The organism is Comamonas kerstersii (assembly GCF_008801935.1).
Lineage (GTDB): Bacteria > Pseudomonadota > Gammaproteobacteria > Burkholderiales > Burkholderiaceae_C > Comamonas > Comamonas kerstersii.
On the sequence record NZ_VZOT01000004.1, the window covers coordinates 1 to 57,671 of the forward strand.

The 57,671-nt window shown below is 60.1% G+C and carries 50 protein-coding genes and 2 tRNA genes (1 of these 52 running past the window's edge); 37 read left to right on the forward strand and 15 right to left on the reverse strand.

The genetic code is table 11. The annotated features are described in order from the left end of the window. The 10 genes from F7P80_RS07310 to F7P80_RS07355 all read left to right on the forward strand — a co-directional run. A partial coding sequence (locus F7P80_RS07310; protein ID WP_211372002.1) for an electron transfer flavoprotein subunit alpha/FixB family protein occupies positions 1–485 on the forward strand: 485 nt, incomplete at its 5' end. 341 nt (positions 486–826) lie between these two features. After that, positions 827–1,099 carry an FmdB family zinc ribbon protein gene (locus F7P80_RS07315; RefSeq protein ID WP_054066720.1) on the forward strand — a complete coding sequence of 91 codons (273 nt, stop codon included), beginning with the start codon at positions 827–829 and terminating at the stop codon, positions 1,097–1,099. 8 nt (positions 1,100–1,107) lie between these two features. Further along, on the forward strand, positions 1,108–1,731 hold the full coding sequence (locus F7P80_RS07320; protein ID WP_151043703.1) for a DUF502 domain-containing protein: 624 nt from the start codon (positions 1,108–1,110) through the stop codon (positions 1,729–1,731). 45 nt (positions 1,732–1,776) lie between these two features. Further along, positions 1,777–3,579 (forward strand): aspartate--tRNA ligase, encoded by a 1,803-nt coding sequence (aspS, locus tag F7P80_RS07325; protein WP_054066722.1) that lies wholly within the window; start codon positions 1,777–1,779, stop codon positions 3,577–3,579. A 136-nt stretch (positions 3,580–3,715) separates the two neighbouring features. Then, complete coding sequence (gene nudB, locus F7P80_RS07330) at positions 3,716–4,189, forward strand: dihydroneopterin triphosphate diphosphatase (RefSeq protein WP_054066723.1); 474 nt, start codon at positions 3,716–3,718, stop codon at positions 4,187–4,189. A 29-nt stretch (positions 4,190–4,218) separates the two neighbouring features. Beyond that, positions 4,219–4,989 (forward strand): endonuclease/exonuclease/phosphatase family protein, encoded by a 771-nt coding sequence (locus F7P80_RS07335; protein WP_054066747.1) that lies wholly within the window; start codon positions 4,219–4,221, stop codon positions 4,987–4,989. A gap of 68 nt (positions 4,990–5,057) precedes the next feature. Then, positions 5,058–5,798: a GTP cyclohydrolase I gene (gene folE, locus F7P80_RS07340; protein WP_054066724.1), complete on the forward strand. Its 741-nt coding sequence runs from the start codon at positions 5,058–5,060 to the stop codon at positions 5,796–5,798. 98 nt (positions 5,799–5,896) lie between these two features. Next, a complete protein-coding gene (locus F7P80_RS07345) occupies positions 5,897–6,778 on the forward strand; it encodes an EamA family transporter (RefSeq protein ID WP_054066725.1) in 882 nt (293 codons plus the stop codon). A 15-nt stretch (positions 6,779–6,793) separates the two neighbouring features. Continuing rightward, positions 6,794–7,018 (forward strand): hypothetical protein, encoded by a 225-nt coding sequence (locus tag F7P80_RS07350; protein WP_054066748.1) that lies wholly within the window; start codon positions 6,794–6,796, stop codon positions 7,016–7,018. 114 nt (positions 7,019–7,132) lie between these two features. Beyond that, positions 7,133–7,780, forward strand: a complete 648-nt coding sequence (locus F7P80_RS07355; protein WP_151043705.1) for a LysE family translocator — start codon at positions 7,133–7,135, stop codon at positions 7,778–7,780. A 91-nt stretch (positions 7,781–7,871) separates the two neighbouring features. Here F7P80_RS07355 and F7P80_RS07360 read toward each other — a convergent pair whose 3' ends face one another. The 5 genes from F7P80_RS07360 to F7P80_RS07380 form a co-directional block, all read right to left on the reverse strand. Then, on the reverse strand, positions 7,872–9,374 hold the full coding sequence (locus F7P80_RS07360; protein WP_151043707.1) for an ABC transporter substrate-binding protein: 1,503 nt from the start codon (positions 9,372–9,374) through the stop codon (positions 7,872–7,874). A 148-nt stretch (positions 9,375–9,522) separates the two neighbouring features. After that, positions 9,523–10,389, reverse strand: a complete 867-nt coding sequence (locus tag F7P80_RS07365) for an ATP-binding cassette domain-containing protein (RefSeq protein ID WP_211372003.1) — start codon at positions 10,387–10,389, stop codon at positions 9,523–9,525. After that, complete coding sequence (locus F7P80_RS07370; RefSeq protein ID WP_151043711.1) at positions 10,386–11,429, reverse strand: ABC transporter ATP-binding protein; 1,044 nt, start codon at positions 11,427–11,429, stop codon at positions 10,386–10,388. The genes F7P80_RS07365 and F7P80_RS07370 overlap by 4 nt, the downstream gene beginning before the upstream one ends. Before the next feature lie 18 nt (positions 11,430–11,447). Further along, positions 11,448–12,293, reverse strand: a complete 846-nt coding sequence (locus F7P80_RS07375) for an ABC transporter permease (protein ID WP_054066730.1) — start codon at positions 12,291–12,293, stop codon at positions 11,448–11,450. Continuing rightward, positions 12,290–13,252, reverse strand: a complete 963-nt coding sequence (locus F7P80_RS07380) for an ABC transporter permease (RefSeq protein ID WP_058879683.1) — start codon at positions 13,250–13,252, stop codon at positions 12,290–12,292. Before F7P80_RS07380 ends, F7P80_RS07375 begins: the two co-directional genes overlap by 4 nt. Positions 13,253–13,456: 204 nt before the next feature. Here F7P80_RS07380 and F7P80_RS07385 point away from each other — a divergent pair, with 204 nt between their 5' ends. Beyond that, the gene (locus tag F7P80_RS07385; protein WP_054066732.1) at positions 13,457–13,708 is read left to right on the forward strand and encodes a YfhL family 4Fe-4S dicluster ferredoxin; all 252 of its coding nucleotides are present in this window, start codon (positions 13,457–13,459) and stop codon (positions 13,706–13,708) included. Positions 13,709–13,767: 59 nt separating this feature from the next. Here the strand turns inward: F7P80_RS07385 and pth are convergent, their stop codons facing one another. From pth to F7P80_RS07420, 7 genes are all read right to left on the reverse strand, one after another. Continuing rightward, positions 13,768–14,421 (reverse strand): aminoacyl-tRNA hydrolase, encoded by a 654-nt coding sequence (gene pth / locus F7P80_RS07390; RefSeq protein ID WP_054066749.1) that lies wholly within the window; start codon positions 14,419–14,421, stop codon positions 13,768–13,770. A gap of 122 nt (positions 14,422–14,543) precedes the next feature. Next, entirely contained in the window at positions 14,544–15,161 is a 618-nt protein-coding gene (locus F7P80_RS07395) for a 50S ribosomal protein L25/general stress protein Ctc (RefSeq protein WP_151043713.1), read from the reverse strand. 128 nt (positions 15,162–15,289) lie between these two features. Next, on the reverse strand, positions 15,290–16,249 hold the full coding sequence (locus tag F7P80_RS07400) for a ribose-phosphate pyrophosphokinase (RefSeq protein ID WP_054066734.1): 960 nt from the start codon (positions 16,247–16,249) through the stop codon (positions 15,290–15,292). 42 nt (positions 16,250–16,291) lie between these two features. Then, a tRNA-Gln gene (locus F7P80_RS07405) sits at positions 16,292–16,368 on the reverse strand. 44 nt (positions 16,369–16,412) lie between these two features. After that, positions 16,413–17,276 carry a 4-(cytidine 5'-diphospho)-2-C-methyl-D-erythritol kinase gene (gene ispE / locus F7P80_RS07410; RefSeq protein ID WP_151043715.1) on the reverse strand — a complete coding sequence of 288 codons (864 nt, stop codon included), beginning with the start codon at positions 17,274–17,276 and terminating at the stop codon, positions 16,413–16,415. Positions 17,277–17,318: 42 nt separating this feature from the next. Further along, on the reverse strand, positions 17,319–17,705 hold the full coding sequence (locus tag F7P80_RS07415; RefSeq protein WP_338107320.1) for a lipoprotein insertase outer membrane protein LolB: 387 nt from the start codon (positions 17,703–17,705) through the stop codon (positions 17,319–17,321). Positions 17,706–17,845: 140 nt separating this feature from the next. After that, positions 17,846–19,594, reverse strand: a complete 1,749-nt coding sequence (locus F7P80_RS07420) for a tetratricopeptide repeat protein (RefSeq protein WP_058879685.1) — start codon at positions 19,592–19,594, stop codon at positions 17,846–17,848. A gap of 75 nt (positions 19,595–19,669) precedes the next feature. Here F7P80_RS07420 and mutM point away from each other — a divergent pair, with 75 nt between their 5' ends. The 3 genes from mutM (at position 19,670) to mutY (ending at position 23,657) form a co-directional block, all read left to right on the forward strand. Continuing rightward, positions 19,670–20,488, forward strand: coding sequence for a bifunctional DNA-formamidopyrimidine glycosylase/DNA-(apurinic or apyrimidinic site) lyase (gene mutM / locus F7P80_RS07425; protein ID WP_058879686.1), 819 nt, complete (start codon positions 19,670–19,672; stop codon positions 20,486–20,488). Between the two features lie 79 nt (positions 20,489–20,567). After that, on the forward strand, positions 20,568–22,535 hold the full coding sequence (locus tag F7P80_RS07430; RefSeq protein ID WP_249041408.1) for a dynamin family protein: 1,968 nt from the start codon (positions 20,568–20,570) through the stop codon (positions 22,533–22,535). 48 nt (positions 22,536–22,583) lie between these two features. After that, complete coding sequence (gene mutY, locus F7P80_RS07435) at positions 22,584–23,657, forward strand: A/G-specific adenine glycosylase (protein WP_151043717.1); 1,074 nt, start codon at positions 22,584–22,586, stop codon at positions 23,655–23,657. A gap of 89 nt (positions 23,658–23,746) precedes the next feature. Here the strand turns inward: mutY and rapZ are convergent, their stop codons facing one another. Genes rapZ through F7P80_RS07450 form a run of 3 tightly spaced genes read right to left on the reverse strand, consistent with a single transcriptional unit; the run spans position 23,747 to position 27,239 of the window. Further along, a complete protein-coding gene (gene rapZ / locus F7P80_RS07440; RefSeq protein ID WP_151043719.1) occupies positions 23,747–24,661 on the reverse strand; it encodes an RNase adapter RapZ in 915 nt (304 codons plus the stop codon). 17 nt (positions 24,662–24,678) lie between these two features. Beyond that, positions 24,679–26,334: a DNA repair protein RecN gene (gene recN, locus F7P80_RS07445; RefSeq protein WP_151043721.1), complete on the reverse strand. Its 1,656-nt coding sequence runs from the start codon at positions 26,332–26,334 to the stop codon at positions 24,679–24,681. Positions 26,335–26,336: 2 nt separating this feature from the next. Next, the gene (locus F7P80_RS07450) at positions 26,337–27,239 is read right to left on the reverse strand and encodes an NAD kinase (protein WP_054066743.1); all 903 of its coding nucleotides are present in this window, start codon (positions 27,237–27,239) and stop codon (positions 26,337–26,339) included. A 29-nt stretch (positions 27,240–27,268) separates the two neighbouring features. On the opposite strand from F7P80_RS07450, the gene hrcA reads away from it, so the two are divergent. The 23 genes from hrcA to F7P80_RS07560 all read left to right on the forward strand — a co-directional run. After that, positions 27,269–28,276, forward strand: a complete 1,008-nt coding sequence (gene hrcA / locus F7P80_RS07455) for a heat-inducible transcriptional repressor HrcA (RefSeq protein WP_054066744.1) — start codon at positions 27,269–27,271, stop codon at positions 28,274–28,276. Positions 28,277–28,327: 51 nt separating this feature from the next. Beyond that, positions 28,328–28,404 (forward strand) — tRNA-Ile (locus F7P80_RS07460). 335 nt (positions 28,405–28,739) lie between these two features. Beyond that, a complete protein-coding gene (ychF, locus tag F7P80_RS07465; RefSeq protein ID WP_054066745.1) occupies positions 28,740–29,834 on the forward strand; it encodes a redox-regulated ATPase YchF in 1,095 nt (364 codons plus the stop codon). Between the two features lie 218 nt (positions 29,835–30,052). Beyond that, entirely contained in the window at positions 30,053–31,225 is a 1,173-nt protein-coding gene (locus F7P80_RS07470) for a tyrosine-type recombinase/integrase (RefSeq protein WP_034016139.1), read from the forward strand. Then, a complete protein-coding gene (locus tag F7P80_RS07475; protein ID WP_151043723.1) occupies positions 31,222–32,010 on the forward strand; it encodes a hypothetical protein in 789 nt (262 codons plus the stop codon). The genes F7P80_RS07470 and F7P80_RS07475 overlap by 4 nt, the downstream gene beginning before the upstream one ends. A gap of 136 nt (positions 32,011–32,146) precedes the next feature. Next, positions 32,147–32,368: a helix-turn-helix transcriptional regulator gene (locus F7P80_RS07480; RefSeq protein ID WP_151043725.1), complete on the forward strand. Its 222-nt coding sequence runs from the start codon at positions 32,147–32,149 to the stop codon at positions 32,366–32,368. Further along, positions 32,365–33,279: a hypothetical protein gene (locus F7P80_RS07485; RefSeq protein ID WP_151043727.1), complete on the forward strand. Its 915-nt coding sequence runs from the start codon at positions 32,365–32,367 to the stop codon at positions 33,277–33,279. The genes F7P80_RS07480 and F7P80_RS07485 overlap by 4 nt, the downstream gene beginning before the upstream one ends. Then, positions 33,263–34,324 carry a site-specific integrase gene (locus tag F7P80_RS07490; RefSeq protein WP_151044096.1) on the forward strand — a complete coding sequence of 354 codons (1,062 nt, stop codon included), beginning with the start codon at positions 33,263–33,265 and terminating at the stop codon, positions 34,322–34,324. The genes F7P80_RS07485 and F7P80_RS07490 overlap by 17 nt, the downstream gene beginning before the upstream one ends. A gap of 66 nt (positions 34,325–34,390) precedes the next feature. Next, the gene (locus F7P80_RS07495) at positions 34,391–34,579 is read left to right on the forward strand and encodes a ribbon-helix-helix domain-containing protein (RefSeq protein ID WP_151043729.1); all 189 of its coding nucleotides are present in this window, start codon (positions 34,391–34,393) and stop codon (positions 34,577–34,579) included. Positions 34,580–34,729: 150 nt separating this feature from the next. After that, entirely contained in the window at positions 34,730–35,830 is a 1,101-nt protein-coding gene (locus tag F7P80_RS07500; RefSeq protein WP_151043731.1) for a Fic family protein, read from the forward strand. Positions 35,831–35,839: 9 nt separating this feature from the next. Then, entirely contained in the window at positions 35,840–41,116 is a 5,277-nt protein-coding gene (locus tag F7P80_RS07505) for a DEAD/DEAH box helicase (RefSeq protein ID WP_151043733.1), read from the forward strand. 6 nt (positions 41,117–41,122) lie between these two features. Continuing rightward, on the forward strand, positions 41,123–43,909 hold the full coding sequence (locus F7P80_RS07510; RefSeq protein ID WP_151043735.1) for a helicase-related protein: 2,787 nt from the start codon (positions 41,123–41,125) through the stop codon (positions 43,907–43,909). 24 nt (positions 43,910–43,933) lie between these two features. Continuing rightward, positions 43,934–47,965: an Eco57I restriction-modification methylase domain-containing protein gene (locus tag F7P80_RS07515; protein WP_151043737.1), complete on the forward strand. Its 4,032-nt coding sequence runs from the start codon at positions 43,934–43,936 to the stop codon at positions 47,963–47,965. Continuing rightward, entirely contained in the window at positions 47,962–49,413 is a 1,452-nt protein-coding gene (locus F7P80_RS07520) for an SMEK domain-containing protein (RefSeq protein ID WP_151043739.1), read from the forward strand. The genes F7P80_RS07515 and F7P80_RS07520 overlap by 4 nt, the downstream gene beginning before the upstream one ends. Then, on the forward strand, positions 49,410–50,831 hold the full coding sequence (locus F7P80_RS07525; RefSeq protein ID WP_151043741.1) for an argonaute/piwi family protein: 1,422 nt from the start codon (positions 49,410–49,412) through the stop codon (positions 50,829–50,831). Before F7P80_RS07520 ends, F7P80_RS07525 begins: the two co-directional genes overlap by 4 nt. A 15-nt stretch (positions 50,832–50,846) precedes the next feature. Further along, positions 50,847–52,172, forward strand: coding sequence for a DUF3696 domain-containing protein (locus tag F7P80_RS07530; protein WP_088326168.1), 1,326 nt, complete (start codon positions 50,847–50,849; stop codon positions 52,170–52,172). Then, positions 52,169–52,696, forward strand: a complete 528-nt coding sequence (locus F7P80_RS07535) for a hypothetical protein (RefSeq protein ID WP_151043743.1) — start codon at positions 52,169–52,171, stop codon at positions 52,694–52,696. Before F7P80_RS07530 ends, F7P80_RS07535 begins: the two co-directional genes overlap by 4 nt. Positions 52,697–52,710: 14 nt before the next feature. After that, positions 52,711–53,406 carry an RNA ligase family protein gene (locus tag F7P80_RS07540; protein WP_151043745.1) on the forward strand — a complete coding sequence of 232 codons (696 nt, stop codon included), beginning with the start codon at positions 52,711–52,713 and terminating at the stop codon, positions 53,404–53,406. Then, the gene (locus F7P80_RS07545) at positions 53,403–54,170 is read left to right on the forward strand and encodes an HNH endonuclease (RefSeq protein ID WP_151043747.1); all 768 of its coding nucleotides are present in this window, start codon (positions 53,403–53,405) and stop codon (positions 54,168–54,170) included. Before F7P80_RS07540 ends, F7P80_RS07545 begins: the two co-directional genes overlap by 4 nt. A gap of 13 nt (positions 54,171–54,183) precedes the next feature. After that, entirely contained in the window at positions 54,184–55,896 is a 1,713-nt protein-coding gene (locus F7P80_RS07550; RefSeq protein WP_151043749.1) for a GmrSD restriction endonuclease domain-containing protein, read from the forward strand. Between the two features lie 413 nt (positions 55,897–56,309). Then, positions 56,310–56,765 (forward strand): hypothetical protein, encoded by a 456-nt coding sequence (locus F7P80_RS17105; protein WP_249041409.1) that lies wholly within the window; start codon positions 56,310–56,312, stop codon positions 56,763–56,765. Next, complete coding sequence (locus F7P80_RS07555) at positions 56,683–57,570, forward strand: hypothetical protein (protein WP_249041410.1); 888 nt, start codon at positions 56,683–56,685, stop codon at positions 57,568–57,570. The genes F7P80_RS17105 and F7P80_RS07555 overlap by 83 nt, the downstream gene beginning before the upstream one ends. Next, on the forward strand, positions 57,567–57,671 hold the start of the coding sequence (locus tag F7P80_RS07560) for a condensin complex protein MksE (protein ID WP_151043751.1). It continues 510 nt past the right edge of the window; 105 of the gene's 615 nt are visible here — the first part of the coding sequence; its start codon is at positions 57,567–57,569; its stop codon lies off the right edge, out of view. The genes F7P80_RS07555 and F7P80_RS07560 overlap by 4 nt, the downstream gene beginning before the upstream one ends.

Below are 57,671 nucleotides of genomic sequence, written 5' to 3' on the forward strand. Positions count from 1 at the left end.
CCGGCTTTGACGCTGCTGCTGCTACCGGCGGCTCTGCAGCCGTTGAAACCGTGGCGGCTGTGGCTGATTCGGGCAAGAGCGCCTTTGTGGGCCGTGAAGTGACCAAGAGCGACCGCCCTGAGCTGACCGCCGCCAAGATCATCGTCTCCGGTGGTCGTGCGCTGGGTTCGGCCGAGAAGTTCAACGAAGTCATCACCCCGTTGGCTGACAAGCTGGGCGCGGCCATTGGTGCTTCCCGTGCAGCTGTGGATGCAGGTTACGCCCCCAACGACCTGCAAGTGGGCCAGACTGGCAAGATCGTGGCACCTCAACTGTACATCGCAGCCGGTATTTCGGGCGCGATCCAGCACCTGGCAGGCATGAAGGACTCCAAGGTCATCGTGGCCATCAACAAGGACCCTGAGGCTCCCATCTTCTCGGTGGCGGACTATGGTCTGGAAGCGGACCTGTTTGCCGCAGTGCCTGAAATGGTGGGCAAGCTGTAAAAAGCTTTTCAGCTGCAAGGCTGCCAGTACAGGAGGAGCCGCAAGGCTCCTTTTGTTTTTGTAGCTGTCAGCGCTTGCTACATAAGCTCTGGAGTCATTTTTTACATAAACTCAGGCTGGCTGTGAGTGGCGGGCGGTTGAGGCTGCTGTCATTCACCGCAATACCGTCAGCACTCTTGCCAAGTGCCTGTCAAGCATGAAAGCGGGCTTCAAGTAAAATGGAGCGTTTTGCGTGAGGCATGGTCTGTGGCCTGTTCACGCAAGGCAGGAGCCAGTTGAAGCACTGGTTTCTTTTTCAACATTTCATGTTCTTCGCTTTAGCCTGAGCTGACTTTGTAGCTATGCCAATTTATGCGTACAAGTGTGGTGCCTGCGGCCACGCCAAGGATGTTCTCCAGAAGATGTCGGATACCCCGCTGACGGATTGCCCAGCTTGCGGTGCGGCTGCGTTTTCCAAGCAGCTGACAGCGCCTGGCTTCCAGCTCAAGGGTACGGGCTGGTATGCCACCGATTTCAAGGGTGGCTCCAGCAGCGCTGCTTCTGCAGCCCCTGCCTGCGATAACGGTGGCAGCGCCTGCGCCGCTGCCGGTTGCCCCGCTGCTGCGGAGGCCTAAGACCAGCTATGCCTGCATTGCGTAAATGGTTGCTGACCGGCTTGCTGGTCCTGGTGCCCGGCGTGATCACGGTCTGGGTGCTGCACTGGATCATCAGCACGCTGGACCAGACGCTGTATCTGTTGCCAGAGGCCTGGCAACCTGACCGGTTGCTGGGCATGCACATTCCAGGGTTTGGCGTGGTGCTGACACTGCTGGCTCTGCTGCTCATCGGTGCGATTGCCAGCAATTTTGTAGGCCGCAAGTTGGTGTCTTGGGGCGATGCCATCATCGCACGTATACCAGTGGTACGCTCGATCTATTCCAGCGTCAAGCAGGTATCGGACACCGTCTTCTCCGACAATGGCAATGCGTTTCGCACCGCCGTGCTGGTGCAGTGGCCCCGTGAAGGGGTGTGGACCCTGGGGTTCATCACCGGTACACCGGCGGGTGAGGTTGCGGGCTATTTGCATGACGAGTTTGTCAGCGTGTTCGTGCCGACCACGCCCAACCCCACAGGTGGCTACTTCGTGATGATGCGCAAGAGTGACTGTGTGGAGCTTGAAATGAGCGTGGACGCTGCGCTCAAGTACATCGTCTCCATGGGGGTGGTGGCGCCTCCGCCGCTGCCCGTGCCTGACGAAGAACGATAAACAACCTAAGAAAGCGCGTCCCACAAGGGCGCAGGAAGATAAATCATGGCCATGCGCTCTGAATATTGCGGTCTTGTGACCGAAGCCCTGATGGGCCAAACCGTTACCCTGTGTGGCTGGGTAAACCGTCGCCGTGACCACGGTGGCGTGATCTTTATTGACCTGCGTGACCGTGAAGGTTATGTGCAGGTGGTGTGCGACCCAGACCGCCCTGAAATGTTCAAGGTGGCTGAAGACATCCGCAACGAGTACTGCGTACAGGTCAAGGGCGTGGTGCGTGCACGTCCTGCAGGCACGACCAACGACAAACTCAAGAGCGGCCAGATTGAAGTGCTGTGCCATGAGCTGAACGTACTCAACGCATCGGTGACACCTCCCTTCCAGGTGGATGACGAGAACCTGTCCGAAAACGTGCGTCTCACCAACCGCGTGATGGACCTGCGCCGTCCCCAGATGCAGCGCAACCTGATGCTGCGCTACAAGACCTCCATCCAGGTGCGTAACTTCCTGGACAAGCTGGGTTTTGTAGACATCGAAACTCCCATGCTGGGCAAGTCCACCCCCGAAGGCGCTCGCGACTATCTGGTGCCTTCGCGCGTGCATGACGGCCAGTTCTTTGCGCTGCCCCAGTCGCCCCAGCTGTACAAGCAGATGCTGATGGTGGCGGGCTTTGACCGCTACTACCAGATCACCAAGTGCTTCCGCGATGAAGACCTGCGTGCGGATCGCCAGCCAGAATTTACCCAGATCGACTGCGAAACCTCCTTCCTGAGCGAAGAAGAAATTCGCGCCATCTTCCAGCAGATGATCTGCGAAGTGTTTCAGCAGCAGCTGGGCGTGGATCTGGGCGAGTTCCCCATCATGACCTACCAGGACGCGGCTTTCCGTTTTGGTTCGGACAAGCCTGACCTGCGCGTGAAGCTCGAATTCACTGAGCTGACCGATGTCATGGCCGATGTGGACTTCAAGGTGTTCTCCACCCCCGCTACTACCAAGGGTGGCCGCGTGGTGGCCCTGCGCGTGCCCGGTGGCGCACAGATTTCGCGTGGCGAGATCGACGGCTACACCGAGTTCGTGAAGATCTACGGTGCCAAGGGTCTGGCATGGATCAAGGTCAACGAAGTGGCCAAGGGCCGCGACGGTCTGCAGTCGCCCATCGTGAAGAACCTGCACGATGCAGCGATTGCTGAAATCTTGAAGCGCACGGGCGCTCAAGACGGCGACCTGATCTTCTTTGGCGCAGACAAGGAAAAGATCGTCAATGACTCCATCGGCGCACTGCGTCTGAAGATCGGCCACAGCGAATTCGGCAAGAAGAACGGCCTGTTCGAGGACAAGTGGGCACCGCTGTGGGTGGTGGACTTCCCCATGTTCGAGCATGACGAGGAAGAAGACCGCTGGGTGGCTGTGCACCACCCCTTCACATCGCCCAAGGACGGCCACGAAGACCTCATGGCGACCGATCCCGGCAAGTGCCTGGCCAAGGCCTACGACATGGTGCTCAACGGCTGGGAACTGGGTGGCGGCTCGGTGCGTATCCACCGCGCTGACGTGCAGGCCAAGGTGTTTGAAGCCCTGAAGATCACGCCCGAGCAGCAGCGAGCCAAGTTCGGCTACCTGTTGGACGCGCTGCAGTACGGTGCGCCTCCCCACGGTGGTCTGGCCTTCGGTCTGGACCGCCTGATCACGCTGATGACCGGTGCCGAGTCCATCCGTGACGTGATTGCCTTCCCCAAGACACAGCGTGCCCAGGACCTGCTGACCCAGGCACCTTCGCCTGTGGACGAAAAGCAGCTGCGCGAGCTGCACATTCGCCTGCGCAATCCTGACGCAGTGAAGGCATCGTAATTCGATTGCTCTGCAAATAAGAGCTGCTGGCGCTTGTGTATCAAGCGCTAGCAGCCAAAAACATAGAAGGCCTTTGTGGAAACGCAAAGGCCTTTTTGCATGAACAGGGCATGCTTTTGGTGTGAAGATGCAGGGGATGAAGCAGTGTGCTTACAAAATTGCCCAGTCTGTACTGGTGGTGATCTACACGGCGCAAGGCCAGGTCCTGCTGCTGCGGCGTACGCAGGGCGATGGTCTGGGCCAGGACTACTGGCAGCCCGTCACCGGCAGCAAGGATGCCGAGGATGAACCCTGGGCGCAGACGGCTGCGCGTGAGGTCTGGGAAGAAACGGGTATTGACGTCCATGCCCCGGGCTGTGAGTTGCATGACTGGGAACTGGAGAACGTCTATGCGATCTACCCACAGTGGCTGCACCGCTATGCACCGGGCACCTGTATGAATACAGAGCGGGTGTTTGGCCTACGGGTGCCACCGGACATCCGTGTAACCCTGAACCCTCGTGAACATACCGCGTTTGCATGGCATGCTTGGCGCGAGGCCGCGGATCGCTGCTATTCGCCTTCGAATGCGGAAGCGATTCTTCATCTGTCAGCTTTTCTTGTTCCATGACTTCTGAGCCTTCCATTTCTTTGCCACCCATGGAAACCACCGCTTCGGGCTTGCTGGTGCCCAGCGAGCCTGCGATCTTGCGTGTGGCCACCTACAACATTCACAAGGGTGTGCAGGGGCTGGGGCCGACGCGGCGGCTGGAAATCCACAACCTGGGGCTGGCTGTGGAACAGCTCGATGCCGACATCGTCTGCCTGCAAGAAGTGCGCAAGATGAACCGGCGCGAGGCGCAGTACTTTGACAACTGGCCCCATGTGCCGCAGGCTGAATTCCTGGCGCCTGAAGGCTATGAGGCCGTCTACCGCACCAATGCCTACACCAAGGACGGTGAGCATGGCAATGCGCTGCTCTCGCGCTGGCCGGTGCGTGACATCAAGCACCTGGATGTGTCCGACCACCGCTTCGAGCAGCGCGGCCTGCTGCATGCTGAAGTGATGTTCCAGGGTCGCTCGGTCCACACCGTGGTGGTGCACCTGGGCCTGATTGCAGGCAGCCGTGTGCGCCAGATTCAGCAGCTGCACCAGTTCATCGAGCGTGAGATTCCACCGGGCGCGCCCGTGGTGGTGGCGGGTGACTTCAATGACTGGGGTAGCCACATCAAGCATATGCTTGCCGGTTTTGGCCTGCATGAGTATGACGGCGATGGCAGTACACTGACCTATCCTTCACGCCTGCCTTTGGCGCAGCTGGATCATGTGTATGTCCGGGGACTGGAGCCTTTGAGCCTGATGGTGCCGCAGGGCCGCATCTGGTGGCGCATGTCGGATCACCTGCCACTGATTGCTGAATTCAGGCTATGAGCTTTCAGTATTTAATAGTATTTGATTATTGAATGCTGCCTCCATGATTCACTGTTACCATCCCGCCCATGTTTCAAGATTTGGTTGCCGCATCCGCTACACAGCCTGAGAGCCAAGATCCTCAAGGCAAGCCTGTTTCCCTCAAGATTCGAGAGCGGGTGCAGGCCGCTGGCCGCAGTTTTTTTGCCAACGACAATATCTCGGAATTCATCGAACCCGGCGAGCTGGAACAGCTGCTCGACGAAGTCGAGACCAAGATGCAGGGCGTGCTGGAGAGCATGGTCATTGACACGGCCAATGACCACAACACCAAGGCTACGGCCCGCCGTGTGGCCAAGATGTATCTGAAGGAAGTGTTTGCGGGCCGCTACCATGCGCAGCCCACCATCACCGAATTCCCCAATGCCAAGCACCTGAACGAGCTGATGATCGTCGGCCCCATCACGGTGCGTTCGGCCTGCAGCCACCATCTGTGCCCCGTCATGGGCAAGATCTGGATTGGTGTGATGCCCAACAAGAACACCAATGTGATTGGTCTGTCCAAGTACGCACGTCTGGTGGACTGGATCATGGGTCGCCCCCAGATTCAGGAAGAGGCCATCATCCAGCTGGCAGACCTGATCATGGAAAAAACCCGTCCTGACGGGCTGGCCGTGGTCATGGAGTGCTCGCACTTTTGCATGTCCTGGCGCGGTGTGCGCGAGACGGACAGCAAGATGCTCAACTCCGTCATGCGTGGTGCTTTCCTGAACGACCCCACGCTGCGTCGTGAATTCCTGTCGCTGATTCCCGGTCGCCGTCCGGATTAAGCAGCGACAATCGCTACTCCTGCCAAGGGCTGCGCCATGCGCAGCCCTTTTCGTTGGCTGTCCCGTTTTGCCTTGCGCATTCTTTCGCGCTGCCCTTCATGTCTTTGCAAGCCTTTGCCCTCATCATTTTTGCCGGTGTGATTCATGCGGGCTGGAACATTGCCGCCAAAAAAGCTGGGGGGGATGCGCGCTTTGCGTTTTTCACGTCTTTGCTGCTGATTGTGTTCTGGGCGCCCTTGGCCTGGTGGGTTGGGCGCGATGTGGTGGGCAGCTGGGGCTGGCAGGCCTGGGCGCTGGTGGCGGTCAGTGGCGTGTTGCATCTGGCCTATTACGTCATTTTGCTGCGCGGCTACCGCAAGGCCGACCTCACCGTGGTCTATCCGCTGGCGCGTGGCAGCGGGCCTTTGATCAGCTCGCTGTTTGCCATTGTGGTGCTGGGTGAGGAGATCTCGCAGCTGGGCATGCTCGGTGTGCTGGGCGTGGTGCTGGGGGTGTTTCTGATTGCAGGTGGCCCCGGTATGTTCAGGCTGCGCCATGATCCACAAGCGCGTCTGCGCCTGCATCAGGGCCTGTTTTATGGTGTGGTGACGGGTATCTTCATTGCCGCCTATACGGTGGTGGATGGCTATGGCGTCAAGGTGCTGCTGCTTTCGCCCATTCTGATTGACTACTTTGGCAGCTGCCTGCGCGTGGTGCTGCTCTCGCCCGTCATTTTGCGCAATGTGCAGGAGGCCAAATTCCTGTGGCAGCTGCAGTGGCGCTGGGCACTGCTGGTGGCTGTGGTCAGCCCCATTGCCTATGTGCTGGTGCTGTATGCCATGCAAAGTGCGCCCATCTCGCACGTGGCACCGGCGCGTGAAGTCTCCATGCTGTTTGCGGCCATCATCGGCGGCCACCTGCTGCGTGAGGGCGATCGCATGGTACGCATTGCGGGGGCCATCTTGATTGCCTTTGGCGTCACGGCCTTGGGGCTGGGGTAAATTGCAGCCATGGTGATGAAAAAGTTTTTGCAGGCACTGATGCTGGGCGCGGCCCTTGCGCTGCTGGGCACAGGTTCGGCCCACAGTGCTCCCGCTCCCTGGTACTGGTGGATCAGCAAGCACGATGGTCGCCAGATCTGCGCACAGTTCATGCCAGCCAAAGGCTGGGAGCGCGGTGCTGGCCCATTTGACAATGCGCAGTGCACTTCCAGACGCCGCTCACTGCTGCATGAGCGCTGAGTCCGCAGGGGGCTGGGCTGCCTGATCCCGTCACGCAGGCGCTTGGCATAGCCGCAGCCGCAGGCGCAGGCGTACAATCGGCGCTTTTGTGCGATTGCGAAAGCCTTTTGCCCCATGCCTGCCATTGATACCCTGATTGCTTTTTTTGGTGTTGCCGTGCTGCTGGCCCTGAGCCCCGGGCCGGATAACCTGTTTGTGCTGGTGCAGTCCGCACAGCGCGGCTGGCGGCTGGGCATGTGCGTGGTGGCAGGCCTGTGCCTGGGTATTCTGGTGCACACCACGGCGGTGGCGCTGGGCCTGGCTGCGGTGCTGGCAGCGTCGAGCACGGCGTTTACGGTGCTCAAGTGGTGTGGTGCTGCCTATCTGGCCTGGCTGGCCTGGGGGGCGCTGCGAGCGCCATCACAAGTCAGTGAAACGCCTGTGGGCAGCAGCGCGGCACAGCCTTTGCAACTGCGTGAAGCGCTGCGCATGGTGGGGCGTGGCGTGGTGATGAACATCACCAACCCCAAGGTGCTGATTTTCTTTCTGGCCTTTTTGCCGCAGTTTGCCGACCCGGCGCGCGGCAGCGTGGCCTGGCAGATTGCCTGCTTTGGTGCGGTGTTTGTGCTGGCGACCTTTTTGGTGCTTGGCGCAATTGCCTGCTTTTCCGGTGTGTTTGGCGGTCTGCTGCAGCGCTCAGCACGTGCGCAGTGGTGGCTGAACCGGCTGGCTGGCGTGGTGTTTCTGGGGCTGGCGGTGCGGCTGGCCACTACGCAAAGATAAAAAACAATAGCTGCTAGCGCTGATTTAAAAAGGACTTCAGATAGAAAACTATCTGAAGTCCTTTGTTTTCAAGCGCTGGTAGCTCTTTTTTTTAATTCTTCTCTGACCAGTGCAGAGCAGACAGGTCGTTCACAAAAATCGGCATGTCCTTCCACAGACCACGCAGGTTCTTGTTCGCAACCGTCACCCACTGCGGCTGGTACAGGAAGCCGTGGACGGCATCGTTGGCCAGCAGGCGCTGTGCCTGGCCCAGCAGCCGTGCACGGTCTGTGGGGTTGGGCGTGTGCTTGATCTTGTCGTACAGGTCGCGGAACTCCTGCGAGTCATAGGCCCAGTAGTAGTCAGGCTTGGCAAAGTTGCCCAGGTCAAAGGGCTCGACGTGGCTGATCATGGTCAGGTCGTACTGCTTGTTGCCATAGGTGCCAGACAGCCACTGCGCCCATTCCACGTTCTGCAGCTTGACTTCAATGCCCACCTTGGCCAGCTGGGCAGCAATAATTTCACCGCCCTGGCGCGCGTAGGGTGCGGGGGGCAGTGTCATGGTCAGTTTCAGGGGGAGCTTCACCCCCGCTTCAGCCAGCAGTGCCTTGGCTTTTTCAAGGTCGTGCGGGTTGATGCCCGTGGTGTCCACATAGCCAAAGGCACCGGGTACGTAATGGCTGCCAATGGGCTTGCCATAGCCTTCAGCAGCCCCTTCGATGACGGCCTTGCGGTCAATGGCTGCCGCAATCGCCTTGCGCACGCGCACATCGTTGAGTGGCTTTTTGCCGTTGTTAATGGCCAGAATGGTCTTGGCGCGTGAGCCGCTGACATGCACCTGAAAACGTGGGTCCTTGGCAAACTGCGGCACGCTGCGTGGAGCTGCGCGCGGGAAGGCATCCACGTCCCCTGCCAGCAGAGCAGCGACCTGGGCGGCCGCATCGGGGATGAAGCGGAAAGTGGCGCGTTTGATGCGGATCTTGTTCGCATCGCGGTATTCCGGCCAGGCCACCAACGTGACCGAGCTGCCCTTGCGCCATTGACCCAGCTGGTAGGGGCCGGTGCCCACGGGCTTGGTGCTGTTGGTGGCGGCGCTCTTGGGCTCGACGATGATGGCAGTTGCCTGACCGAGCAGGAACAGGAAGTCCGGGTCGATTTCCTCGGTGACGATTTCTACCGTGTGCGCGTCCTTGACGCTCACTTTCATGCCCGCAAAGCTGCGCTTGTCCTTGTTGGTGCTGCCTTCGCTGCCCGCACGGTCAAAGGAAAACTTCACGGCATCGGCATTGAAGGGTTCGCCGTTCTGGAACTTCACGCCCTTGCGCAGGCGGAAGGTGTAGGTCTTGAGATCGGGCGAGACATCCCAGCTTTCGGCCAGCATGGGCGAGACACTGCCATCGGGGTTGATCTTGGTGAGCGTCTCAAAGATGTTGTAGTGCGTGACCTCAGCAATCGAGGAAGAAGCGCTGGCCGTGGGGTCCAGCACCGGTGGCTCCAGCGTGAGCGCCAGCGTCACAGCATCCTTTTTGCTGGACTGGGCCATAGCGTGCAGAGGCACGATGGCAGCCAGGCTGGCGAGAGCGCTGGATGCCAGCAAGCTGCGGCGATGAATCATGGTGGAAGTTCTCCCTTGTGTCTCGTTGGATCGATGAAAACCGCGCAGGCCCGTGCACATGTCTGCCGTGCAGCGCGCAGATGGCGGCTCTCCAGTGTGTTCACACCCAGCTGTGCTGCACTGCACAGTCTTGTGAGCAGCCTGCTTTTTACACCAAGTTCTGCAGACTGGCCTGCGCCCGCAGATGACGCAGCGCACGTGCACGGCCCGGAGCGATCTGTGGCACGGCGTTGAGCAGGCTTTGCGTGTAGGGGTGGCGTGCATGCAGGAACAGCTGCTGTGGCGTGCCACACTCGACGATCTTGCCCTGCTGCATGACGGTGACTTCATCGCACAGGTGGTTGACCACGGCCAGATCATGGCTGATGAGCAGGTAGGTCATGCCAAAGCGCTGCTGCAGATCGAGCATCAGATTGAGCACCTGGGCCTGAATGGACACGTCCAGCGCACTCACGGGCTCATCGGCCACGATGAGCTTGGGGCGCGTAATCAGCGCACGTGCAATCGCAATGCGCTGGCGCTGGCCGCCTGAGAATTCGTGCGGGTATTTGTCCAGATCGCTGGGGTGCAGGCCGACTTCGACCAGGGCTTCTTCTGCCAGTTCGCGCTGTTCGCTGCGGCTGGAGCGGCTCAGGGCCTGCAGGGGCTCGGCAAGAATGGCGGCAATGCGCATGCGTGGGTCCAGTGATCCGTACGGGTCCTGAAACACCATCTGGTAGTTGCGGCGCATGTCGCGCAACGCACGGCTGCGCAGGCTGTGAATGTCATGGCCGTCCCACAGCACCTGGCCGCTGCTGGGGGTATCCAGCCCCATGGCAAGCCGTGCCAGCGTGGATTTGCCAGAACCAGACTCGCCCACAATGCCCAGATTGCGGCCGCTGTAGACCTTCAGGTCCACCCCCTGCAGGGCATGCAGAAACGCTGGTGCCTGCCACAGCTGGCGGCGTGGCAGGCGGTAGCTTTTGCTGACGGCCTGCAGTTGCAGCAGGGGCGGGCGCAGATCGTCGGGCTTCATTTCCATGCCTCCGTATTGCCGGGACGCATGGCCTCAGGGCGCAGGCAGCGCACCTGGTGCACGCCCAGACTGCTGTATTCGGCCTCATGGGGCTGAAAGCTGGGGATGCCTACGCGCGTGGGCCGCTCCTCGAAGCAGCGCTGTTCGGCAAACGAACAGCGGTCTGCAAATGTACAGCCACGTGGCAGAGCGCGCAGAGGCGGCACCGAACCTGGAATGGTCAGCAGGTCCATAGGCTTGCCGCTGGGCTGGCGGGGCGCATCCAGCCGTGGGCGCGCAGCCATCAGGCCGCGCGTATAGGGGTGGGCCATGTGGCGAAACAGGGCCGCAGTCGGGCCGCTTTCCACGACCTGACCGCCGTACATGACCAGCATGTCATCCACGTTCTGGGAGATCACGCCCAGGTCGTGCGAGATCAGGATGAGCGCCATGTCACGCTCTGCCACCACATCGTTGATCAGGTCGAGAATCTGTTGCTGCACGGTCACGTCCAGCGCAGTGGTGGGCTCGTCTGCAATCAACAGGTCTGGCTCGCAGGCCAGCGCCATGGCAATGGTGATGCGCTGGCGCTGGCCGCCGGAAAACTGGTGCGGGTAGTCATCCACGCGTGCGCTGGCATTGGGGATGCCCACGCGGCCGAGCAAATCTGTGGCGCGGCGCAGCGCCGCTGCACGGCTCAGACCCTGGTGGCGGATCATGGGCTCGGCCACTTGGCGCCCTATGGTGTGTACGGGGTTGAGGGCCGTCATGGGCTCCTGAAACACCATGGCCATGCGGTTGCCGCGCAGGGCCTGCCACGCGCTTTCGCTCTGGCCCACCAGCTCCTGACCGTTCCACAGTATGCTGCCGGTGACGCTGGCGTTGTCTGGCTGCAGCCCCATGAGGGTCTGCACCGTCAGCGATTTGCCGCTGCCCGACTCGCCGATGATGCCCAGCGCATGGCCGCGTTCAAGTTTGAAAGACACATGGCGCAGCGCCTGTACGGCACCTTGATCGCCACGCAGAAACAGATGGAGCCCGGTTACTTCAAGCAAAGGCATGGCAGTCTTTCTGAGGGCTTAGCGCTGGCGGTGCAGGCGGGGGTCCAGCAGATCGCGCAGACCATCGCCCAGCAGGTTCAGGCCCAGCACCGACAGGGCAATCGCCACGCCGGGGAAGATGGCCAACAGTGGGGCCTGGAACATCAAGGTCTGGGCATCGCTGAGCATGCGGCCCCACGATGGCTGGGGCGGCTGCGTGCCAAGGCCCAGATAGGACAGGGCCGCCTCGGCCAGAATGGCCAGCGCAAACTGAATGGTGGCCTGCACGATGAGCACGCCCATGATGTTGGGCAGCACGTGCTGGAAGGTAATGCTGAAACGGTTTTTGCCACAGGCACGCGCGGCGGTGATGTATTCCCGCGTCCAGATGGCATTGGCCGAGGCACGCGTGATGCGGGCAAAGGTTGGAATATTGAAGATGCCAATGGCAATGATGGCGTTGACCATGCTGGGGCCAAACACGGCCGTCATCATGATGGCCAGCAAAATGGCGGGAAAGGCAAAGGTGAAGTCACTCAGGCGCATGATGACTGCTTCCACCCAGCCGCGCAGGGCAGACGCCAGCAGGCCCAGGGCCACGCCAAAGACCAGGCCAATGCCCACGGCGATCACACCCACGGCAATGGAGCTGCGCGCACCCACCATGAGCTGTGAGAGTACATCGCGCCCGAAGGCGTCCGTGCCCAGCCAGTGCTGGCTGTCGGGCAGCAGCAGCTTGGCATCCATGTTCATGGCATAAGGGTCCCAGGGCGTCCAGATCAGGGACAGCAGGGCGCACAGCAGCAGGCAGCTGCTCAGCAGCATGCCCACCAGCAGGTTGGGCTGTCGCAGGCCACGCTGCCAGGCGGAAAAGGGCTGGCTCATAAGTCTCTGGCTTTCACGCGGGGGTCAATGACGGCGTAGAGCACATCCACTATGAAGTTGACCACGATGACCATGGCGGCAAGCAGCATGACGCAGTTGCGCACCACGATCAGATCCCGGTTGGCAATCGACTGAAAGATCAGCCGCCCCAGACCGGGCAGATAGAACACGTTTTCCACCACGATGGTGCCTGCCAGCAAATTGGCAAACTGCAGGCCCATGACGGTGATGACCGGAATCATGGCGTTGCGCAGCACATGGCCCCAGAGCACGGCACGCTGGCTCAGGCCCTTGGCGCGTGCAGTGCGCACAAAGTCTTCGCGCAGCACTTCCAGCACGGCCGAGCGTGTGATGCGCGCCAGAATCGCTGCCTGCACCACGGCCAGCGAAATGGCGGGCAGCAGCAGTGCCTGCAGCGCAGGCCAGAAACCTCCGCCTTCCTCGGCACTCCAGCCCGGAAAACCGCCTGCGGAAAACCATTGCAGCTTCACCGAAAACAGCAGAATCAACAGGATGGCAAACCAGAAATTCGGAATGGCAATACCCAGCTGTGCCAGACCCATGATGCTGATGTCGCCCAGCTTGTTGTGGTGCGAGGCCGCATAGACCCCTGCCAGCAGGGCCAGCACCGTGGTCAGCAGCATGGCCATCAGGGCCAGGGGAATGGTCAGCGCCAGGCGTTCCTGAATCAGCTCCCACACAGGGGAGTCATAGGCATAGCTGTCACCCAGATGGCCTGTGAAAAAGCCTTGTATCCACTGTGCGTAGCGTTGCAGGGCAGGCTGGTTCAGGCCCAGCTGCTCGGCCAGGGCGGCCACGGCTTCCGGATCGGCATCCGGCCCCATCAGCACCTGCGCTGCATTGCCCGGCAGAATTTCGAGCATGGCAAACACCACCACGGATGCACCCAGCAAGGTGGCAATCAGTGTGAGCAGGTGTCTGGCAAGAAAAACACTCATGAATACGAGAGGGTGAGGCGGTCAGAAAAAGTGGGCCCGAGCATAGCGGCAAACCCGGCGCAAAACCGCAGTGCGAATACGGAAGTGCGGACTATATCGCTGAGAGGGGGCGGCTGCACACGATAATTGGCAGATGTCCCCCGTATTCAAGCCCTGTGTGCCCGCGTTGTGCCGTGGTGGCGATCTCGACCAAGGAGGTGCGCTATGGCGCTGATGATCACTGATGAGTGCATTAACTGCGATGTGTGTGAGCCTGAGTGCCCCAATGATGCGATTTCAATGGGGGAGCTGATCTATGAAATCGACCCGCACAAATGCACGGAATGTGTGGGGCACTTTGATGAGCCGCAGTGCATGCAGGTCTGCCCGGTATCGTGCATTCCCGTCAATCCGGATTTCATGGAAAGCCGCGAAGTGCTGCTTAAAAAATATGAGCTGCTCACGCAGGCAAAATAAGGGTTTCAGGCATAAATAAGCTGCAAACCCTTATTAATACTGCGCAAGCAGCTATGTTTTTAAGCTTGGCCTGATTGGGGCTGCGCCGCAGTGCCTGCGGCCTGCTCTGGCGCTGGCTTGCGTGGTGGCTTGGGGCGTGGTGGTTTATTGGTGTTGATCTGGGCCGTGGCCTTTTCCATGTCACCTGCCACCAGCAGCGGCCAGGCTTTGAGGCTGCGGTCAATTTGCTCGTGAATGGCGTTCCACTGCTCCTGTGGTGGCTTCTTGAGCACCCAGCCTGAGACCTCGCCCTTTTGTCCGGGGTGGCCAATGCCCACACGCAGGCGCCAGTAGTCAGGGCTGCCCAGCTGGGCGTGGATATCGCGCAGGCCATTGTGCCCGCCGTGGCTGCCGCCCTTTTTGAGCTTGACCTGGCCGGGTTCAAAGTCCAGCTCGTCATGCACGACCAGCACTTCCTCGGGCTTGATCTTGAAAAAGCGCGCCAGAGCGCCTACCGACTTGCCCGACAGGTTCATAAAGGTCTGCGGCTGCAGCAGCCACACAGCCTGCCCCTGTACATTGGCGCGTGCCACCAGGCCCCAGTAGCTGCGCTCGGGCTGCAGATGCACCTTGAGTTCACGTGCCAGCCCGTCAATCCACCAGAAGCCGGCGTTGTGACGGGTGTCTTCGTATTCCGGACCTGGATTGCCAAGGCCCACAAACAGTTTGATCATGTTGCGATTATCGGATGTGCCAAAGTCCACGGTATGTGCGCCGCAAAACAAATGGCCCACACAAGGTGGGCCATTTGTTTTGCCTACAGCCCCGGAAGGCTGTAGCGACAGGCAAAAAAGAATTACTTCTTCTTCTTCTTGTCGGTGGTGGCGGCAGCCACAGGAGCTGCAACAGCAGCTTCAGGCAGCTTCACGGACACCAGAGCGGGGTTCTTGTTCGCGCCGCGAGCAATGATCTTCACGCCAGCAGGAGTCTTCACGGACTGCAGACCGGGGATGATCTTGGAAGTCAGCTTGGACAGGTCCACAGCGATGAACTCAGGAGTCTTGGCAGGAGCTGCCAGCACGGACACTTCAGTGATCAGAGGAGTCACAGTGCCGTTTTCCACGGTCACAGCAGGAGACTGCTCAGCGTTTTCGTAACGCAGGGCCACCTTGGATTCCACCTTGGTGTTCTCGTCCACGCGCTGGAAGTCGATGTGCAGCACCAGGGGCTTGAAGGGGTGGAATTGCACGTCGCGCAGCACAACCTTGGTGGTCTGGCCGTCCAGTTCCAGGTCCAGGATCGAAGTGTGGAAAGCTTCCTTCTTCAGAGCGTGGAACAGGTTGTTGTGATCGACTTCGATCTTCACAGCATCTTGGCCAGCGCCAAACAGGATGCCAGGGGTCTTACCAGTAATACGCAGGCGGCGGCTCGCACCCGTACCTTGCAGATTGCGCGTAGTTGCGACGATTTGCATAACAAACTCCAGTTTGAGTGGACCGCGACCAGTCCCACTCGGTTGATAACAAGGCTGTTGCCTTGGATGAAATTTCGGAAAACGCAAGCCTCCCGAAGGAGGCTCACAGCTTTCCGAAGGGAAAACGTTTAGTCCTGGAACAGGCTGCTGACCGAATCACCAGACGAAATACGCTGCATGGTTTCGGCAAACAGAGGAGCCACGGAGAGCTGGCGAATCTTGCCGCAAGCCTGTGCCGCAGGGCTCAGAGGAATCGTGTTGGTCACTACGACTTCGTCGAGCGCATCGCCTTCGGAAATACGCTGGATGGCAGGGCCGGAGAAGATGGGGTGTGTGCAGTAGGCATACACCTTCTTGGCGCCACGCTGCTTCAGGACTTCGGCAGCCTTCACCAGTGTGCCTGCGGTGTCGATCATGTCGTCCATGATCACGCAGTTGCGGCCGTCGATGTCACCAATCACGTGCATCACTTCCGACACGTTGGCCTTGGGACGACGCTTGTCGATGATGGCCAGATCGCACCCCAGCTGCTTGGCCAGTGCACGTGCACGCACCACGCCACCCACGTCAGGAGAGACAACGATCAGATCGTCGTACTGCTTCTGCTTCAGGTCACCCAGCAATACGGGCGAAGCGTAGATGTTGTCCACGGGAATGTCGAAGAAACCCTGGATCTGGTCAGCGTGCAGGTCCATGGTCAGGACGCGGTTCACGCCAGCGGCCTGCAGCATGTTGGCGACCACCTTGGCGGTGATAGGCACACGTGTGGAACGCACGCGGCGATCCTGACGGGCATAGCCAAAGTAGGGAATCACAGCGCAGATGCTTTGTGCGGAAGCACGCTTCAAGGCATCGACCATGACCAACAACTCCATCAGGTTGTCATTGGTTGGTGCGCATGTAGGCTGGACCACAAAAACGTCGCGGGTGCGGACGTTTTGCTTGATTTCTACGGTCACTTCACCGTCAGAAAAACGACCAACATCGGCTGCGCCCAGAGACGCGCCGAGGTGCTTGGCGATTTCTTCGGCCATGCCACGATTGGCGTTGCCCGTAAAAACCACGAATTCAGAGTGATTGGATTGCATGAGCTTCCCAGTATTGGGTTTGCTTAAACGCATAAAGATATTTGGCAGGGGAGGAAGGACTCGAACCCTCGCATGCCGGAATCAAAATCCGGTGCCTTAACCAACTTGGCGACTCCCCTACACAGGTCAATTGTCGTCGATAACAATCAACCGGTAGCTTGGTTTATTCTGGAACCCAGTGCAGCAAAGGGTGTTTATCCAGATTTTTGCAAAGTTTGATTTGCCAGCTACTGCTCGCAGCTTGTAAATCAATGTCTTTACTGTCTTGTGCAAACACTGCACTACCTGAGCCCGTCATTGTAGCACGCAATCCTTGGGATTGAAGCCAATTGGTAACTTGCGTTACGTCCTGACACAGCGCTTCAGCAACTGGCTGCAAGTCGTTGTGGCCAAAGCCGTAGTGATCTGCAGCAAAGTCTGCGATTGTAGCAGACTTTGTGTCGCGTTTGAGCTCAGGCGAGCGAAAGATGCTGGGCGTGTCCAGCCCCGCCTGGGGTTTGATGACCCAGAAGCTGCTGGCGGGTAAGGCTGCATTGCCTTCCAGCGGCGTGATGTGCTCACCAATGCCTTCGACCCAGGCGTTGTGACCATGAATGAAGAAAGGCACATCGGCTCCCAGACGCACGCCAATGTCTGCCAGCTGCTGGCGGTTCAACCCCAGCCTCCAGAGGCGGTTGAGCGCGATGAGTGTGGTGGCTGCATCCGAGGAGCCGCCGCCCATGCCGGCCTGCGAGGGAATGTGCTTGTCAATCGCAATGCGTACGCCCTGTGTGCAGCCTGTGGCTGCCTGCAGTGCTCTGGCTGCACGCACGCACAGATCGTCAGCGGGCAGCTCCGGAGCGCCGGGGTTCAGGTCCTGGCGAGAGACTTCGCTGCTGCCCTGCAGGCTTTCAAAGTGCAGCTGGTCTTGCCAGTCGATCAACATGAAGACCGACTGCAGCAGGTGGTAGCCGTCCGCACGGCGGCCAGTGATGTGCAGAAACAGATTGAGTTTGGCCGGGGCCGGAACGTCGTACAGGCTGAGCATGAGAAAGTTTGGGGCAGCCCTGGGCTGCCGCTGGTATTTACTTTACTGAAGCGGTTGCAGCACCACGCGCAAGGTAGCCTGAGGTGGTGGGCTGATGCGCTGTGCCGTAATGCGGCCCTGTGCGTGGCGGCTGAGGTCCACCTGCCAGCCTTCAGCTGTCATGGGCTGGCCTTGCAGCCAGCTGAACAGTGCCTGCACTGGCAGTTCTGTGCCAAGGCTCAGGCGAAGCAGCTCCTGCAGGGAGTCGGAGTGGCGCATCTGACTGCCTTGTTGCAGTACTGCATGCTCCGGGGTCCACTGCAGCCTGGCAATCTGGGAGCCAAACGGATTGAAAACATCGAGCTGGCCTTGCTCTGCAGAGCCCTGCAACTGGAAAGAAGCGCTGAAGGACTGCTCCTGTGCCATGGGGTCATGCACTTGCAGACCCATTCGGCCACTCCAGGATGTGCGGGCGGTGTCCTGTGGGCGAGGTGGCGTGCTGCATGCCGACAGCGCCAATGCGGCCGCCAGTCCCAGCCAGCATGCTCGGCGATGTAGTAGGAAAGAGAGTGTGCTGGTGTGCATGGTGATCAGGGACGAACTTGCAGACGTTCCAGGGTGGCGCGCAGCACGCTGTTGTCAGCATCTGCTTCCATGGCTTTGCGCCAGATCTTGCGGGCACGCTTTTTGTCGCCCAGCTCCCACAACACTTCGCCGAGGTGGGCTGCAATTTCCACGTCATCGCGCTGGGCGTAGGCTTGTTCCAGCAGCTCCTTGGCTTTGCCGTGATTGCCCATGCGAAACTCCACCCATCCCAAGCTGTCAAGGATGAAGGGGTCATCAGGCGCCAGTTGCAGGGCCTGCTCAATCAACTCCTTGGCTTCTGGCAGTCGTATGCCACGGTCGGCATAGGAGTAGCCCAGGGCATTGAGTGCGTGGTGGTAGTCGGGTTGCTTGGCAAGAATGCCTTGCAAAATCTTTTCCATGACCTCCAGCTTGCCTGCACGCTCTGCCAGGATGGCAGTTTCATAGGCAATGTCCGCGTTGTCCGGATGCTGGTCATACAGCGTGCGCTGCAGCAGATAGGCTTCTTGCACTGCGTTGCTGTCGCGCAGCAGCGCAACTTCAGCCTGGCGCTTGCGAATGATCTGCTCCTTGGACTGAGCAGGTACAGCACGAATCAAGGCGCGGCCCTGTGCCAGCTTGCCTTGCTTGGCCAGTGCCAGTGCCTTGAGGCTCTGGAGGTTCAGGTCATTGTCACTGTCGGGGATCTTGTTCAGCCAGAGGGTGGCCTGTGCATAGTCTTTTTGCTGCATGGCGATGCGTCCGCCAAGCAAATAGGCTTCGCTGAGTACCTGCTCCTGCTGAGGGTCAGACGAAAGAGACTGCTTGCTGGCCAGATTTTCCACGCGGCGTACGGCTTTCAGCGCCTGCTTCCAGTCGCTTTGCAGTGCATATGCGCTGGCCTGTACCAGCCAGGCTTCTGCCATTTCCGGGTTGGACATCAGCAAAGTGTTGAGCTGCTGCTGTGCATCCGCGATGCGGTTCTGGCCGATCAGCACGCGCGCATAGGCAAGCTGTATCGGGGATGCAGGGTCGTTGGCCATGTATTCCTGAACCAGAGCCTCGGCAGCGAGCTCTCCGGCCTGCAGCAGTTCCAGCGCCAGCAGGGCAGTGGCGGAATCCATGGAGCCTGCGGCATGGGCATGCTGCAAGGCCTGCAGTGCCAGATCCTTTTGCTTGGCCGTCAGGCGCATGTGGCCGATGGTGGACCAGGCAGCTGCAGCGAGCTTGGGGTTTTGCAGATCCTGCTGCAGCGCTTGTTCTACGACGGCAGCGGCCAGAGCCTTGTCAGAAACGCGTCCATAGAGCTGGAGGATGCCTAGATATGTAGCGGTCTTGGCAGCGGGGTCCGTCCATGCCACTTCACGGGCCAGAGGCTCCTGCGTCTCGGAGACACGATTGAGCAGCAGCAGCACGTGCAGCAGAAAACGGTTGGCTTCACGCGAATCGGGAAAGTTCTGCTGCCATTCATTGGCGACAGACAGTGCACGAGGCCCGGCACGTGACTGCAGGGCCAGCTCTGCGGCACGCTGGTAGATCGCCTCGTCCTGGCTGTTGCGTGCGGCTTCCATCAGCAGAGCAATGGCGTTGACGAAATCCCCCTGTGCGGCAGACATCTCTCCCACGAGCAGCTCGTAAAACAGCTCGCCGTCCAGCGCGGAGGGCAGAGGTGTGCTGCTGGCAGGGCTGCCGATGGGCGGTGTGCTTTCCGCTGCCGGGGCCTTCTGGGCCTGAGCAGGCAGTGTTCCGAGAACAAGGGAAGTGATCAGGGCCAAGCGCCATTTATGAAGTATGGAAACCATCGAACCATAATAATCCAAGCCTTTACCTGCTGTACGCCAAACGCCAAGATGCCAGAACTTCCAGAGGTTGAAGTCACCCGCCGCAGTTTTGCCCGCGAGATCGCGGGAGCCCACATATTGGCTGTCACCATGGGCAAGCCCTTGCGCTGGCCACTGGGCTGCGCGCCACAGCAGCTGGTGGGCGCCCAGGTGCTGCAGGTACGCAGGCGTGGCAAATACCTGCTGCTGGATCTGGATCGCGGCATGCTCATGGTGCATCTGGGGATGTCAGGCAGTCTGCGGTTTGCGCCTGATCTGCCGCCAGCGGGCAAGCATGACCACTTTGAGATGCGTACAGACCGCGGGGTGCTGCGTCTGCATGACCCACGCCGCTTTGGTGCGGTGATTGCCACGCAGGGCGAGCACGACCCTGTGGCACGCAAACTGCTTGATGGCCTGGGTATGGAGCCGCTGGACGAGCAAAGCTACAGCTGGCCACGCTTTCAGCATGGGCTGCAGAGCAGCCGCACACCCATCAAGCAATTGCTGCTGGGTGGCAAGCTGGTGGTGGGCGTGGGCAATATCTATGCGTCTGAAGTGCTGTTTGCCAGCCGTATTGCACCGACTGCACCAGCCAACACCATCAGTACCATCAAGGCCAGGCGGCTGTTTCATGCCATTCGTGAGACGCTGGCGCTGGCGGTAGAGCATGGGGGCACGACGCTGCGGGACTTTTCCAGCGCAGATGGCATGGCGGGGCACTTCCAGCTGCAGACCAAGGTGTATGGCCGTGAGGGCCTGCCCTGTGTGCATTGCGCACGCCCCGTCGTATTGCTGCGACAGGGGCAGCGAAGTACCTACTACTGTGCTTCTTGTCAAAAGCTCTAGCCAAAGCGTAGCCGGGCGATGAGCAGTCTGGTTATATTCAGAAGCTTTGAGAGGCAATCACAGCGAAGAGGGAGAAATCGTGGGCCCTTCACCTTCATTTAGCGAGCAGTTCGACCGTCTGAGCCACTGGCGCAAAAGCTTTGCGGCGCAGATGGCCAGTTTCCGGGAATGGCTGGCGGCCCATGAACTGCTGGATGCGGCGGTGCAGGAGCAGCTGCAGCGGCTGGAAAACCTGTTGCGTGGCGACAAGGTGAGCGTAGCCTTTGTGGCAGAGTTCTCCCGTGGCAAGTCAGAGCTGATCAATGCCGTGTTTTTTGCCCACTACGGCCGGCGCATCATGCCCGCCAGCCCCGGGCGCACCACCATGTGCCCGACCGAGCTGAGCTACGACACCGGCCTGCAACCCTGCCTGCGCCTGCTACCCATTGAAACACGTGCTCAGCCCTACAGCCTGGCCGAGTGGCGTGAGCGCCCTTCCACCTGGGTGCAGCTGCCGCTGGATGTGGATGATGCCGACCAGCTGGCGCAGACCATGGCCCATGTGGCGCAGGTACGCAAGGTGCCGGTGGACGAAGCCCGCCAGCTGGGTTTCTGGAGCGATGAAGACGGCGTGGAAAACCCGCTGGTGGATGCGCAGGGGCTGGTGGAAATCCCCAAATGGCGCCACGCCCTGATCAATATGGCGCATCCGCTGCTCCGGCAGGGGCTGGTGATTGTGGACACCCCGGGCCTGAACGCCGTGGGTACGGAGCCGGAGCTGACGGTCAACCTCATCGCCCAGGCCCATGCCGTGGTGTTTGTGCTGGCGGCTGATACGGGCGTGACCAAGTCAGACCTGGCGATCTGGAAAGAGCTCCTGCAGCCCTGCCACCGTGAAGGGGATGCGCATCTGGTGGTGCTCAACAAGATTGACACCCTGTGGGGCAGCCTGGACTCCGGCACGGAAGTCAAAGAGTTGCTCAACCGCCAGCGCAGGCAAAGCGCCCAGATTCTGGATATTGATCCGGCGCGCATCGTGCCGCTGTCGGCACAGAAAGGGCTGGTGGCCAAGATTGAAAGCAACACCGCACTGCTGCAAAAAAGCGGTCTGCCCTTGTTTGAGGATTTGCTGGCCCAGGGCATTCTGGCCCATCGCCAGAGCATTTTGCGCAGCGTGGTGGGTGAGGGCATGGCGCATTTGCAGCAGCAGGTGCTGCGTTCCATCCTGATTCGCCGCCGTGATCTGGATGAACAGATGCTGGAGCTGCGCAGCCTGCGCGGCAAAAACACGTCCATGATTGGTCGCATGCGCCAGCGCATTGAGCAGGAGCAGCAGGCCTTTGAGAACAGCACGGCCAAGATACTGGCGCTGCGCACCGTGCATCTGAAGCTCATGAACCAGGCCTTCCATCTGCTGGGCGCGACTTCGCTGCGCAAGGAGCTGGAGCAGCTGTCTGGTGCGCTGGAGCATTCGGGGCTGAAGGTGGGGGTGCGCAAGGTCTATGCCTCAACGTTTGAGCGCATGCGTGATCTGGGTGCGCAGGTGCGTGCAGCGGCAGCCGAGGTGCAGACCATGCTGGCTGCCATGTTCCGCGAGCTGAATGCGGAGTTCGGCTTTTCGCTGCAGCCGCCAGGTGATCTGCAGCTGCATGACTTTGAGCGCGAGCTGGCGCAGATTGAAGAGAGCTATCTGCAGTACCTGAGCTTTGGCAACACGCTCAAGCTGGCCAACCCCATGTTCGGCCAGCGCATGCTCAAGGCGCTGGGCATGCGGCTGCGTGCGGTGTTTGAATCCGCAGCCAATGACCTGGATTTATGGAGCAAGAGCGCCACGGCACAGCTCGATGCACAATTGAAGGAGCGCAAGCGCAGCTTTGCCCGGCGCATGGAGGCGGTAGACCGCATCCACGAAGCCGCCAGCGGCCTGGCGCAGCGCATTGCCGAGATTGAGTCGGCCGAGCAGCAGTTGGACCAGCTGGAGCAGCGCCTGGTGCAGTGGGCGCAGCAGCTGCTGCAGGTACCGCAGGCGCAGGCCCTGGAGTCAGCCGTTGTGCCCGAGGCGGTCTGAGTGCTGCTGCGCTGACTCTCTGAACCTTCCTCTTTCCCCGAGCTTCCTTTGAGCGTTCCGAATCCTTTGATTGCCACGCAGGTGGTGCAGTGGCAGGCCGTGCATGGCCGCAACCATCTTCCCTGGCAGCAAACGCGTGACCCGTACCGCGTCTGGCTGTCTGAAATCATGCTGCAGCAGACCCAGGTCACCACAGTGCTGGGCTACTACGAGCGTTTTCTGCAGGCTTTTCCTGATGTGGCCAGCCTGGCGGCTGCACCCGAAGACGATGTGATGGCGCTGTGGAGCGGCCTGGGCTACTACAGCCGCGCACGCAATCTGCACAAATGTGCCAAGGCGGTGATGGCCGAGCATGGTGGCGCTTTCCCGCGCAGTGCCGAGGTGCTGGCGACCTTGCCGGGCATTGGCCGCTCCACCGCAGCGGCCATTGCCTCGTTCTGCTTTGGTGAACGTGCAGCCATTCTGGATGCCAACGTCAAACGCGTGCTCACGCGCGTGCTCGCCTTTGGCGAAGACCTGTCGAGCAGCCGCAATGAAAAAGTGCTGTGGGCGATGGCTGAAGACCTGCTGCCCACGCAGGACCTGCAGCACAGCATGCCGCGCTACACGCAGGGCCTGATGGATCTGGGGGCCACCATTTGCCTGCCACGCAATCCCTCCTGCCTGGTGTGCCCGCTGCAGGCAGACTGCCGTGCTGCACAGCGTGGCAATCCGCAGGACTATCCCGTCAAGACGCGCAAGACCAAGCGTGGCTCACAGGCCTGGTGGCTGCTGGTGTTGCGTGATGTGGGAGGCAATCTCTGCCTGCAGCGCCGCCCTTCCAGCGGTGGTGACACGGGCATCTGGGCGGGGCTGTTCAGCCCGCCGGTCTATGCCGGCGCAGAGGCGTTGAACACGCAGCTGGCCGCGCTGGGCGTGCAGGTACAGGCGCGCCAGGACTGGCCTGCGCAGCTGCATGTGCTTACGCACCGTGATCTGTTTCTGCACCCTGTGGTGGTTGATGTGGCCGGAGTGCAGCCTGCGCTGGATGTGCAGGACGCAGGCTGGCAGTGGCAGTCACCGGCCGCATGGCCCCAGTTGGGATTGCCAGCACCGGTGCGCAAGCTGCTGCAGGATTTATAAAAAACAGAGCTGCCAGCGCTTGTCTAGCAAGTATTTCAGATGCTTTTATATCTGAAATGCTTTATTTATAAGCGCTAGAAGCTATTTTTTTAGTGAGCGATAGCAACGGTATTTGCCAGCGCGCGGCTGTCCATTTCACGGTGGCGGCGCAGGGTAGACCATTGCTGCTGATAGCGCTGTGCCAGCTGTTCCACCAGATAGACAGAGCGGTGCTGCCCGCCGGTGCAGCCAATGGCCACGGTCACATAGCTGCGGTGGTTGGCGTTGAGCACAGGCAGCCAGTGGTCCAGAAACTGCGCAATATGAGCCTGCATGGTCTGCACGTCGGCCTGCTGCTGCAGAAAGTCCTGCACCGGTGCATCCTTGCCGGTCAGCGGGCGCAGCTGCACGTCGTAGTAGGGGTTGGGCAGCATGCGCACATCAAACACATAGTCGGCATCGACCGGAATGCCGTGCTTGAAACCAAAGGACTGGAACACCAGCGTCATCTGGTTGGCTGGCGCCTGCAGCAGCTGCTTCACATAGCTTTGCAGCTGCGCACCGCGGATGTCGCTGGTGTCGATGACGTGGGCGTATTCGCGGATTTCACCAAGCAGCTCGCGCTCGCGGTCGATGATCTGAATCAGCGCCTCGCGAGCCTCCGGGCCCTGTGTGCCCTCGGCCTGTGACAGCGGGTGGCGACGGCGGGTTTCAGAAAAACGCCGTACCAGGGTGTTGGTGGAGGCGTCCAGAAACACCACATGCAGGCGCAGCCCAGAGGCTTTGAGCCGCTGCAGCTTTTCCAGCTCGCGCGGCAGATTGGGCAGGCTGGTAGCGCTGCGGGCATCAATGGCGACGGCCACGCGGTTGCGCTGTTGTGCGCGCTGCAGGCGGATAAAGTCGCCCAGCAGTTCGGGTGGCAGGTTGTCCACGCAGTAGTAGCCTGCGTCTTCCAGTGCATGCAAAGCCACGGATTTGCCCGAACCGGACATGCCGGTAATCAGCACAATCTCCAAATTCTTCATATCCCTGCCTTCCCCTCTCAAGCAGACGTTGCGGCCAGCAGCATCTCACGCGCGTGTGCCATGGTGGTGTCAGAAATCTTCTCGCCGCCCAGCATGCGTGCAATTTCGCGCTCGCGCTGACTGCTGTTGGTGGGGGTGACGGTGCTGAAGGTGCCTGCCTTGTCGCGCTTTTTGGACACCACATAGTGGTGATCGGCACAGGCTGCAACCTGGGGCAGGTGGGTGACGGCCAGCACCTGGCGGTCCTTGCCCAGGGCACGCATGAGCTTGCCGACGGTTTCAGCCACGGCACCGCCGACGCCGGAGTCCACCTCGTCAAAAATCAGCGTGCCAGCCTGACCCAGCTTGCTGGTGGTCACGGCAATGGCCAGCGACAGGCGAGAGAGTTCGCCGCCTGAGGCGACCTTGCCAATGGGCTTGGGCGTTGCGCCGGGGTGGCCTGCGACCAGGAATTGCACGCTGTCCAGCCCGTGGGGCGTGGGTTCATCCAGCTTGTCCAGCTGCACTTCAAACTTGCCGCCCTGCATGCCCAGCCCCTGCATGGCCTGGGTGATGGCGCGCGAGAGCTTGGGTGCAGCCTTGGTGCGCTGCAGCGACAGCTCGCGCGCAGCGCTGTGGTAGGCCGCAAGCGCTTGCTGCTCTGCATGGCGCAGGCGGTCCAGGTCCACCACGGCGTCCAGCTGGCGCAACTCTTCACGCCATGACTGCAGCATGCCCGGCAATTCTTCCGGCGTGCGCTTGTAGCGGCGTGCCAGCTGCATCCATAGCGACAGGCGCTCGTCCAGCTCGGCCAGCTTGTCCGGGTCCAGCTCGGTGCGGCGCAGATAGATCTGCAGCGAATGCTGGGCATCATTGATCTGCGCCAGACTGGATGCCAGCACATCTGCAATCGCTTTGAATTCAGGCTCCAGATGCTCTTTATCCTGTAGCAAATCCTGGGCGCGGTTCAGCGGGGTGCCGACGCCGCTTTCGTCGTTTTCCAGCAGGTACAGCGCATTCTGTGCGGCATCCAGCAGCGCCTGTGCGTGGGACAGGCGGGTGTGCTGGGTGTTGAGCTCTTCCCACTCATCCATGCCGGGGCTGAGCTTTTCCAACTCGCCAATCTGCCACTGCAGGCGTTCGCGCTCACGCTGCAGTGTGTCCTGCGCTGCAATGGCGTGTTCCAGGTCTTTGGCTGCAGAGCGCCAGATCAGCCAGTGCTGGCGCAGGCTCTGGGTGTTGACACCGGCGTAGGCATCAAGCAATTGACGCACGGCATCCGCACGGGTCAGGCTCTGCCAGGCGTGCTGGCCGTGAATGTCCAGCAGCTCCTCACCCAGCGTACGCAGCTGCGTGGCGGTGGCCGGTGCGCCGTTGATCCAGGCGCGGCTGCGGCCCTGGCTGTCAATCACACGGCGCAGCAGCAGCACCTCTTCCAACGCAAAGCCGCCTTCTTCCAGCCAGTTGTGCAGGCGGGCGGGACAGTCAAACTCAGCGCTGATGTCCGCCTGCGTCGCACCTTCTCGCACCACTCCGGCATCGGCGCGGCTGCCCAGTACCAGCTGCAGGGCATCAATCAGAATGGATTTACCCGCGCCGGTTTCGCCGGTCAGCACGGTAAAGCCTGCGTGCAAATCCAGCTCCAGCTGCTGCACGATGACAAAGTCGCGCAGCGTGATCCGCTTGAGCGCCATGGTCAGTAACCTCCCTCGTTCCAGCCGAGCTTCTTGCGCAGCGTTGCAAAGTAGTCCCAGCCCACAGGATGGATGAAGCGCACGCTGTGTTCGGAGCGGCGCACATAGATGCGGTCGCCATGCAGCAGTGAGGCCAGTGACTGCATGTCAAAGTTGGCGCTGATGTCCCGGCCGCTGACCACTTCCATCATCACCTCGGTCTGGTCGGACAGCACAATGGGCCGGTTGGACAGCGTATGCGGCGCAATAGGTGCCATCAGCCAGGCAGGAATCGAAGGGTGCATGAGTGGGCCGCCGACCGACAGGGTGTAGGCCGTAGAGCCTGTGGGCGTGGCCACAATCAGACCGTCTGCACGCTGGTTGGAGACAAAGCGTCCATCTACCTCGACGCGAATTTCCACCATGCCCGAGGTGCCGCCACGGTTGACCACCACATCGTTCATGGCCAGGGCTTCAAACACGGTGGCACCATCGCGCACCACGCGTGCATGCATCAGCGGGCGGGCTTCCTGCTCGTACACGCCCTGCAGCATGGAGGGCAGCACCTCTTCATAGCGGTCCAGCGCAATGTCGGTGACAAAGCCGAGGCGGCCTTGATTGATTCCTATCAGTGGCGTGCCGTATTTGGCCATCTGGCGGGCAATGCCCAGCATGGTGCCGTCGCCGCCGACCACAATGCCCAGGTCGCAGTGTTGCCCCAGCTGGTCCACATCCATGGAAGGAAAACTGTGCTGCAGGCCCGTGTGGGCTGCGGTTTCAGCCTCCAGGACGACTTCACATCCTTGTGTACGCAGGAAATTTGCAATACCGTGAAGCACTGTGCTGGACTGCTCGGTAGCAGAACTAGAATGGCTCGGAGACTGGTATTTACCTACCAGTGCGACATGGCGAAACTTGGACGTCATACCGGAAATTACATCATTAAAATCAAAGCATGCTCGATGAACGTGCCAAGTTATTGTTGAAAGCGCTGATCGAGCGCTATATCGCGGATGGTCAGCCGGTGGGCTCGCGCACTTTGTCGCGAGCTTCGGGGCTGGAATTGTCGCCTGCAACCATACGCAATGTCATGTCTGACCTGGAGGAGTTGGGGCTCATCGCCAGTCCTCATACCTCGGCCGGACGGGTGCCCACGGCACGTGGCTACCGCCTGTTCGTCGACACCATGCTCACGGTCCAGGGCAGCGAACTCACTCCCCCGGAGCTGCCCGCTGAGCAACCCCAGAAAGTGATTGCCAATGCGGCGCAGCTGCTGTCCAACATGTCCCAGTTCGTGGGCGTGGTCATGGCGCCGCGCCGCAGCTCGGTGTTCAAGCACATTGAATTTGTGAAGCTGTCCGAGCACCGGGTGCTGCTCATCATCGTCTCTCCACAGGGCGATGTGCAAAACCGCGTGCTGTTTACCGATGTGGAGTTTGATGCCTCGGAGCTCACCACCGCCTCCAACTTCATCAACACACACTACGCCGGTCTGGACATTGAAGAGGTGCGCGAGCGCATCAAGCAGGAAGTGGTGCGCTTGCAGGGTGAAGTGGTCAAACTCATGCAGTCTGCTGTCAATCTGGGCGCCGAAGCCATGATGCCCGGCCCCCAGGAACAGGTCGTCATCTCTGGAGAGCGCAATCTCCTGTCTGTCAGCGATTTCTCCAGTGACATGGGTAATCTGCGCCGTGCTTTTGAGCTGTTCGAGCAAAAGACCCAGATCCTGCGTCTGCTCGATGTCTCCAGCAAGGCCGAAGGCGTGCGTATCTATATTGGTGGCGAAAGCCAGGTCGTGCCTTTTGAGGAGCTGTCGGTTGTCAGTGCCCCATATGAAGTGGATGGTCAGGTGGTTGGCACTCTGGGCGTGATCGGCCCCACGCGCATGCACTACGACAAGATGATTCAGATTGTGGACATCACATCGAAATTGGTCAGCAATGCGCTCAGTCAGCATCGCTAGCCGTTACAATGCGCGGGTTTCGTCCTTCGCAAGGAGCGGCGAGGCCCGGTTGGGGCGTTAGCTCAGTTGGTTAGAGCAGGGGACTCATAATCCCTTGGTCGACAGTTCAAGTCTGTCACGCCCTACCAACATACATAAGGAAAGCCTGCTATCTAAAAAGTAGCAGGCTTTTTTCTTGTCTTGATGGACTGGTGCTCTGTCACTGTCAGCCTGATCTGAAAGACACTTGTCAGGCAGCATAGGAGTGGATGAGCCACCGCAATCCGCCCCTCGCCAGCAGAGATTCGCTGATCATTACAATCGGCATAGATTTCAGTGACAAAACTGGCACAAAACTCTGTCTACACAGAGCGCATCCACGTCACATCTGCCCCCGAACACCGAATACGCGTCCATGCGGATCGGGCACTTCCACCACGGCTGTGTGGTGCTCGATAGTGCATTGATATTTAAGGAAAAATCCATGAGCCTCAAATGCGGCATCGTGGGCCTGCCCAACGTCGGCAAGTCCACCCTTTTCAACGCGCTGACCAAGGCTGGCATCGCCGCCGAGAACTATCCCTTCTGCACGATCGAGCCTAACACCGGCGTGGTGGAAGTGCCTGATCCCCGTCTGAAGCAGCTCGAAGAGATTGTCAAGCCAGAGCGCATCGTGCCTGCCATCGTGGAGTTTGTGGACATCGCTGGTCTGGTGGCTGGCGCCTCTCAGGGTGAAGGCCTGGGCAACCAGTTCCTGGCTCACATCCGTGAGACAGACGCCATCGTGAACGTGGTACGCTGCTTTGAAGACCCCAATGTGATTCACGTGGCGGGCAAGGTGGACCCCATTGCCGATATCGAAGTAATTCAAACCGAGCTGTGCCTGGCTGACCTGGCCACCGTGGAAAAGGCGCTGAATCGCTACTCCAAGGCTGCCAAGTCTGGCAACGACAAGGAAGCGGCCAAGCTGGTGTCTCTGCTGACGCCCATTCAGCAGGCGCTGAATGAAGGCAAGCCAGCGCGCGTAGTGCCCGTGTCCAAGGAAGATGCACCGCTGCTCAAGCCCTTCTGCCTGATTACGGCCAAGCCCGCCATGTTTGTGGGCAACGTTTCGGAAGACGGCTTTGAAAACAACCCCATGCTGGACAAGCTCAAGGCCTACGCCGAAGCCCAGGGTGCGCCTGTGGTGGCGATCTGCGCCAAGATTGAAGCGGAAATGTCCGAGATGGACGACGAAGACCGTGACATGTTCCTGCAGGAAATGGGCCTGGAAGAGCCTGGACTGAATCGCCTGATCCGCGCTGGCTACTCGCTGCTGGGTCTGCAGACTTACTTCACTGCCGGTGTGAAGGAAGTGCGTGCCTGGACTGTGCGCGTGGGCGCAACAGCACCTCAGGCTGCTGGCGTGATCCATGGTGACTTCGAGCGTGGTTTTATCCGTGCCCAGACCATTGCGTTTGAAGACTTCATCGCCTACAAGGGCGAACAAGGTGCCAAGGACGCAGGCAAGATGCGTGCTGAAGGCAAGGAATACATTGTCAAGGATGGCGATGTGATGAACTTCCTGTTCAACGTTTGAGTCGCCATGCCGTTTTCCTGATGTTTCATGAAACACCAGGAAAGCATGAAAACCCCCAATAAAACCGCGCATTTGCGCGGTTTTATTGTTTCATAGCGCTGCTTCAAGTTTCCCGAGTAGTCAATGCATGCCTGAGTACGCTAGCGAGTACAGCTCTTGGAGTATGTACGAATAAGTGAGTATAGTGCCGCTGTCGCCATGACAAGGAGTCAGCCACCATGCTTACCGACACGCACTGCCGCAACGCCAAGCCCAGGGAGAAGCTCTACCGCTTGAATGACCAGCGCGGGCTCTACCTCGAAGTCAAGCCCAACGGAGTCAAGGCTTGGCGATACCGCTTCACACTGGATGGCAAGGCCAGCATGTTTGCGCTTGGCGAATACCCTGCTGTTACGCTCTCTGAAGCCAGGGAACGCAGCGAGGCCGCACGCAAACTGGTCAAGCAAGGCATCAATCCCGCCCAGCAAAGGCAGCTCGACCGCATCCGGAAAGCCAGCGAAGCAAAGAACACCTTCGAGATCGTCGCCAAGGAGTGGCTGCAGACAAAGGACTGGGAAGATGTCACCAAGAACCGGCGTCTGGATATGCTGGAGCGCGTGGTATTCCCCAGTATCGGCAGCATGCCGGTTCGCGAAATAACGCCAACCCATGTCCTGGACATCCTGCAGAAAACAGCAAAGCGTGGCGCGCCCACGGTCGCAGCCGAGGCGCGGCGCACCATGTCCGCCGTATTCGAGTTCGCCGTCGCCACCTTGCGAGCCGACAGCGACCCGGTTTGGCCGGTGCGCAAGGCGCTACCGGCAAACAAGACCCAGCACAAGCCGGCACTGAGTAAAGAGCAGATCGGCAAACTGCTGAGCGACTTCGCAAACCACCGCTGCAGCTTTCAGGTAAGTCATTGCATGCAACTGATGTGGTGGACCCTGGCGCGACCGACCGAAGTGGCCGAGGCGGCCTGGGATGAGTTTGACCTTGAGAAGGCTGTTTGGCGTATCCCGGCGCAGCGCATGAAAGCGCGCAAGGAGCACGTCGTGCCTCTGCCACGACAGGCAGTGGAGATGCTCAAAGGACTGCATGCCATTACCGGCAACCGCAAGCACCTGTTTCCTGGCCGGGATGATCGCAACGCCCCTATGTCCGCCGCATCGCTTCGCCAGGCGCTCAAGGTTTTGGGGTGGAGTGGCGCTTATAGCCCACACGCCACGCGGACCAGCGGCAGTACCCGTCTTAACGAGATGGGCTACCGCCCCGATGCCATCGAGGCGCAGCTTGCCCATGCCGACCAGAACAATGTGCGTCGTACCTACAACCACGCCACCTATTTCGATGAGCGCCGCACCATGATGCAGGAATGGGCGGACAAGTTGGATGAATGGAAGGGGCAAGCATGAAGCCGATCAAAACATCAAGCGATGGGCATGCCTTTCTCCCCCTCGGTCAAATTGAATATGAAATTTTCGCCCGCAGGACCCGTTGTGGCCTTCCTGTTTTCAGAGACCCCGCTGCTTTTTCCGAGCAGCTCAAAACTTTGGCGGCGTGGCATGCGGACCAAGTCAACCCCCTCAGAGACGAAGAGAGGAAAAAACGCTACCAGGCCGTCGCCAAAGCCGTTCACCTACTGCAGGAAGCATTGCTGGGTTTGAAGCCTGATGAAATCGAGCGGCTCCTAAGTGAGGAAAATCGATATTTGTCGTCAGGCACACTTGATGCGGCAGCTAATGAGCCGGATGACGAGCAGTTGTGGGCGGAGCTAAATATCGAACCAGCACAGTGCCATGAGCACGTCCTGATCCGACACAACCTGCACACACTTCAAATGATTGCAGAAGGACTCGCTTCTAACAAAAGAGGTAGGCCATCACTTACCGCCGAGCTTGATACCGCGATGGAGTTCGTTTGGATTTGCCACATCGCTGGTTGGACGCTTGGCGTTGCAAATAGCGGGAGAGAGGAAAAACGCGGGGACCAAGTCCTGGAGTCCGACGCGGTACGTTGCTTGGCCGCAGTCTTTCACGAGGGGGGAGAAAACCCCGTAACCAGTATTCAGCGTGCTAAAACTATGCTTCGCAAGATACGTAAGGGGGAAAGGTGCTACCTCTATGGTGACAAACACGTATCCGGTGAAATCAGCTACCGGATCAGTTTTCAAGGCGTTTCTACAAACTCTCCGGATTGATCTGGCAGCTCGCATCCGCTGGAGGGGATTTACGACGGACAGAAAGTGACGCGGTTTTGCGCATATTTAATGTCCGTGCGCACGGCTTCAATCAGTCGCAGCATGGCCTCGTGTTCAAGATCATTCGAGGTGTTTCATGCGCGTCATAAAGGTTCAGGATGTCTGCGACAAAATTGCCGTCAGCCGGACAACCCTCTGGCGACTTTGCCAGTCTGAAGATTTTCCAAAGCCAGTTCGGCTAGGCCCTGGCGGCCGTTCGATTGGCTTTTTTGCCCACGAGATCGACGCGTGGCTTGAGACTCAGGCGGCGGAGCGTGAGCACGCCGGTTGTCTGGCTCGCCAGAGGGCGAAGTCATGAGCCGCATCCGCATTGATGACTCTGCGGAATATTGGTGGTCTCTGCCTTGCAGCCTGCTGCGCGATTCGCGGCTGAGCTATGAAGCGCGAGGCGTGGCTTGCCACTTGCTCTCGCTAGGCCGTAACTGGCAGTTGCGCGCTGTCGCACTGCCGCGCGTGCTGCACGATCAGTCACGAGCGAAAGGCCATCTCGGCAGAGACCTTTGCCGCCGCATACTGCGCGAACTTGAAGATGCCGGCTACCTGGCGCGGAGGAAGTTCCAGGACGAGGAAGGGCTTTGGCGATGGGAGTCCGTGTTGACACCCGTTTCGCAAAAGGTGCCACAGACATCCATGGCCGGCTTGGCCGGCGACGGAGAAACCGTGGACGGCGCATCCGTCGCCGGTCAGGGCGGTGATATAGGTGTAGGTGAATACAAGGAAGAAGTAGTAGTAAAAAATATAAAACCACTACTACAGACAGGGGCTGTGGATAACTCTCCGAAAACGGGAGAGGCTTCCGCGCCCTTGGACTTGTCGCACCCTTCTCTTCTGCCCTACCTGCGCGTCATCGCCGACGTAACCCGCCGCTTCGGCCCCTCGCTCTCAGCACAACAGATACAGCTTGTCGCCGACGAGCTGGCTGGCGTCCTGTCGGCAGCCGGTAGTGGCAAGCACGCGGGCATCCGCTCCGTGCGCTCATGGCTATTGGCCGTGATGAATAGCGCTGTCGCGGGAGAATTCATCGCCGAGTTCGCACCGAACATCGCCCGCTGGCGAAAGAACCGACAGGAGGCGATGGAGGCAGCGCAGTCGCGCGCTCCTGTACAACAGTCAGAAGCCGAGCGTCAAAAGACAAAGGCTGAACGCGCAAAGGCCATCGCCGATTTGAAAGCGATGTTCCACGGTGAACGAAATGATCGACGCGAATGAGATGGTTGCGCTGATCGAATCGTGCCGGCACGAGATGCAAGCCATGCTTCCGGCCGATGAATTTGCCAGCTTGAGTAGCAAGACCAGGCAAGACTATCGCCAGCTCGGCCGCACGCTGTTGCAGCGTCCCCGCTACGCCGAAGGTGGGGCGGCCGAAGTCATGACGGCCACCCTGCGTCCGACAACCTTCTACAAACGCGTCGCAGCGCTTCGCTACTGCCTGTACGCCGATCTTGTCGAGCAGCTGAAAAGCCTGCGTTCCGCGCTCTCTGCCCGACCTGTGGACAGGTTGCAAGTCATGGCCATCCAAGCCCAATTGCAACAACAGCGTACATTTCTGCGCGAGTTCGATATAGCCCGGCAAAGCGGCCCTACCGATGAGCGCCGCAAGCGTGCCAGCAAGCGGCAAGCCTTGCGCGGCCTCCCCGGCGACTGGCGCGAGCGACTGTATCAGCGCGCTGCGAAAGGCAAGTATGCCGATGCGATTCTGGTCGCCGCGCTGACCGGCTGCCGCCCGGAAGAACTGCGGCGCGGCGTGCTCATTCGCTGGGTGAACAATCCGCGCAACGACATGGGCGAGATCAATTTCGAGATCGATGGCGCCAAGATCAAGGCGCATCAAGGCCAGCCGCACCGCTTGATCGCCTATGGCGCACACGATCCTCATCCATTGCTGGAGGCTCTGCGCATCCGTCTAGCGGGGCGGCGGGAATTGCTCGTTTGCATTGACAGCCCGGTCAACTTTACCGTCGAAGTCCGTCGGCTAGCACGTAGCCTCTGGCCGAAGCACAAGCACGCTATCACGGCTTACTGCCTGCGCCACCAATGGGCGGCCGACCTGAAACGGCACGCGGCTGCGGACTCAGTCAGCCAGGGGTTGGGACATGCCAGCGCCAAAACACGGCGTCACTACGGCCAAGCCAATCAGGCCAGCAGCCGGCATGCCCTGCATCCCATCGCCATCGAGGCTGAGCGCTCCGTGAGGCTGGCTACCGCTAAGGCGCCGCACCATCGAGCAGCCTCAAGCAAGACAGTCACCCCCTGAAGAGAATCATGGCGGGGTGAGGCAAAATGCAGTACATTTGCGTGACATCAATGACGAGACGCCGCCATGTCACGCCTGAAGGACGAAACCCTTTCCATCCGCACCTCCGCCGAGATCAAGCAGCTTTTGCGCTTGGCGGCTGATCGTGAGCGTCGCTCGGTGGCCTCAATGATCGAAATTCTGGTGTTGGAGTACGCTCGTACGCATGGCCTGAAACCAGACCCTCAAGGTGAGCCAGTAAAGGGAAATATATGAGGGTGGCGAATGCCGAGGAGATGCTGCACGTCAAAATCAAGAAGCTGAGGAAATGGAGTAGTCAGAGACTGATAACAGGGTATTTGTAGAGACAGTACCCCATTTAATGGCTATGATTACCCCATTTAGACAGCCTGGGCTTACATTTCCATGCACTCGCTCACACCCGAGTACCTTGCCGCGCTTCGCTTCGATGGCTCCCAGGCTGCCACGTTGCGCACACTGGGCGAGTACCAGGGCAAGCAGCAACTCTACGCCGCGCAGTCGCCCGAAGCCCTCAAGGGGCTACGCCAGATCGCGGTAGTGGAGTCCACCGAGTCATCCAACCGGCTGGAGGGTGTTGTCGTAGCGCCCTCGCGTTTGAAGTCTTTGGTCATCCGCAACGCAACCCCCAAGAGCCGTTCCGAACAGGGGATCGCCGGCTACCGTGATGCCCTGGCGCTGATCCACGAATCTGCCGCGCACATGCCCTTCAGCGATGGCGTAGTGCTGCAACTGCACACCCTGCTGTATCGCTACATGCCGCAGGCGGGCGGGCGCTGGAAGGCTACCAATAACGACATCATCGAGCGTCGCCCGGATGGCACTTCCCGTCTGCGCTTCCAGCCAGTGGCTGCGCACCTGACACCGATGGCAATGGCGGATCTGACCGGACGTTACGCCACCGCACTGGACCAGCACCTGGCCGACCCTCTGGTGTTGGCGCCGCTGGCGATGCTCGACTTTTTGTGCATCCACCCCTTTCCGGACGGCAACGGTCGCATGTCCCGCTTGTTGACCTTGCTGCTGCTCTATCACTTCGACTATGCCGTGGGTCGCTACATCAGCCTGGAACGCATCTTCGAAGATACCAAGGAAGGTTATTACGAAACGCTGGAAGCCAGCTCGCAGGGCTGGCACCAGGGGCAGCACGACGTAAAGCCCTGGCTCGACTACTTCTGGGGAGCCTTGCTACGGGCATACCGCGAGTTCGAGGAGCGTGTCGGCACCATCGAGCGTGGCCGTGGCAGCAAAGGCGACCGGGTGCGGACGGAAGTCCTGGGGCGCACCCTGCCATTCTCGATTTCCGAGATTGAAGAGGCCTGCCCGGGCGTGAGCCGGGACATGGTACGGCTGGTGCTGCGGGCGATGAAGTCAGAGGGATTGATCGAATCGACTGGCAAGGGAAGAGGGGCAAAGTGGAAGCGCGTCACAGCAGGCTCCTCGGATAGAGCAGCGGTTCTGGCGATTGACCGCAAGATGGATCAGTGAGGACTCTACATGGATAACGTTTTCCAGTTCCGCGACCAGCTCATCGAACGATACGGCAGCTTTTCCCGCAGTTTCGTTCGCATCGCCGCACCTGATATCCAAGCCGAGGTCGAGCATCAATATGCGCAAGGCCGCTATTGGCCTGAACCGCTGGTGCAGATCAACCCGAATTATCAACGTCAAGGCACAGTGCAGGATCTGGTGGCGGAGGGGGTCCTGCATCCTGCCTGCGCAGACATCTTTCAGGTTGGGAAGACGGAAGGCAAGCCAAGTCCCCTGCATCTTTACAAGCACCAAATGGAAGCCCTGGCCAAAGGCCAGGAACGCCAGAGCTATGTGGTCACAACCGGAACGGGGTCGGGCAAGTCCCTGTCCTTTTTCATCCCGGTCATCGACCGCCTTCTCAAGGCCAAGGACTCCGATGGCAAAGCACGTACCAGAGCCATTGTGATTTATCCGATGAACGCTCTGGCCAACAGCCAGCTGGAAGAGCTCGACAAGTTTCTGCATGGCTATGCGCCAGAGCACCGCCCCTTCACCGTCAAGCGCTACACCGGCCAGGAAAGCCAGACGGAACGCCGCGCCATCGCGGATGAACCGCCCGATATCCTGCTCACCAACTTCATGATGCTGGAGTACATCCTCACGCGCTTCGACGAAGTGGATCGGCGCGTGGTGGAACACTGCGAGGGACTTGAGTTCCTGGTGTTGGATGAGTTGCATACCTATCGTGGCCGTCAAGGGGCGGACGTTGCCTTGCTGGTGCGTCGCCTGCGGGAGCGCTTGAAAGCCGAGCAACTGGTCTGTATCGGCACGTCTGCCACCATGTCCAGCGCAGGCAGCCAAGCTGACCGCAACCGCGTGGTGGCTGCTGTGGCCAGCAAACTGTTTGGCACCCGGATCACCGAGCATGATGTCATCGGCGAGACCCTGGAGCGCGTCACCAACCCACTCAAGGATGTCAACGCCATCCGCACAGAACTGTCGGAAGCCGTTGCGCGAAAGCAGGATATCTGGGCTGATTTCGACGCTTTTCGCGATGATCCGTTGGCTATCTGGGTGGAATTGAACCTGGGTATCGAGCTACCTGCGGACGAGCCTCCAAGGCGCGCGAAACCCATGACGCTGGAAGAGGCCAGCTACCGTCTCGCCGAAGATGCGGGCTGCCAGCCTGAAGCCGCTCGCGCCGCCCTGCAGCGCTTTCTGGTGGCTGCCCATGATGTGCGCACGCCCCAGGGCAGGCCGCCTTTCGCGTTCAAGCTGCACCAGTTCATCAGTGGACCTGGCAAGGTGCTCACCACGTTGGAAGAGCGAGGCAAGCGCCATGTCACGCTCGATGCCCAGCGTTTCGCACCGGGGCGGCAGCAAGAGAATGTGCTGCTTTACCCCACGCATTTCTGCCGCGATTGCGGCCAGGAGTACCTGCCTGTCTGGCACGCACAGCAACCGGTCAGCTTCAGCCCGCGTGAAATCGACGATATCGCAGCAGAAGACGACACCGCCAGCTATGGCTTCCTGTGCCCACTGGTGCCCGGGCAGCAATACGGTGGCCTGCTCGAAGACCTGCCGGAAACCTGGATCGACCTCAGCCGTAACGAACCCAAAATCAAGCCAGCCTACAAGAATGCCGTTCCCTATATGGTCACGGTCGATGCCAAAGGGCAAACGGGCTCGGGGACGGAGTTCTGGTTCATTCCGGGAAAGTTCCGCTTCTGCCTGAACTGCGGCACGACACACGAAGCCCGCGGCAAGGATGCCAACCGCCTCTCCAGCCTGTCCGGCGAAGGCCGCTCTTCGGCCACTACCATGATTGCCCTGGCGGCCTTGCAGCAATTGTTCGCACTTTCCGAACCTGCGCCAGGGCAGCCTGACCCACGCAAGTTGCTTGGGTTTACCGACAACCGCCAGGATGCCGCTCTGCAGGCAGGGCATTTCAACGACTTCATTTTCCTGCTGACGCTGCGTGCCGGCTTGATCGGCGCATTACAGGGCAGCGGCGGCCAACTCGATGAAGAACACTTGGCCGAAAGCGTATTCAAGGCCCTTGGCTTTCAAGGAGTCGATGAAGCGACCTTGGTGGAGTATCTGCGTACCCCTAAGCTCATGGGACTGGCCCGACAAGAAGCGCAACGCACCTTGCGATTCATTATTGCCTACCGGCTGCTGCGCGATCTGCGGCGTGGCTGGCGCTTCAATAATCCGAATCTGGATCAGCTTGGCCTGTTGCAGATTCGGTACCGAGACCTGGCCGCCTTTAGCGCTGACACCAGCATCTTTGCCGCAAACAGCACCTTGAACAAACTGACGGCGGTGCAGCGAGCAATTCTGTACGAATTACTGTTCGACACGCTGCGTCGCCATCTGTGCCTGGAAAGCCGTTACCTCGACCCGGTCGAGCAGGACAAGGCACGTACCAGCGCCCACACCTATCTGAATGAACGCTGGGCTTTTGCCTCCGACGAGAAACTCGATACCGGCCGTTATCTCATCCTCGGCAAGCGCCCGGAATACAAGGGCAAACTGCGCACCGAGCTGGTGACCGGTGGCCCACGCTCCCGACTGCTGCGGCAAATAAAGGCTGCCGATTTCTGGCGTGCCAGCGCCTGTGCCGGCGAAGTCGCGCAGTGGAAAGACGCCGAATGGACTGAGCTGATCGAAGACATGCTCAAGGCAGCCAGCAACTATGGTTATGTGCAAAAACATGCCATTGATTCGCAGCTTGCTGGCTGGCGTCTGAACGCAGCCGCCATGGACTGGTGCCTGATTGCCGATGACGCACCGGCAGAAAGCAATCGCATCAACCAGTACTTCCGTGCGCTGTATCTCAGCATTGCCGACCTGCTGCGTCAGCCCTCACATCCGCTGTTCGATTTCGAGGCCCAGGAACATACGGCCCAGGTGGATGCACCGCGCCGGCAACTGCTGGAGCAGCGTTTCCGTTACACCGAAAAGGACAGGCAAGACTGGGCGCAGAACCCGGCCCACGAAGCACCGCTGGAGCGTCTGCCGGTGATGTTCTGCTCTCCCACCATGGAGCTGGGCGTGGATATCTCCGCACTCAACACCGTGTACCTGCGCAATGTGCCGCCAACCCCGGCCAACTACGCCCAGCGCAGCGGCCGTGCGGGGCGTTCGGGCCAGCAGGCACTGGTCATCACCTACTGCGCGGCACTCAGCCCGCATGACCAGTGGTTCTTCCACAATGCCAGCGAGATGGTGCATGGCGTGGTACGTGCACCTACACTCGATCTGGCCAACCGTGACTTGATTGACAGCCATCTGCAAGCGGTCTGGCTGGCCAGCACCCAGGTGCCGCTGGACGACAGCATTGCGCCCATGCTGGATCTCGACCAGCCCGGTAAACCACTGAAACAGCCCTTGCACGAAGCACTGCGGGCGCAGGCTGTCCAGCAGCGTGCCTTGGCCAGTGCCGGACGGGTCATCGACCAGCTTGAGGGCGAGCTTGAAGGCAGCGCCTGGTTCACGCCTGACTATGTGCGCCAGGTCATCGACAACGCGGCGCAAGCGTTCTCTGGGGCGCTGGAGCGCTGGCGCGTGCTGTTCGATGCTACCCGCCAACAGATGGATATGGCTGATCGCATCGTCAAGAGCCATACCGCCTCGCACACGGAACGCCAAAATGCCCAGCGCCGCTACGGCGACGCCGCGCGCCAGTACGCCGTATTGCTCAAGTCCGGCAACGGCCAGAACAATGATTTCTATACCTATCGCTACTTGGCCAGCCAAGGCTTTTTGCCAGGCTACAACTTCCCGCGCCTGCCGCTGATGGCCTGGATTCCCGCCCGTGGCGGCCAGGCCGTCAATGGCAAGGATGACGAAGGCAGCATGGTCAGCCGTCCGCGCTTCCTGGCCCTGTCCGAATTTGGCCCCCGCAGCCTCATTTATCACCAGGGCCGCATGTACCGCGTGGTGCGTGCCAAGCTCAACGTAGGCAATACAGACCACATTTCCGGCAGCGGCCAGTTGGCCACCATTGCCTCGTTGGTGTGCAGCCAATGCGGCTACGGCCATCTCGGCGAGCCGGGCGGCGAACAGCCGCTGGTCAATCGCTGCGAGAACTGTGATGCCCTGCTCACCGAGCAAGATTGGGTGCGCAAGCTCTATCGCATCGAAACCGTGGAGACGGTAGCTACCGAGCGCATCTCCATCAACGACGAGGAACGCCAGCGTCAGGGCTTCGAGCTGCAGACCACCTACCGTTTCCTGCCCGGGCCCGATGGCCAGATTCAGAAGCAGAAAGCCGAAGTCCGGCTGGGCGAAGAATTGTTGGGCGAACTCACTTATGCGCCTGCTGCGCAAATCTGGCGTATCAACCGCGGCTGGCGCAGGCGTAAGAACAAGGAGCAACTGGGCTTCTACATCAATCCCATTACCGGCACCTGGAGCAAGCAGGACACGCCGGATGCGGAAGACGACAACGGCAACGACGATGCCTTGCTGGAAAAGGTGACGTCCCAGCGCATCGTTCCTTTTGTGGAAGATCATCGCAACCTGCTGATATTCACACCTCTACATGCCCTGTCGCTGGAGGCCATGGCCACTCTGCAGGCTGCCCTCAAGCGTGGCATCGAAATGACCTTCCAGATCGAGGAATCCGAGCTGGTGGTCGAGCCACTGCCCAAGGCAGATGAGCGCCGTGCCTTGCTGTTCTACGAAGCGGCCGAAGGCGGTGCAGGCGTGCTCACTCGTCTGGCGAATCATCGCGACGACCTTGCACTCGTCGCCAGCAATGCCCTGCAACTGATTCACTACCGCGCACCGCAGAGCGGCGTTTGGACGCTGGACGATCTGCCGTCACTGGAGCAGACCGATGCCCTGGGCAATCATCAATGCGAGGCCGGCTGTTACCAATGCCTGCTCTCCTACTTCAATCAGCCGGATCACGAGCACATCAACCGCCGTAACGCGGATGCACTCAAGCTGCTGGTCGCGCTTGCCAATGCTCAGGTGCAGCCCGTAGCGAACAGCCCGGCCACCGTTGCCGCAACGACTTCAGAAGACGAGCTGCTCGACGTCTGGCTGTCCGCACTCCGCCAGGTCGGGGCTAGACAACCTGATGCGGTCAATGTACCCGTCAACAATGGCGCGGCCAACGCCGCAGCCCAGTACAAGGCATCTCGTGCGTTGGTATTTCTGTCGGCAGTGGATGAGCAGACCTCCAGCGTATTGCAGGATAAAGGCTGGCAGGTGCTGGATTTTTCGGACGCTTCACAGTGGCCACAACAGTTCGCCGCACACGCCGATGTGTTCGGCCGCAAGGAATAAAGGCGCATGACAACCCTTGAACACGACTTTTTACCCGGCAGCCTGGTGCGCGCCCGAGGCCGCGAATGGGTGGTGCAAAACGACTCCCGCCGCGACTGGCTGCGCCTGCGCCCATTGAGCGGCGCCGAGGACGAAAGCATCGCCCTGATCCCAGAGTTGGAACTCCATCCCGTCGAACCAGCCTCCTTCGAATGGCCCGATCCCGCGCACGCCGGCAACCACGCCGCCGCGCTGTTGCTGCGCGATGCCTTGCGGATGACACTGCGTGCCGGTGCCGGCCCGTTCCGCTCCTTTGGCAATATCGCCGTGGAGCCGCGCGGCTACCAGCTTGTGCCGCTGCTGATGGCACTGCGACTGTCTACCGTGCGCCTGCTGATTGCTGATGACGTCGGCATCGGCAAGACCATCGAAGCCGGCCTGATCGCACGTGAGCTCATGGACCGTGGCGAAATCGCCCGCCTGGCCATCCTATGTCCGCCACATCTGGTCGAGCAATGGCAAAGTGAGCTGGAAACCCGTTTCAACCTGCACGCGATCGCGCTGACCTCGGCATCCGCATCGCGCATCGAACGCGAACTGCCGCATGGCGTGCGCCTGTTCGACCATCATCCCGTGGTGGTCGTCAGCCTGGACTACATCAAGAGCGAACGCCACCGCGAACAGTTTCTTGCCGCTGCCCCCGAATGCATCATCGTTGACGAAGCCCACACGTGCGCCAGCAGCGGCACCGGCAAGCAATTGCGCTTCGAGTTGCTGCAGCGCCTTGCCCGTGACGCGCAGCGACACCTGATCCTGCTGACCGCCACCCCGCACTCCGGTGACGAAACCGCCTTCTACAACCTGCTGTCGCTGCTCGATCCCCGCTTTGCAGCGCTGCAAGGGCGCATGACGGCCTCCGATCCGCTGCGTCAGGAACTCGCCCGCCATTTTGTGCAACGCCGCCGCAAGGACATCGCCGAGTGGCAGGCCGAAACCCAGGATGGGCGGGGCTTCCCCCGCCGCATGAAAACCGAGCTCACCTACCAGCTCAGCGGCGAATGGGGTGCGTTTTTTGATGCCGTGCAGGACTACTGCCGAGAAATGGCGGAAGCCATTGAACAGCAGGACACGCAGCAAGGTGGCGCCCGCCTCATCTGGTACGCCACCCTAGCCTTGCTGCGCTGCGTGGCATCATCGCCTGCGGCTGCCGTCAAGGCCCTGACCACGCGGCTGGAAGGCTCCATGATGGATGACAACTTGCTCAGTGACGAGCGCCTGCACGATGGCGAAGCCGACGACCTGATGGGCAGTGACCTGGAGCCCCCCGCCCAATTGCAGGACGCCAGCCGCCTGCACGACCTCATTGCCGAAGCACAGCGCCTGTCCGGCAAGAAGGGCGATCCCAAGCTGGCCGCGCTCATCCGGCACATCGGTTCCTTGCTTGAAGATGGCTATCACCCCGTGGTGTTCTGCCGCTATGTCGCCACCGCCCATTACGTGGCCGAGCACCTCAAGGCCGCCTTTCCCACGGCCACCGTCGATGCCGTCACCGGCGAGCTCACCCCGGAAGAACGTCGTGAGCGCGTGGAAGGCCTGGAAGATGCCGGGCAACGCATCCTTGTCGCCACCGACTGCCTTTCCGAAGGCATCAACCTGCAGCATCTGTTCACCGCCGTCGTCCATTACGACCTGGCCTGGAACCCCACACGCCACGAACAACGCGAAGGCCGCGTCGATCGTTTCGGCCAGCAGGCCGACGAAGTCCGTTGCACCATGCTTTACGGGCAGGACAACCCGGTCGATGGTTTCGTGCTCAACGTCATCCTGCGCAAGGGCGAAACCATCCAGAAGGAACTGGGCGTGCTGGTGCCCCTGCCCGAGGACGAAGCCCGCATCAGCCAGGCCCTGGTCAAGGCGGCTCTCATGCGGCGCAGCGACAGTAGCATGGCCCCGCGGCAAGCCCGTTTTGATTTCGGCGAATCCGAGCAACTGCTGGCGCCGTTGCAGGCCCAGTGGCAGGACGCCCTGGAGAAAGCCAAAGCCAACCGCACCGTCTTTGCCCAACGGCGCATCAAGCCCGACGAGGTGCTGCCGGAATGGCACAAACAGCAACAAGCCCTGGGTACCCAGGCCGATGTGCAGCGTTTCCTGCAAAGCGCCTGCGTGCGCCTCGGATCGCCCTTGGAAATGAGCCGCAAGCAGGCCCGCTTCCTGCCCCAGCATCTGCCCGAAGCCCTGCGCCAGCGTCTAGCCGACGAAGGCATCAACAAACCGCAAAGCATCGACTTCGCCGAGCTGCACCGCAGCCACCCGCTGGTCGGCCTGCTGGCTCAGCACCTGCTGGAAGATGCACTCAGCAGCGAACGACCGCTGGCAGCCCGCTGTGCGGCCACGCTGACCGACGACGTCGATGTCGCCACCACGATCTATTTGCTGCGCTTGCGGCATCAGCTCAGCTACGTGCGCCGTCGTGAGCCTTTCCAGATGATGGCCGAGGAGACCGTGGCCCTGGCCGTGCGTGGCCGTGCCAATCCGCAATGGCTGGCCGATGACAGCGTGAACCGCCTGCTCGAATGCACACCCAGCGGCAACCTGCCCGCAGAAGCCGTGCAGCGCGAAGTGCGCGCTGCGCTCGATTTTCTCGCCGCGCATCCCCAGCCACTGCAAGCTCTGGCAGAGCAACGCGCCCAAGCCCTGTTGACCGACCATGAGCGCGTGCGCGCCGCTGCCCGCGACGTGGGCCACCACAGCGTCAGCCCTTGTCTGCCAGTGGATGTGATGGGTGTGTACGTGCTGCTGCCCGACTCGCTATAAGCCTCGGCCTAAAGAAGAACAACCATGAAACGCATCCGCAAGACCCAGGCCACGCTGGATTTGCCCACTCTCAAGCTTGAAGGTGGCCTGTTTCTGCCCGACCAACTGGAAAAAGCCGCCCAAGGCCGCGCCAGCGCCCAGAGCGAGGCCGATTACGGCACCCCCAAGGGCGTCAAGCTCAAGGATGAATACAGCCGCGCCTTCCAGATCGCCTGCGCCCAGTGGCAGCACTTCGCCGCGCAGATGGAGCGTGCCGACGTCGATGCCGCCCAGCTCACCACCGCTTTCGTGCACGAACTGCTGCGCGATGCCTTCGGCTACGCCACCCTGCAAGCCACTTCGGCACAGTCGGTGGGGGAACTGCGCTACCCCGTCAGCCTGACGAACGGCAGCCTGCCCGTACTCGTTGCCCCGTATTCCCTGGGGCTGGACGAGGCCGACGCGCACTTTGCCGTGCAGGGCGGCGGCAGTCGCAGGAAGGCCCCCTTCCAGGCCATGCAGGAGCTGCTCAACGCCAGCCCCGATCACCTCTGGGGCATCGTCAGCAACGGCAAGCAACTGCGCCTGCTGCGCGACGCCGCCAGCCTCACCCGCCCCAGCTTTCTTGAAGTCGATCTGGCTGACCTGCTGGGTGGCCAGCGCTACGCCGAATTCGCCAACGTCTGGCGCCTGCTGCATGCCAGTCGTGCGCCCGGTCACCGTGTACAAGGAGCTGAAACCTGCATCTGGGAACAATGGCGCAGCGAAGGCCAGCAGGAAGGCACCCGCGTGCGCGACGGCCTGCGCGATGGCGTCGAGCAGGCGCTGCTGACCTTCGGTCAGGGCTTCCTGCAACACCCCGACAACCACGCCCTGCGCACCGCCCTGCATGACGGCACACTCAGCAAGGACGCCTTTTTCCAACAACTGCTGCGCCTGGTCTACCGGCTCATCTTCGTCTTCACCGTGGAAGAGCGCGGCCTACTGCATCCGCAGGACGATAGCGCCGAAGCACAAGCCGCCCGCCGCGCCTATGCCGAAGGCTACGCCCTGGCCCGCCTGCGCGAGCTGTGCCTCAAACGCCGCGCCCGCACCCGGCACGACGACCAGTGGCAGGCCATCCGCATCGTCTTCCGTGGCCTGGCCCAGGGCGAGCCGCGTCTGGCCTTGCCCGCCCTGGGCGGCCTGTTCGCTCCCGCGCAATGCCCAGATCTGGATGCCGCCAGCCTGGACAACGCCCACCTGCTGGCCGCCCTGCAACATCTGCGCTGGGCCAAGCCGACCGGCGCGCAAAGCCTGGTGCCGGTGGACTACCGCAACATGGGCCCGGAAGAGCTGGGCAGTGTCTACGAAAGCCTGCTGGAACTGGTGCCCGCCATCGACCTGCCCGCCCGCACCTTCGGCTTCGTCGGCCGCACCGAGGAAGGCAGCACCGCCGGCAACGCCCGCAAGCTCACCGGCAGCTACTACACCCCCGACAGCCTGGTGCAGGAGCTGATCAGGAGCGCGCTCGACCCCGTCATCGAACAACGTCTGGCAGCCAACCCGACCAACCCCACCGAGGCACTGCTGGCCATCCGCGTCATCGACCCGGCCTGCGGCAGCGGCCACTTCCTGCTCGCCGCCGCCCGCCGTCTGGCGGAAAAGCTGGCCCAGTTGCGCAGCCTGGAAGGTGGGCAGGAAGGCGCCATCCAGCCGCAGGACTACCGCCATGCCCTGCGCGAGGTGGTGACCCGCTGCATCTACGGGGTGGACCGCAACCCCATGGCCATCGAACTGGCGCGCATGGCACTGTGGCTGGAAGGCTACGAGGAAGGCCGCCCGCTGGGCTTTCTCGACCACCACCTGCAGGTGGGCGACGCCCTGCTGGGCCTGACCGACCTGAACGTGCTCGAACAAGGCATCGCCAAGGATGCCTTCAAGCCCTTGAGCGGCGACGACAAGGACGTTTGCAAGGAGCTGGCCAAGGCCAACGCCGCCGGTCTCAAGCAAATAGACAAAGATCTGAACCGAAAACAGATGCTGCTGGGTGTGGACAACCGCAGCGGCCTCGATGCCCTGCGCGCCATCGAAACCCTGCCTGCCGACACCCCCGAGCAGGTGGCCGCCAAGGAACAGGCCTGGCGCCGCTTTCTGGAAGACTCCGCCCACAGCCCGCTTGCCCACGCCGCCGATGTGCTAGTGGGCGCCTACCTGCTGCCCAAGACGGAAGACACGGCAGAAACCGTGCCCACCAGCATCACCCTGCATGCGCTGCTGACCGACCCGCAACGCGCCCAGACCGAGCATGCCGCTCCTATCATTGCGGCCCGCGACGCCTGCGAGCAGGCCCGCGTGTTCCACTGGCCGTTGGCCTTCCCGCAGGTGTTCGCGCAAGGCGGCTTCGACTGCGTGCTGGGCAATCCGCCTTGGGAACGCATCAAGTTGCAAGAAGAAGAGTTCTTCGCCACCCGCCACCGCGACGTGGCGCAAGCCCGCAACAAGGCCGAACGCGCCCAGCGCATCCAGTGGCTCAGCGAAGGCATGCTTGCACGCCACCTGTACCCCGACCTGGCCCACGAAACGAACGAGGACGAAGCTGAAAAACGCCTCTACCGCGAATTCGTCACCGCCCGCCGTACGGCGGAGGCGGCCAGCGTGTTCGCCCATGTGAAAGGCGCCGACGGCGGCCGCTACCCGCTGACCGGCGTGGGCGATGTGAATACCTACGCGCTGTTTGCCGAAACCATCCTGCAAATCCATGCCGACAGCGGCCGCGCCGGGTTCATCGTGCCCACCGGCATCGCCACCGACGACAGCACCAAGGCGTATTTCGGGCACATCACCCAGAACCGGCGGCTGGTCAGCCTGTACGACATCGAGAACCGCGAAAAGCTGTTCCCTGCTGTCGACAGCCGCATGAAGTTCTGCTTGCTCACCCTGGGCGCAGCCGAGCGGGCCGAGTTCGTCTGCTTTGCCACCCAGGTCAGCCAACTGGCCGACCCGCGCCGCCGCTTCACCCTAACGCCGGAGGAGTTTCGCCTCATCAATCCCAACACGCTCACCTGCCCGGTATTTCGCAGCGAGCGTGATGCGGAACTGACCAAGAAGCTCTACCGCGCCGCCCCGGTGCTGATGAGCGATGCCGTTACCGCAGGCGAGGGCAAGCAAGCCAAAGTGGTGGAACCTGCGCAAAACCCGTGGGGCATTTCGTTCATGGCGATGCTGCACATGTCCAACGACAGCCACCTCTTCAGGGACGAGCCAGCTGCCGACCGCTTGCCACTGTACGAAGCCAAGCTCATTCACCAGTTCGACCACCGCTGGGCCACCTACACGGCGGACGGCAACAGCCGCGATGTCACGCTGCCCGAAAAGGCCGACCCGCATTTCACCGTCACCCCGCGCTATTGGGTCAGTCGCGCAGAGGTGGAAGAACGCCTGTGTAAACGCGACCGCGATGGTCGCGTGATCTGGCAATGGGAGCGGGATTGGTTGATGGGCTGGCGGGATATCACCAATGCGACCAATGAGCGGACGGTGATTGCGTCGGTGGTGCCAAGGGTGGGTGTTGGGCACACTATGCCGCTGTTCCTGACTGATACCGATACACGCCAAATCGCTGCGCTCTTGGGTAACTTGGGGGCACTCGTGCTGGATTTCTGCGCTCGGGTCAAAGTCGGTGGCACCCACCTCACATACGGCTACCTCAAACAATTTCCAGTACTGCCGCCAGACCACTACACCGACGCCGACCTCGCTTTTATCGTCCCGCGCGTACTGGAGCTGACCTACACCGCCCATGACCTCTCCAGTTGGGCACAAGACTTGGGCTACGGCGGCGAACCCTTCCCCTTCGACCCCGACCGCCGCGCCACCCTGCGCGCCGAACTCGATGCCTACTACGCCAAACTCTACGGCCTCACCGAAGACGACCTGCGCTACATCCTCGACCCCGCCGACGTCATGGGCGCCGACTACCCCAGCGAAACCTTCCGTGTGCTCAAGAACAAGGAACAGAAGGAGTTCGACGAATACCGTACTCAACGGCTGATCCTGGCAGCTTGGGACAAGCTGGAACGCGGAGAACTCAGATGAAGATCCTTGATCTGCAGAACGAATTCCGCGAACTGATCGCGCAACTCCGGCATGAAATCGAAGCCGCCAGTGCGATGGGGCAGTTTGATGTGCATAAGATTTCCGAGAACCTTATGTGCGGCCTTCTGCGAGAGCTGTGTGGCTGGACTGACTTGCGGAATCTGAACCACGAGCAAGCGAATTTTCCCGGAATTGATCTCGCAGACGATACGTGCCGAGTGGCGGTGCAGGTAACGGCCACCGCAGACATCGGCAAGGTCAAATACACGCTGGAGCAATTTCTCAGTCGTGATTTGCACCAGCGTTACGACCGATTGATTGTCTATGTACTCACCGCCAAGCAAGGCAGCTACTCGCAAGCGGCCGTTGATTCGGTGTGCGAGAGCAAGCACAAGTTTTCAGCTGGCGATGATGTTTGGGACTACAAGGATCTGTGCACCCTAGCAGCCGATGCTGAACCACACAAGTTGCAAGCTGCGCTCAACCATTTGAAAGCCTATCTGCGCGGAGTGCCTGTTGGTTTAGCGGACGAGGACATTGATCCACCGTTGACACCATCGGAATCGCTGACGGCCAACCTCGTGGAACTCTATTTTCCGAGCAAACTCTTCATTGCTCGATTGAGTGAGGATCTGCTGAAAAAGCATGGAAAAAGAAGACCAGGCTTGTGGCGAACTACCATTAGAGAGTTTAACCAAGAGAATGAACTCGCGGTTCCCTCTGCTTACGTAATCCACAGTGGTAATCTGGTGACGTTTTTTGATCTGACCGAGCGGAACAATCCCTATCAGCACTTGTGTGAGCTAGGCACGGCAGAAGAACACCGCGCTGCTGATTACTGTTCGATCGACGATGACCACGAGCGTGTCTTCAAGTCACTGTTGAGATTTTCCCTGCAGCATCGCCTGTTCAAAGAACGTGTACGGTGGGAAAACGATATCGGTGAGTTCATATTCCTACCTTTGGAAGATGGCTTAAACCAACGGGAGGTGGTGTGGCAAGGAGAGAAAAAAGCCAAGCGCAATGTCTTTTCAAGGCAATTCAACAAAAAAGACCCTTCAAAGGTTTTTCTGCAAAAGCATCTCTCGTTCGCTGTAGATTTTTTGCGCCTGGATGGTCATTGGTTCATTGCCATAACCCCCAGTTGGTTCTTTAGCTATGGAGCCAATTTCGAGCAGTCTGGTTTCAGTCACGACAACCTCAGCTGGATCAAGCGCCAGGAAAATAACCAGCAGGTGTTGAATCATTTTCGATTTATATCTGCCTGGCTGTCCTCAATTGACGACGAGGATCTTTTCTCAGAAAAAGGGACAACGGACTCCTTCCTCTCATTTGGGACTCCACTCATGCTGGACGGTGCCCCCTCTCTGGAGGAGTCTGGCTGGAAAGCCCTGCCTACGATCAATGAAGAAGATTCGGCGCAGCCGAGAAGGATGTTCGGTTCATGAAACTGGTGCATGTCAACGAGCCAAGGCTTGAGTTTTTTGAGGGCTCACATGTTTGTCCTAGGCGCGGGATTGCAGCCTATGGGGTGTATGACAAAGGCTCTCTCACCCGAAGAACTCGAATCCTAATCGGAGCCATCGGCACTAGCAAAGACCTCGAAGATTTTTCGAGTCTGATCGAGCGAATGAAGTCTCCTATATCGGCTGATGTGGATGAACACAAGGGCAATCTTTTTCCAGACTTCTGTGGATTCAATGAGCGGGTTGGGTTTCATGCGGAGCTTGCGTTCAACCAAGATTTAGGTCGCCCATTGAGACAATTGGATATCGAGAAAATTACAAAAATAAATAATAGAACGAAGCGTATAGAAGCAGCCCTCGATCTGTACTATGAGGAGATCAAGTTCCTCGCACAGAACAGGCCTGTCGATGTGATCGTTTGCGTGCTTTCCAAATCTGTTTACGATGCAGTCAGCAAAGATTCGGCGATAGAAGGCGACGAAAAGCTGGAAGAGAGCATCGAGGTTCAATCAGAGTTGAATTTCCGGCGGGCCTTGAAGGCGAAGGCCATGCACTTGGGAAAGCCGCTTCAATTGGTGCGTGCGGATTCACTGGCATCCGGCGCAAAGGGTCAGCAGGATGACGCAACCAAGGCTTGGAATCTCGCGACCGCGCTGTATTACAAGGCTGGCGCGACTAACCCATGGCGCCTTGAAAAGGCTGAAGGCAACACACTTTCTTGTGCCTTGGGTATCGCGTTCTACCGAAGCAGAGACAAGAAGACGCTTAACACCAGCTTGGCTCAGGTTTTCGATGAATTGGGTAATGGATTGATTTTGCGGGGCACGCCTGTGCATCTCGACAAAGGAGATAGAGTCCCAAAGCTATCGGAGGAGCAGGCATATACGTTGTTCAAGGCTGCGCTTGAGGAGTATCGCAATGCGATGCGAACGTACCCTGGCAGGGTCGTTGTTCACAAGACATCAAATTTCTCTGACCTGGAGATTTCAGGTCTCATGAGTGCGGCCTCGGACTTGCGTATCGATACAGTTGATTTTGTGACGGTGATGGATTCGCGACTTCGACTCTTTAGGACTGGAGCATATCCTCCTTATCGAGGTACATCCCTAGTCCTTGATGACCAGCGGCAGTTGCTCTATACCCGAGGCTCAATCTGGTACTACAAGACCTATCCTGGGATGTACATTCCTCAGCCACTTGAGTTGCGCGTGATCCGCTCGGAGCAAAGCCCCGCCTTTCTGGCTAGGGAAATCCTCGGACTAACAAAAATGAACTGGAACAACCCCCAGCTTGATGGAAAGTACCCCATCACGCTTAGTTGCGCCAGAAAGGTGGGGGAGATCATGAAGTATTTGGATGAACATGATCGACCACAAATTCGCTATGGCTACTACATGTAATCTGCGGGACAGAACATGCTTACTCATCTCAAACTGGAGAACTTCAAGATCTGGCGCACCACGGGGCCTGTGCGACTCGCCCCTATCACTCTGCTGCTGGGTGCCAATTCATCGGGTAAGTCCAGTCTGATCCAAAGCCTGCTGCTCATCCGTCAGACCGTCAAGGGCGATGATCCGAATCTGGATCTCAATCTAGGTAACCCCGATACCAGCGACTCCGTCACACTCGGCCAGTTCAAGGATGTGCTGTGTCGTCATGGTGCAGCAACAGAAAGCACGGCGTCCAATCAAGTAGGTATCGAGTTTCGCTGGAGCGAAACGGGAAATGCTGCTGAATCGGCGATTTTCTCGGCACGCTACCGCAAAGGTCAGTCCGGTAGCGCTGAATTGGAGTTCCTGCGCTTAGGCAAAGACGGTCAAGGCTTCAGTGTGGAACGTCGCAAACCCGGGATTTATCGCCTCACGCTGGGCAATCAAACCAAACCTTTGGGGCAAAGCGCGGATTTTCGTCCGCAGCGTTCGTTTGCATTTTCACCCTCTACGCTTAACAAGCTGGGTGTGCAGGGTGAGGTGATTCGGCCGGTTGGTCCGGCGCTGCTGGACGAGTTGGGCCGCATCATCTACCTTGGCCCCGTGCGCCGCTTGGCCCAGCGTGACTATGTATGGGCAGGGCGTATGCCTGCCCATATCGGCGACGATGGCGCCAAAGCCGTGGATGCGTTGATTGCCAGCGGTGTGGCGTGCCAGCAAGCCAAGAGGCGTAGTCAAGCCTTGCCAGCGGAAGCCTATCTCTTTGAGCAAACGGTTCATTGGCTGAAGGAGATGAATCTGGCGCACGGTCTTTCCATCCGCGCCCTTGGCAATTCAGCGCGTCATGAGTTGCTAGTGGAAACCGATGGCCAGGCCAGTAACCTCAAAGACGTTGGAGTAGGGGTGTCGCAGGTGCTTCCCGTCATTGTGGCCGCCCTGTTCGCACAGCCCGGCCATATCGTGATCGTCGAAGAGCCGGAAAGCCATTTACACCCTCTGGCACAGAGCAAGCTGGCTGAGTTGCTGGCGCAGGTAAGCAAGGAGCGCAACGTTCAGTTCATTGTCGAGACGCATTCAGAGCATTTGTTCCGCCGTATGCAGACCTTGATTGCCCGCGAAGAAGTTTCTGTTGCTGGCGCCGCCATGTATTTCGTTGAACGTGATGGCAAGGCCGCGCGATTGAGAACCCTGGAAATGGATGATTTTGGTCGATTGAAGAACTGGCCTGAAGGTTTCTTTGGGGATGCGCTAGGTGAGACCCGCGAACAGGCACGCTTGATGTTCGAGCGCCAGAAGCGGAGTCAGCCATGAGGGCGCGTTATGTCGTGGATACCAATGTTTTGATTGCTGCCAGCGCTGCTGACCCAACTCACCCGAAGGATATTGATGCCACGCCAGATGATCCGACAGAACGCCAAAAGGTGTGGCAGTGGCTGGACGTATTTCAGAAAAGCGAATCCCGGCTTGTACTGGATCTGGCGGGTGAAATCTATAACGAGTACACCAATAAGCTGGGGTTCAATGACTTTGGTATCCAAGTTGTCATGCACAAGTGGAGCACAGCAGCCGTCGATAACGTTGATGTCGCCTATGACGGGTATGGGCACGGGATATTGCAACTGCCATTGTTGGCTGTCATCCACGATGACGCAGATAAGAAAATGGTCGCCGCTGCGTTGGACTCTCACAGGAAGTACGGCGAGGGCTGTGTTGCTTTTGCAGGGGACACCGATTGGCATGATTGGGAGACTGATCTGCTGGCGAACAACGTTTTGTTGGAGCCCATCATTGAAATTTGGTCACGACAGAAACATGCCGAGAAGCAAGCTCGTTGAATGAGGATCATGCATTGACCGACTTCTTCCGTTTTCCTACCACTCCGCACCTCGCCTGGCTGGCCAAAGACGGCATGCCACGCGACGACAAGGTGCTGTCACCCACCGAAGCAGAGGCGCTGCTTGCCAGTGATGTGGTCGTGGAGGAGAAGCTCGACGGAGCAAACCTCGGCCTGTCTCTATCACCCGACGGCACCGTGCTTGCCCAGAATCGAGGCCAGTATCTGGGCGAGCCCTATGTTGGTCAGTTTGCGCGTTTACCCGCCTGGCTGGCGCAACACAAATCCAGCTTGCTTGCCGTGCTGCGTCCTGAGTTGATGCTGTTCGGCGAATGGTGCGCCGCCCGCCATTCACTGGATTACGACACGCTGCCCGACTGGTTTCTGTTGTTCGATGTCTATGACCGCAGCAAGAGGCGTTTTTGGAGTACCTCCCGGCGCAACGCGCTGGCCTCAGAAGCCGGATTGTTCACTGTGCCGCGGATATTGAGTGGCCGCACCACCCTGGCGGCGCTGAAGCAATTGGTTATGGATACAGCCAGTCACTATCGCGCCGAGCTGCCGCTGGAAGGTGCGGTGGTACGGCGCGAATCAGCTGACTGGTGCGAGGCGCGTGCCAAGTTGGTGCGCCCGGATTTCGCCCAAGCGATCGACACCCATTGGCGCAAGCGCGCCATCGAGTGGAACCGGGTAGATTGGACGCGGACATGAATCCTCTGCAACGCACCCTCATCGAAAAAGCCGGCCACGACAATGGCTTCGAGCACGTGCTATCTCCGGCAGGCGATGCGGTGACACTGGCTTCGGCCCGTCATCGCAGTCAGGCAGTGGTGACAGCATTGGCCGAAGGCTTTGAAGTGCGCTTTCAACCGGCAACGCCCGCGCTGTTGCCGGAGTTGCTGCGCAGCTTTCAGCCCTGGGCCGGCGCTGGCGGCGTGTTTTGTGTACCCACCATGCCCGATCTGGCAGCTTTGCTGCGCCGTGCGGCCAGTCTGTCGCAGGCCTTGCCGAACCAGGCGGTAAGCGACTACCACGCTGCCGTGGCGCAAGCGGTGGAAGCGATGCCTGCCGAAGCCCGGGGCACGGAAGTCGAACGCCTGGTGCGTCAGCGTGTGGGACAGGCGCGTTACCGCGATGCCTTGCTCACCTATTGGGGTGGCGCCTGTGCGGTAACCGGCATCAATGTGCCCGAGGTGCTGCGTGCCAGCCATGCCAAACCCTGGGCCGAGTGCGCCGGTGATGCCGAGCGGCTGGATGCCTTCAATGGCTTTCTGCTGGTGGCCAATCTGGATGCATTGTTTGATCGCTTTCTGATCAGCTTCGACGATACCGGGTACTTGCTGACCAGCTCCCGCCTGACCGCAGGCGATCTGCAGGGGCTTGGCATTCAGCCGGGCATGAGGCTGCGCTGGCTGGCCCGCGAGCACTTGCATTATCTGCAATGGCACTGCGAGCGCTTCCTGCTCACATCCTGATCGAGGAAATAGCATGGCCAAGGCCGAAGCAAGCGTTGAAGAACTGGTTTCCATGATCGAGCGCGGCGAGCTGCGCTTGCCGGAAATGCAGCGCCAGTATGTGTGGCGTTCTACACGGGTGCGCGATTTGCTGGATTCGCTGTATCGGGGCTATCCCTCTGGGGCAATCCTGCTGTGGGAAACCGATGAGGCCGTGCCCCTGCAAAGCTTCGCCGTCAGCCAGAGCAACAACCCTTATCAGAGCACCCGCCTGTTGCTCGATGGACAACAGCGTCTGACCTCGTTGTCTGCCGTCATTCGTGGCGAGCCGGTGTCGGTGCGCGGTCGCCGTCGGCCCATCGATTTGCTCTTCAATCTGGAGCATCCCGACCAACTGGCCGTCGTGACCGAAGTGGATGAGAACGGTGATGACGCCGAGGTCGAGGAGGAAGGCGAACTGGGCGGCGACGAGGCCGACGCCAGCGAAGACGAACTGCTGACGCGCTTCAACAAAATGACCTTCGTGGTGGCGACCCGGAAGCTGGAGCAGTTGCCGCAGTGGGTGAAGGTATCCGAAGTCTTCAAGACCGACAGCGATGCGCCTTTCCTCAAACGTGCGGGCATCAGTGGCTTTGATGATCCGCGTTACGAGAAATACAGTCAGCGCCTGGCCCGGCTGCGCGGCATTCGCAAGTACGTGTATCGCATGGACGTGCTGGAGCGAACACTGTCCTACGACGAGGTCACGGAAATCTTCGTGCGGGTCAACTCGCTGGGCGCCAAGCTGCGCAGCTCCGATCTGGCTCTGGCGCAGATCACGGCCAAATGGCGGCACTCGCTGCAGACCTTCCTGGACTTCCAGAGTGCCTGCGCCCAGAACGGTTTCGAGCTTGATCTGGGTTTGCACCTGAAGAATTTGATGGCCTTTGCTACCGGGCAATCCCGTTTTCTGACCGTCGGCAGCCTGACCCTGGAGGTACTGCAGCAAGCCTGGAAAGAAGCCTGCGAGGGGATGGAATTTGCCCTCAATTTCGCACGCAGCAATCTGGGTATCGACAGCCCTGCCTTGCTGTCATCGCCCTTCTTACTGGTGGTACTGGCCTACTTTGGGCATCGCCGCGACTATGCCCTCAGCACGGAAGAGGCGCAGCAGTTGCGCTACTGGGCCTTGACCGCCAATGCCAAAGGCCGTTTCTCGCGGGGTTCCAGTGAGACCATTCTGGATCAGGATTTGGCGACCATCCGTAATGGCGGCGGCGTCAATGAATTGATCGACCGGCTGCGCCTGCAGTTCGGCCGCCTTGACATCACGCCGGAAGAGCTGGAGGGGCGCAACCAGCGCAGCGCGCTGTTCAAGACCATGTTCCTGGCGTTTCGTGCGGCAGGCGCTAAGGATTGGCGCAGCCACCTGGCCATTGCCCTGGACCACTCGGGCAGTCAGCACCGCTTGCAGTTTCATCACATTTTCCCCAAGGCATTGCTGCGCGGCAGCTACACCCCTCGCGAGGCCGACGACATCGCCAATCTGGCTTTCATCGGCGGCAAAACCAATCGTGCGATCAGCGACAAAGCGCCTGTGACCTACCTGTTGCCGCTGGTGACGCAGCACGGTGCAGCACCATTCGCAGCACAGTGCATCCCGGTGGAGGAGGAACTGTTGGCACTGGATCACTACAAGGCGTTCTTGCAAGAACGCCGTAAACGCATCGCGGCGGCACTGAATGCTTTCATCCATGCGACCGCTTGAGCTGTCAGCGCCACCTTGTTGCCACGCTGTGACCCACATGTCGCCACAATGCTGCCGCCATGTTCAACACAATGTTGCCACACTGCTCACCACATTGACGCCACTATGTGCACACAGTGTTGCCACCATGCCTTACACATTCCGGCCGGGACGCAGCCCGAGAGTCGCTTGTCCCCAGCACGCTGAGCACATTCTTTGTGCTGGCTCGCGAGAGCACAAAGAATGTGGCCGCTGGGCTCGATTTCGCCAGAAATCGGGCGCTGCGGCGTGGGGACAACGAATGGTCGATGCGTCCAGCCTGAACCTTATGAAACCCCGCTGCGGCCATGCGCCGGGTTGCCGCCCTGTGCGGCTGGCGGGTGAGCGCATGCCGCACAGGGAATGCCTGCTCGGTGGTGGGAGACTGAACTGACATGGCCAACCCTCGCTCGCTGGTTTACGCGCTTTACACCCATTGGGACACCGTGGATCTTTTGGTGCGGCTGTCGCGCGAGTTTGCCGTGTTGACCAGCGATCAGGTGTTGAACGGTATTGCCAAGGTATCCGGGCAACTGGATGGCGAAGCGCAGGGCGCGGTGCTGCGTGCCCTGGTCAATGCGGACATCCTGCAAACCTTGCCGCGCAGCAGCGATCTGCAGCTCAATGCCTATGTGCTGGAGTTCGTGCGCGGCCTCACCCGTGAACATGAGCTGGGCCTGGCTGCCGTACTGCAGGCGCGTGTTGCGGCCATCCGTGAAGCCACCGAAGCACTCAATGAAGGCATGCTCGGGGCCGACATTGGATCGCGTGCGCGGAGCCGCCAACAAGCTGGCAGAACTCTTCCGCCAGATCAGTCTGCAGCTCGATCAGGACCGGCACGCGCTCTTTGAGCTGGCGGAAAACGCCAAAAGCGCCGACAGCAGCATGCCGATCAGCCAGCGCTACCGCGAGGTGCTGGAAGCCTACGATCATTATGTGGAGCCGATGAACCAGATGATGGACAGCGGCTCGCAGGGCACCTTCTATCGCTATCTGGAAGACGCCGAGCGTGCGCTGGACTGGAGCCTGGAGCAATTGTCGGTACAGGGTGCGCTCTACTCGCATCGCCTGCAGTTACGTCAGGTGGCGCACCAGGCCAAGGAGCTGCGGCGCTTTGGCCGGCTGGTGGCACAACAGTGCGCCGACACCCTGCTGCCCCTGCGCGAAGAGCTGCGTCAGCATAACGCGCTGACCAGTGCCATCAGCTTGCTGTTGGGGCAGGTGCGCAAACGCGGCCTGCGTCGCGCACTGTCGCGCCCGGCGAATGACACGGCGCTCCCCGTCTGGCGCAATGAGCGCGGTTTCAAACTGCAATTGGGCGATGAGGTACGGGCGCTCATGGCGGCCGCGCGCCAATACCAGCCGCAGGCGGTGGCCTTTCCGCAGGATGAACCCGGCGATGACGCTCCCTTGCTGGAGCAGGTGGACGAAGCCGCTATTCGTGCGCATCTGGCCCGCAGCCTGCCAGTGGAAAATCTGCTCGATTGGCTGCACAGCCATTACGCCCACCTGCAGGATGCCACCCTGCTGCGCCTATTCCATGACCTGCAACATGAGCCCGGCTGGCAGTTCGAGGCCGCCAGCCAGCCTGAAAAAACCACGTTGCAGACGATTCGCGTCCTGCATCACCCTCACCGCGTGAGTATCCCGCAATGACGATCCCACACGCTCTGGCAGCCGCGCTGTCGCAAATGCCGGCATTGGCCGAGCTGTTCCGCCTGTTTCTCTCCGGCAAACACCTGAATCGAATGGCCGAG

Bases quoted from the DNA above. Each gene is read 5' to 3' on its own strand.
- folE (WP_054066724.1), top strand. From the start codon at position 5,058: ATGTTTCAAGATTTGGTTGCCGCATCCGCTACACAGCCTGAGAGCCAA.
- F7P80_RS07530 (WP_088326168.1), top strand. From the start codon at position 50,847: ATGCTTACTCATCTCAAACTGGAGAACTTCAAGATCTGGCGCACCACG.
- F7P80_RS07525 (WP_151043741.1), top strand. From the start codon at position 49,410: ATGAAACTGGTGCATGTCAACGAGCCAAGGCTTGAGTTTTTTGAGGGC.
- F7P80_RS07520 (WP_151043739.1), top strand. From the start codon at position 47,962: ATGAAGATCCTTGATCTGCAGAACGAATTCCGCGAACTGATCGCGCAA.
- ychF (WP_054066745.1), top strand. From the start codon at position 28,740: ATGAGCCTCAAATGCGGCATCGTGGGCCTGCCCAACGTCGGCAAGTCC.
- F7P80_RS07490 (WP_151044096.1), top strand. From the start codon at position 33,263: ATGATCGACGCGAATGAGATGGTTGCGCTGATCGAATCGTGCCGGCAC.
- F7P80_RS07335 (WP_054066747.1), top strand. From the start codon at position 4,219: ATGGAAACCACCGCTTCGGGCTTGCTGGTGCCCAGCGAGCCTGCGATC.
- aspS (WP_054066722.1), top strand. From the start codon at position 1,777: ATGGCCATGCGCTCTGAATATTGCGGTCTTGTGACCGAAGCCCTGATG.
- F7P80_RS07500 (WP_151043731.1), top strand. From the start codon at position 34,730: ATGCACTCGCTCACACCCGAGTACCTTGCCGCGCTTCGCTTCGATGGC.
- F7P80_RS07375 (WP_054066730.1), bottom strand. From the start codon at position 12,293: ATGAGCCAGCCCTTTTCCGCCTGGCAGCGTGGCCTGCGACAGCCCAAC.
- F7P80_RS07385 (WP_054066732.1), top strand. From the start codon at position 13,457: ATGGCGCTGATGATCACTGATGAGTGCATTAACTGCGATGTGTGTGAG.
- F7P80_RS07510 (WP_151043735.1), top strand. From the start codon at position 41,123: ATGACAACCCTTGAACACGACTTTTTACCCGGCAGCCTGGTGCGCGCC.
- F7P80_RS07315 (WP_054066720.1), top strand. From the start codon at position 827: ATGCCAATTTATGCGTACAAGTGTGGTGCCTGCGGCCACGCCAAGGAT.
- F7P80_RS17105 (WP_249041409.1), top strand. From the start codon at position 56,310: ATGGCCAACCCTCGCTCGCTGGTTTACGCGCTTTACACCCATTGGGAC.
- recN (WP_151043721.1), bottom strand. From the start codon at position 26,334: ATGGCGCTCAAGCGGATCACGCTGCGCGACTTTGTCATCGTGCAGCAG.
- F7P80_RS07360 (WP_151043707.1), bottom strand. From the start codon at position 9,374: ATGATTCATCGCCGCAGCTTGCTGGCATCCAGCGCTCTCGCCAGCCTG.
- F7P80_RS07515 (WP_151043737.1), top strand. From the start codon at position 43,934: ATGAAACGCATCCGCAAGACCCAGGCCACGCTGGATTTGCCCACTCTC.
- F7P80_RS07350 (WP_054066748.1), top strand. From the start codon at position 6,794: ATGAAAAAGTTTTTGCAGGCACTGATGCTGGGCGCGGCCCTTGCGCTG.
- F7P80_RS07355 (WP_151043705.1), top strand. From the start codon at position 7,133: ATGCCTGCCATTGATACCCTGATTGCTTTTTTTGGTGTTGCCGTGCTG.
- F7P80_RS07545 (WP_151043747.1), top strand. From the start codon at position 53,403: ATGAATCCTCTGCAACGCACCCTCATCGAAAAAGCCGGCCACGACAAT.
- F7P80_RS07400 (WP_054066734.1), bottom strand. From the start codon at position 16,249: ATGCAATCCAATCACTCTGAATTCGTGGTTTTTACGGGCAACGCCAAT.
- F7P80_RS07535 (WP_151043743.1), top strand. From the start codon at position 52,169: ATGAGGGCGCGTTATGTCGTGGATACCAATGTTTTGATTGCTGCCAGC.
- F7P80_RS07365 (WP_211372003.1), bottom strand. From the start codon at position 10,389: ATGAAGCCCGACGATCTGCGCCCGCCCCTGCTGCAACTGCAGGCCGTC.
- F7P80_RS07505 (WP_151043733.1), top strand. From the start codon at position 35,840: ATGGATAACGTTTTCCAGTTCCGCGACCAGCTCATCGAACGATACGGC.
- F7P80_RS07345 (WP_054066725.1), top strand. From the start codon at position 5,897: ATGTCTTTGCAAGCCTTTGCCCTCATCATTTTTGCCGGTGTGATTCAT.
- F7P80_RS07395 (WP_151043713.1), bottom strand. From the start codon at position 15,161: ATGCAAATCGTCGCAACTACGCGCAATCTGCAAGGTACGGGTGCGAGC.
- F7P80_RS07470 (WP_034016139.1), top strand. From the start codon at position 30,053: ATGCTTACCGACACGCACTGCCGCAACGCCAAGCCCAGGGAGAAGCTC.
- nudB (WP_054066723.1), top strand. From the start codon at position 3,716: ATGAAGCAGTGTGCTTACAAAATTGCCCAGTCTGTACTGGTGGTGATC.
- F7P80_RS07475 (WP_151043723.1), top strand. From the start codon at position 31,222: ATGAAGCCGATCAAAACATCAAGCGATGGGCATGCCTTTCTCCCCCTC.
- F7P80_RS07485 (WP_151043727.1), top strand. From the start codon at position 32,365: ATGAGCCGCATCCGCATTGATGACTCTGCGGAATATTGGTGGTCTCTG.
- F7P80_RS07450 (WP_054066743.1), bottom strand. From the start codon at position 27,239: ATGACGTCCAAGTTTCGCCATGTCGCACTGGTAGGTAAATACCAGTCT.
- ispE (WP_151043715.1), bottom strand. From the start codon at position 17,276: ATGCTCAGCCTGTACGACGTTCCGGCCCCGGCCAAACTCAATCTGTTT.
- F7P80_RS07415 (WP_338107320.1), bottom strand. From the start codon at position 17,705: ATGGGTCTGCAAGTGCATGACCCCATGGCACAGGAGCAGTCCTTCAGC.
- pth (WP_054066749.1), bottom strand. From the start codon at position 14,421: ATGATCAAACTGTTTGTGGGCCTTGGCAATCCAGGTCCGGAATACGAA.
- mutM (WP_058879686.1), top strand. From the start codon at position 19,670: ATGCCAGAACTTCCAGAGGTTGAAGTCACCCGCCGCAGTTTTGCCCGC.
- rapZ (WP_151043719.1), bottom strand. From the start codon at position 24,661: ATGAAGAATTTGGAGATTGTGCTGATTACCGGCATGTCCGGTTCGGGC.
- F7P80_RS07370 (WP_151043711.1), bottom strand. From the start codon at position 11,429: ATGCCTTTGCTTGAAGTAACCGGGCTCCATCTGTTTCTGCGTGGCGAT.
- F7P80_RS07495 (WP_151043729.1), top strand. From the start codon at position 34,391: ATGTCACGCCTGAAGGACGAAACCCTTTCCATCCGCACCTCCGCCGAG.
- F7P80_RS07480 (WP_151043725.1), top strand. From the start codon at position 32,147: ATGCGCGTCATAAAGGTTCAGGATGTCTGCGACAAAATTGCCGTCAGC.
- F7P80_RS07550 (WP_151043749.1), top strand. From the start codon at position 54,184: ATGGCCAAGGCCGAAGCAAGCGTTGAAGAACTGGTTTCCATGATCGAG.
- F7P80_RS07320 (WP_151043703.1), top strand. From the start codon at position 1,108: ATGCCTGCATTGCGTAAATGGTTGCTGACCGGCTTGCTGGTCCTGGTG.
- hrcA (WP_054066744.1), top strand. From the start codon at position 27,269: ATGCTCGATGAACGTGCCAAGTTATTGTTGAAAGCGCTGATCGAGCGC.
- F7P80_RS07380 (WP_058879683.1), bottom strand. From the start codon at position 13,252: ATGAGTGTTTTTCTTGCCAGACACCTGCTCACACTGATTGCCACCTTG.